49 protein-coding genes, 3 tRNA genes, 2 rRNA genes, 11 pseudogenes and 3 other annotated features (1 of these 68 running past the window's edge) are annotated in these 57,671 nt (G+C 46.8%); of the genes and pseudogenes, 29 read left to right on the top strand and 36 right to left on the bottom strand.

Annotation, left to right across the window (positions count from 1 at the left end):
* Positions 1-738, top strand: a pseudogene (locus ACQGXV_RS03380) (IS5 family transposase) (its annotated part extends 6 nt beyond the left edge of the window); the annotation flags it as partial.
* 56 nt (positions 739-794) lie between these two features.
* On the opposite strand, the pseudogene ACQGXV_RS03375 reads toward ACQGXV_RS03380, so the two are convergent.
* Positions 795-926 (bottom strand): annotated as a pseudogene (locus ACQGXV_RS03375) (IS256 family transposase); the annotation flags it as partial.
* On the opposite strand from ACQGXV_RS03375, the gene ACQGXV_RS03370 reads away from it, so the two are divergent.
* From ACQGXV_RS03370 to ACQGXV_RS03345, 6 genes and pseudogenes are all read left to right on the top strand, one after another.
* Positions 913-1,155 carry a transposase gene (locus ACQGXV_RS03370; protein WP_440864882.1) on the top strand — a complete coding sequence of 81 codons (243 nt, stop codon included), beginning with the start codon at positions 913-915 and terminating at the stop codon, positions 1,153-1,155. The pseudogene ACQGXV_RS03375 and the gene ACQGXV_RS03370 sit on opposite strands and share 14 nt — an antisense overlap.
* A 61-nt stretch (positions 1,156-1,216) precedes the next feature.
* A pseudogene (locus ACQGXV_RS03365) lies at positions 1,217-1,996 on the top strand (IS5 family transposase); the annotation flags it as partial.
* A gap of 189 nt (positions 1,997-2,185) precedes the next feature.
* Positions 2,186-2,338 (top strand): annotated as a pseudogene (locus ACQGXV_RS03360) (IS5/IS1182 family transposase); the annotation flags it as partial.
* Positions 2,339-2,716: 378 nt separating this feature from the next.
* Positions 2,717-3,781, top strand: a complete 1,065-nt coding sequence (locus ACQGXV_RS03355; RefSeq protein ID WP_440864881.1) for a hypothetical protein — start codon at positions 2,717-2,719, stop codon at positions 3,779-3,781.
* Positions 3,782-3,858: 77 nt separating this feature from the next.
* A pseudogene (locus ACQGXV_RS03350) lies at positions 3,859-4,767 on the top strand (IS256 family transposase); the annotation flags it as partial.
* 192 nt (positions 4,768-4,959) lie between these two features.
* Positions 4,960-5,268: pseudogene (locus tag ACQGXV_RS03345) on the top strand (transposase); the annotation flags it as partial.
* Between the two features lie 78 nt (positions 5,269-5,346).
* Here the strand turns inward: ACQGXV_RS03345 and ACQGXV_RS03340 are convergent.
* The 5 genes and pseudogenes from ACQGXV_RS03340 to btsR all read right to left on the bottom strand — a co-directional run.
* A pseudogene (locus tag ACQGXV_RS03340) lies at positions 5,347-5,454 on the bottom strand (IS481 family transposase); the annotation flags it as partial.
* A gap of 52 nt (positions 5,455-5,506) precedes the next feature.
* Positions 5,507-6,406 carry a transposase family protein gene (locus tag ACQGXV_RS03335; RefSeq protein ID WP_440864880.1) on the bottom strand — a complete coding sequence of 300 codons (900 nt, stop codon included), beginning with the start codon at positions 6,404-6,406 and terminating at the stop codon, positions 5,507-5,509.
* Positions 6,407-6,803: 397 nt separating this feature from the next.
* Positions 6,804-7,625, bottom strand: a pseudogene (locus ACQGXV_RS03330) (helix-turn-helix domain-containing protein); the annotation flags it as partial.
* 196 nt (positions 7,626-7,821) lie between these two features.
* Positions 7,822-8,175: a DUF2799 domain-containing protein gene (locus ACQGXV_RS03325; RefSeq protein WP_440864879.1), complete on the bottom strand. Its 354-nt coding sequence runs from the start codon at positions 8,173-8,175 to the stop codon at positions 7,822-7,824.
* 36 nt (positions 8,176-8,211) lie between these two features.
* Complete coding sequence (gene btsR, locus ACQGXV_RS03320; RefSeq protein WP_440864878.1) at positions 8,212-8,928, bottom strand: two-component system response regulator BtsR; 717 nt, start codon at positions 8,926-8,928, stop codon at positions 8,212-8,214.
* 219 nt (positions 8,929-9,147) lie between these two features.
* Between btsR and ACQGXV_RS03315 the strand changes: the two genes are divergently transcribed.
* Positions 9,148-10,221 (top strand): 3-deoxy-7-phosphoheptulonate synthase, encoded by a 1,074-nt coding sequence (locus tag ACQGXV_RS03315; protein WP_440864877.1) that lies wholly within the window; start codon positions 9,148-9,150, stop codon positions 10,219-10,221.
* A 6-nt stretch (positions 10,222-10,227) separates the two neighbouring features.
* A complete protein-coding gene (tyrA, locus tag ACQGXV_RS03310; RefSeq protein WP_440864876.1) occupies positions 10,228-11,349 on the top strand; it encodes a bifunctional chorismate mutase/prephenate dehydrogenase in 1,122 nt (373 codons plus the stop codon).
* Between the two features lie 45 nt (positions 11,350-11,394).
* Here the strand turns inward: tyrA and pheA are convergent, their stop codons facing one another.
* The 4 genes from pheA to bamD all read right to left on the bottom strand — a co-directional run bounded on the left by pheA (position 11,395) and on the right by bamD (position 14,288).
* A complete protein-coding gene (gene pheA, locus ACQGXV_RS03305) occupies positions 11,395-12,552 on the bottom strand; it encodes a bifunctional chorismate mutase/prephenate dehydratase (RefSeq protein WP_440867196.1) in 1,158 nt (385 codons plus the stop codon).
* A 54-nt stretch (positions 12,553-12,606) separates the two neighbouring features.
* Positions 12,607-12,730, bottom strand: a sequence feature (Phe leader region).
* A complete protein-coding gene (gene pheL, locus ACQGXV_RS03300) occupies positions 12,682-12,729 on the bottom strand; it encodes a pheA operon leader peptide PheL (protein WP_440867194.1) in 48 nt (15 codons plus the stop codon). Its footprint overlaps the feature before it by 48 nt.
* A gap of 162 nt (positions 12,731-12,892) precedes the next feature.
* Positions 12,893-13,225, bottom strand: coding sequence for a ribosome-associated translation inhibitor RaiA (gene raiA / locus ACQGXV_RS03295; protein ID WP_440864875.1), 333 nt, complete (start codon positions 13,223-13,225; stop codon positions 12,893-12,895).
* 328 nt (positions 13,226-13,553) lie between these two features.
* Complete coding sequence (gene bamD, locus ACQGXV_RS03290; protein WP_440864874.1) at positions 13,554-14,288, bottom strand: outer membrane protein assembly factor BamD; 735 nt, start codon at positions 14,286-14,288, stop codon at positions 13,554-13,556.
* Between the two features lie 133 nt (positions 14,289-14,421).
* On the opposite strand from bamD, the gene rluD reads away from it, so the two are divergent.
* From rluD to ACQGXV_RS03270, 4 genes and pseudogenes are all read left to right on the top strand, one after another.
* Positions 14,422-15,399, top strand: coding sequence for a 23S rRNA pseudouridine(1911/1915/1917) synthase RluD (gene rluD, locus ACQGXV_RS03285; RefSeq protein ID WP_222157870.1), 978 nt, complete (start codon positions 14,422-14,424; stop codon positions 15,397-15,399).
* A 9-nt stretch (positions 15,400-15,408) separates the two neighbouring features.
* On the top strand, positions 15,409-16,143 hold the full coding sequence (yfiH, locus tag ACQGXV_RS03280; protein ID WP_440864873.1) for a purine nucleoside phosphorylase YfiH: 735 nt from the start codon (positions 15,409-15,411) through the stop codon (positions 16,141-16,143).
* 135 nt (positions 16,144-16,278) lie between these two features.
* The gene (gene clpB / locus ACQGXV_RS03275; RefSeq protein WP_440864872.1) at positions 16,279-18,858 is read left to right on the top strand and encodes an ATP-dependent chaperone ClpB; all 2,580 of its coding nucleotides are present in this window, start codon (positions 16,279-16,281) and stop codon (positions 18,856-18,858) included.
* Between the two features lie 132 nt (positions 18,859-18,990).
* Positions 18,991-20,176: pseudogene (locus ACQGXV_RS03270) on the top strand (IS256 family transposase); the annotation flags it as partial.
* Positions 20,177-20,311: 135 nt separating this feature from the next.
* Here ACQGXV_RS03270 and ACQGXV_RS03265 read toward each other — a convergent pair.
* The gene (locus ACQGXV_RS03265) at positions 20,312-21,235 is read right to left on the bottom strand and encodes an IS5 family transposase (RefSeq protein ID WP_440863224.1); all 924 of its coding nucleotides are present in this window, start codon (positions 21,233-21,235) and stop codon (positions 20,312-20,314) included.
* 382 nt (positions 21,236-21,617) lie between these two features.
* Here ACQGXV_RS03265 and ACQGXV_RS03260 point away from each other — a divergent pair, with 382 nt between their 5' ends.
* The 7 genes from ACQGXV_RS03260 (at position 21,618) to ACQGXV_RS03230 (ending at position 27,745) form a co-directional block, all read left to right on the top strand.
* A complete protein-coding gene (locus ACQGXV_RS03260; RefSeq protein ID WP_440867851.1) occupies positions 21,618-21,743 on the top strand; it encodes a hypothetical protein in 126 nt (41 codons plus the stop codon).
* Between the two features lie 397 nt (positions 21,744-22,140).
* Positions 22,141-24,078 (top strand): 16S ribosomal RNA (locus ACQGXV_RS03255).
* Positions 24,079-24,217: 139 nt separating this feature from the next.
* Positions 24,218-24,294 (top strand) — tRNA-Glu (locus ACQGXV_RS03250).
* 211 nt (positions 24,295-24,505) lie between these two features.
* Positions 24,506-25,016: a sequence feature (23S ribosomal RNA rRNA prediction is too short), on the top strand.
* 64 nt (positions 25,017-25,080) lie between these two features.
* Positions 25,081-25,296, top strand: a sequence feature (23S ribosomal RNA rRNA prediction is too short).
* A gap of 12 nt (positions 25,297-25,308) precedes the next feature.
* Positions 25,309-26,274: an IS30 family transposase gene (locus ACQGXV_RS03245; RefSeq protein WP_440864871.1), complete on the top strand. Its 966-nt coding sequence runs from the start codon at positions 25,309-25,311 to the stop codon at positions 26,272-26,274.
* Positions 26,275-26,541: 267 nt separating this feature from the next.
* Positions 26,542-26,657, top strand: a 5S ribosomal RNA gene (rrf, locus tag ACQGXV_RS03240).
* A gap of 47 nt (positions 26,658-26,704) precedes the next feature.
* Positions 26,705-26,781, top strand: a tRNA-Asp gene (locus tag ACQGXV_RS03235).
* A gap of 172 nt (positions 26,782-26,953) precedes the next feature.
* Positions 26,954-27,745 carry an endonuclease/exonuclease/phosphatase family protein gene (locus tag ACQGXV_RS03230; RefSeq protein WP_440864870.1) on the top strand — a complete coding sequence of 264 codons (792 nt, stop codon included), beginning with the start codon at positions 26,954-26,956 and terminating at the stop codon, positions 27,743-27,745.
* 68 nt (positions 27,746-27,813) lie between these two features.
* On the opposite strand, the gene mltD is transcribed toward ACQGXV_RS03230, so the two are convergent.
* The 3 genes and pseudogenes from mltD to ACQGXV_RS03215 form a co-directional block, all read right to left on the bottom strand.
* Positions 27,814-29,193: a murein transglycosylase D gene (mltD, locus tag ACQGXV_RS03225; RefSeq protein WP_440864869.1), complete on the bottom strand. Its 1,380-nt coding sequence runs from the start codon at positions 29,191-29,193 to the stop codon at positions 27,814-27,816.
* 71 nt (positions 29,194-29,264) lie between these two features.
* Entirely contained in the window at positions 29,265-30,020 is a 756-nt protein-coding gene (gene gloB, locus ACQGXV_RS03220) for a hydroxyacylglutathione hydrolase (protein ID WP_440864868.1), read from the bottom strand.
* A 254-nt stretch (positions 30,021-30,274) separates the two neighbouring features.
* Positions 30,275-31,315, bottom strand: a pseudogene (locus tag ACQGXV_RS03215) (IS481 family transposase).
* Positions 31,316-31,476: 161 nt separating this feature from the next.
* Here ACQGXV_RS03215 and ACQGXV_RS03210 point away from each other — a divergent pair.
* Positions 31,477-32,235, top strand: a complete 759-nt coding sequence (locus ACQGXV_RS03210) for a class I SAM-dependent methyltransferase (protein WP_440864867.1) — start codon at positions 31,477-31,479, stop codon at positions 32,233-32,235.
* On the opposite strand, the pseudogene ACQGXV_RS03205 reads toward ACQGXV_RS03210, so the two are convergent.
* The 5 genes and pseudogenes from ACQGXV_RS03205 to ACQGXV_RS03185 all read right to left on the bottom strand — a co-directional run.
* Positions 32,223-32,630: pseudogene (locus ACQGXV_RS03205) on the bottom strand (ATP-binding protein); the annotation flags it as partial. The gene ACQGXV_RS03210 and the pseudogene ACQGXV_RS03205 sit on opposite strands and share 13 nt — an antisense overlap.
* Positions 32,631-32,703: 73 nt before the next feature.
* Positions 32,704-33,213 (bottom strand): hypothetical protein, encoded by a 510-nt coding sequence (locus tag ACQGXV_RS03200; protein ID WP_440864866.1) that lies wholly within the window; start codon positions 33,211-33,213, stop codon positions 32,704-32,706.
* Between the two features lie 82 nt (positions 33,214-33,295).
* Positions 33,296-33,475, bottom strand: a complete 180-nt coding sequence (locus tag ACQGXV_RS03195) for a hypothetical protein (protein ID WP_440863140.1) — start codon at positions 33,473-33,475, stop codon at positions 33,296-33,298.
* Positions 33,476-33,500: 25 nt separating this feature from the next.
* The gene (locus ACQGXV_RS03190; RefSeq protein WP_440862665.1) at positions 33,501-34,034 is read right to left on the bottom strand and encodes an IS630 family transposase; all 534 of its coding nucleotides are present in this window, start codon (positions 34,032-34,034) and stop codon (positions 33,501-33,503) included.
* On the bottom strand, positions 33,958-34,323 hold the full coding sequence (locus ACQGXV_RS03185; RefSeq protein ID WP_440862584.1) for an IS630 transposase-related protein: 366 nt from the start codon (positions 34,321-34,323) through the stop codon (positions 33,958-33,960). The genes ACQGXV_RS03190 and ACQGXV_RS03185 overlap by 77 nt, the downstream gene beginning before the upstream one ends.
* A gap of 277 nt (positions 34,324-34,600) precedes the next feature.
* On the opposite strand from ACQGXV_RS03185, the gene ACQGXV_RS03180 reads away from it, so the two are divergent.
* The 7 genes from ACQGXV_RS03180 to nrdF all read left to right on the top strand — a co-directional run bounded on the left by ACQGXV_RS03180 (position 34,601) and on the right by nrdF (position 40,799).
* Entirely contained in the window at positions 34,601-34,948 is a 348-nt protein-coding gene (locus ACQGXV_RS03180; protein ID WP_440864865.1) for a YacC family pilotin-like protein, read from the top strand.
* A 112-nt stretch (positions 34,949-35,060) separates the two neighbouring features.
* The gene (gene speE / locus ACQGXV_RS03175) at positions 35,061-35,915 is read left to right on the top strand and encodes a polyamine aminopropyltransferase (RefSeq protein WP_440864864.1); all 855 of its coding nucleotides are present in this window, start codon (positions 35,061-35,063) and stop codon (positions 35,913-35,915) included.
* Positions 35,916-35,944: 29 nt separating this feature from the next.
* Positions 35,945-36,739: an adenosylmethionine decarboxylase gene (speD, locus tag ACQGXV_RS03170; protein ID WP_440864863.1), complete on the top strand. Its 795-nt coding sequence runs from the start codon at positions 35,945-35,947 to the stop codon at positions 36,737-36,739.
* Between the two features lie 281 nt (positions 36,740-37,020).
* Positions 37,021-37,257, top strand: coding sequence for a glutaredoxin-like protein NrdH (nrdH, locus tag ACQGXV_RS03165; RefSeq protein ID WP_440864862.1), 237 nt, complete (start codon positions 37,021-37,023; stop codon positions 37,255-37,257).
* A 9-nt stretch (positions 37,258-37,266) separates the two neighbouring features.
* Entirely contained in the window at positions 37,267-37,671 is a 405-nt protein-coding gene (nrdI, locus tag ACQGXV_RS03160; RefSeq protein WP_440864861.1) for a class Ib ribonucleoside-diphosphate reductase assembly flavoprotein NrdI, read from the top strand.
* A gap of 11 nt (positions 37,672-37,682) precedes the next feature.
* Positions 37,683-39,812 (top strand): class 1b ribonucleoside-diphosphate reductase subunit alpha, encoded by a 2,130-nt coding sequence (gene nrdE, locus ACQGXV_RS03155; RefSeq protein ID WP_440864860.1) that lies wholly within the window; start codon positions 37,683-37,685, stop codon positions 39,810-39,812.
* A 24-nt stretch (positions 39,813-39,836) separates the two neighbouring features.
* On the top strand, positions 39,837-40,799 hold the full coding sequence (gene nrdF / locus ACQGXV_RS03150) for a class 1b ribonucleoside-diphosphate reductase subunit beta (RefSeq protein ID WP_440864859.1): 963 nt from the start codon (positions 39,837-39,839) through the stop codon (positions 40,797-40,799).
* A gap of 66 nt (positions 40,800-40,865) precedes the next feature.
* On the opposite strand, the gene ACQGXV_RS03145 is transcribed toward nrdF, so the two are convergent.
* The 15 genes from ACQGXV_RS03145 to ACQGXV_RS03075 all read right to left on the bottom strand — a co-directional run bounded on the left by ACQGXV_RS03145 (position 40,866) and on the right by ACQGXV_RS03075 (position 54,706).
* On the bottom strand, positions 40,866-41,555 hold the full coding sequence (locus ACQGXV_RS03145; protein ID WP_440864858.1) for a hypothetical protein: 690 nt from the start codon (positions 41,553-41,555) through the stop codon (positions 40,866-40,868).
* A gap of 47 nt (positions 41,556-41,602) precedes the next feature.
* Entirely contained in the window at positions 41,603-42,523 is a 921-nt protein-coding gene (locus ACQGXV_RS03140; protein WP_440864857.1) for a hypothetical protein, read from the bottom strand.
* Positions 42,487-43,449 carry a pilus assembly protein gene (locus ACQGXV_RS03135; protein WP_440864856.1) on the bottom strand — a complete coding sequence of 321 codons (963 nt, stop codon included), beginning with the start codon at positions 43,447-43,449 and terminating at the stop codon, positions 42,487-42,489. Before ACQGXV_RS03135 ends, ACQGXV_RS03140 begins: the two co-directional genes overlap by 37 nt.
* A gap of 35 nt (positions 43,450-43,484) precedes the next feature.
* Positions 43,485-44,081: a tight adherence pilus pseudopilin TadF gene (tadF, locus tag ACQGXV_RS03130; RefSeq protein ID WP_440864855.1), complete on the bottom strand. Its 597-nt coding sequence runs from the start codon at positions 44,079-44,081 to the stop codon at positions 43,485-43,487.
* A 31-nt stretch (positions 44,082-44,112) separates the two neighbouring features.
* The gene (locus ACQGXV_RS03125) at positions 44,113-44,595 is read right to left on the bottom strand and encodes a TadE/TadG family type IV pilus assembly protein (protein ID WP_440864854.1); all 483 of its coding nucleotides are present in this window, start codon (positions 44,593-44,595) and stop codon (positions 44,113-44,115) included.
* Positions 44,596-44,612: 17 nt separating this feature from the next.
* A complete protein-coding gene (locus ACQGXV_RS03120) occupies positions 44,613-45,038 on the bottom strand; it encodes an A24 family peptidase (protein WP_440864853.1) in 426 nt (141 codons plus the stop codon).
* A 190-nt stretch (positions 45,039-45,228) separates the two neighbouring features.
* A complete protein-coding gene (locus tag ACQGXV_RS03115) occupies positions 45,229-46,440 on the bottom strand; it encodes an IS256 family transposase (protein ID WP_440864852.1) in 1,212 nt (403 codons plus the stop codon).
* 59 nt (positions 46,441-46,499) lie between these two features.
* Positions 46,500-47,675 (bottom strand): tetratricopeptide repeat protein, encoded by a 1,176-nt coding sequence (locus ACQGXV_RS03110; RefSeq protein ID WP_440864851.1) that lies wholly within the window; start codon positions 47,673-47,675, stop codon positions 46,500-46,502.
* Positions 47,663-48,511, bottom strand: coding sequence for a type II secretion system F family protein (locus ACQGXV_RS03105; protein WP_440864850.1), 849 nt, complete (start codon positions 48,509-48,511; stop codon positions 47,663-47,665). The genes ACQGXV_RS03110 and ACQGXV_RS03105 overlap by 13 nt, the downstream gene beginning before the upstream one ends.
* A gap of 7 nt (positions 48,512-48,518) precedes the next feature.
* Positions 48,519-49,259 carry a type II secretion system F family protein gene (locus tag ACQGXV_RS03100; protein WP_440864849.1) on the bottom strand — a complete coding sequence of 247 codons (741 nt, stop codon included), beginning with the start codon at positions 49,257-49,259 and terminating at the stop codon, positions 48,519-48,521.
* A 158-nt stretch (positions 49,260-49,417) separates the two neighbouring features.
* Positions 49,418-50,713: a CpaF family protein gene (locus tag ACQGXV_RS03095; protein ID WP_252120319.1), complete on the bottom strand. Its 1,296-nt coding sequence runs from the start codon at positions 50,711-50,713 to the stop codon at positions 49,418-49,420.
* Between the two features lie 61 nt (positions 50,714-50,774).
* Positions 50,775-51,923, bottom strand: a complete 1,149-nt coding sequence (locus tag ACQGXV_RS03090; protein WP_440864848.1) for a hypothetical protein — start codon at positions 51,921-51,923, stop codon at positions 50,775-50,777.
* Positions 51,924-51,960: 37 nt separating this feature from the next.
* Positions 51,961-53,364 (bottom strand): type II and III secretion system protein family protein, encoded by a 1,404-nt coding sequence (locus ACQGXV_RS03085; RefSeq protein ID WP_440864847.1) that lies wholly within the window; start codon positions 53,362-53,364, stop codon positions 51,961-51,963.
* A 51-nt stretch (positions 53,365-53,415) separates the two neighbouring features.
* Positions 53,416-54,255 (bottom strand): hypothetical protein, encoded by an 840-nt coding sequence (locus ACQGXV_RS03080; RefSeq protein WP_440864846.1) that lies wholly within the window; start codon positions 54,253-54,255, stop codon positions 53,416-53,418.
* A 214-nt stretch (positions 54,256-54,469) separates the two neighbouring features.
* On the bottom strand, positions 54,470-54,706 hold the full coding sequence (locus tag ACQGXV_RS03075; protein ID WP_440864845.1) for a Flp family type IVb pilin: 237 nt from the start codon (positions 54,704-54,706) through the stop codon (positions 54,470-54,472).
* Positions 54,707-55,896: 1,190 nt separating this feature from the next.
* On the opposite strand from ACQGXV_RS03075, the gene ACQGXV_RS03070 reads away from it, so the two are divergent.
* Positions 55,897-56,657, top strand: a protein-coding gene (locus ACQGXV_RS03070) for an IS5 family transposase (RefSeq protein ID WP_440864844.1) whose coding sequence is annotated in 2 segments (ribosomal slippage) — positions 55,897-56,203 and positions 56,203-56,657 — 762 coding nt in all. Because the reading frame shifts where the segments join, the coding sequence is not laid out codon by codon here.
* 27 nt (positions 56,658-56,684) lie between these two features.
* Here ACQGXV_RS03070 and ACQGXV_RS03065 read toward each other — a convergent pair.
* Both ACQGXV_RS03065 and dnaQ read right to left on the bottom strand, forming a co-directional pair.
* Positions 56,685-56,761 (bottom strand) — tRNA-Asp (locus tag ACQGXV_RS03065).
* Between the two features lie 134 nt (positions 56,762-56,895).
* Positions 56,896-57,630, bottom strand: a complete 735-nt coding sequence (gene dnaQ, locus ACQGXV_RS03060; protein ID WP_440864843.1) for a DNA polymerase III subunit epsilon — start codon at positions 57,628-57,630, stop codon at positions 56,896-56,898.
* Between the last annotated feature and the right edge of the window lie 41 nt (positions 57,631-57,671).

The raw sequence follows: 57,671 nt of genomic DNA, 5'->3' as shown, positions 1-57,671 counted from the left end.
CCTCTTTTTATTCTCAATAGCCTGACAAAAAATGCAAGTCTCTATTCAGCAACTAGTTTACTGATGAGCCTGCCACTGCGCTGCCCGGACTACTCTCTGGTCAGTCGGCGGGCAAAAACCGTCAGTATCAGCATAAAAACGCCAACGCGTGGTGAAATCTCGCATCTGGTCATCGACAGTACCGGTCTGAAGGTCTTTGGCGAAGGTGAATGGAAAGTCAGGCAGCATGGGGCTGACAGACGAAGAGTGTGGCGCAAGCTTCATCTGGCAGCAGACAGTGCGACGCATGAGATTATCTGTGCCGACTTATCGCTCAGCGGAACGACAGATGCGCAGGCACTGCCGGGCCTGATTAACCAAACCCACCGAAAAATCAGGGAAGTGTCAGCAGACGGTGCTTATGACGCCCGTTACTGCCACGATGCGTTGCTAAGAAAGAAAATCAGGCCCCTTATCCCGCCGCGAAGCGGAGCCAAATACTGGCCGGACAAGTACCATGAACGTAACCATGCGGTGGCGAATCAGCGTCTGAGCGGGAGTAATGATATGTGGAAAAAGAAAGTGGGTTATCACCGGCGTTCAGTGGCAGAAACAGCGATGTTCCGCATAAAAACTTTGCTGGGTGGCCATCTGAGCCTGCGTGACTATGAGGCTCAAGTAGGTGAAGCCATAGCGATGGTCAAAGCGCTGAACCGTATGACGTTGTTGGGTATGCCACACAGCGTCAGGATAGGATAACAGGTGTAGCAGAGGGAGTCATCCTGTCGGCTAATTCTGATTTATTCAACAAAGCCCATCTCAGCTTGAAGAACCCGTTCCGCCAGTCTTTTAGTCAGCTCCTTGAGTAGGCCTGATTCACCCAGAAGCTCCTGAGGGGAGTGGCAATCCTGAAGCAGTTGGTCAATAAGTTCGTTGCTGATAGGCATTTTTTGTCCTCTGAAGGTTTTCCTCAAAATGCCATTTACACAGATCTTTTTACACTCTCCTTCTGATGGACGCTCACAACTTTATCGTGATGCTTATCGCCGTCGCAACGTTGTAGAAAGATGTTTTGGCCGTTTAAAGGAATATAGACGGATTGCCACACGTTATGAAAAAACGGCAAGAAACTATTTAGCAATGGTTAAACTGGGCTGCATCGGCTTTGTTGAATAAATCGAACTTTCAGGGGATCGCCGGATCAAAGCACTATCATCGCTCCCGATAGCAGCTCCCCATGGCAAAGCAAAAGTTTAAAATCACCAACTGGCCCACCTACAACAAAGCACTCAGACAACGCGGCTCCCTGACGGTCTGGCTTGATGAGTCGGCCATCGCTGCATGGACTGACAGTGCTTCGCCTGAAGGTCGTGGTCGGCCGCTTTACTACACCGATATGGCTGTTACCACGGTTTTGATGATAAAGCGCGTGTTTAACCTGTCGCTCCGGGCATTACAGGGCTTTGTCGACTCGGTTTTTACACTGATGAGCCTGCCACTGCGCTGCCCGGACTACTCTCTGGTCAGTCGGCGGGCAAAAACCGTCAGTATCAGCATAAAAACGCCAACGCGTGGTGAAATCTCGCATCTGGTCATCGACAGTACCGGTCTGAAGGTCTTTGGCGAAGGTGAATGGAAAGTCAGGCAGCATGGGGCTGACAGACGAAGAGTGTGGCGCAAGCTTCATCTGGCAGCAGACAGTGCGACGCATGAGATTATCTGTGCCGACTTATCGCTCAGCGGAACGACAGATGCGCAGGCACTGCCGGGCCTGATTAACCAAACCCACCGAAAAATCAGGGAAGTGTCAGCAGACGGTGCTTATGACGCCCGTTACTGCCACGATGCGTTGCTAAGAAAGAAAATCAGGCCCCTTATCCCGCCGCGAAGCGGAGCCAAATACTGGCCGGACAAGTACCATGAACGTAACCATGCGGTGGCGAATCAGCGTCTGAGCGGGAGTAATGATATGTGGAAAAAGAAAGTGGGTTATCACCGGCGTTCAGTGGCAGAAACAGGCTTTGTTGAATAATTTAAAATACTGATTTAAATGGGTATTATAAAATTTTAACGACTAAATTTTACTACCGTAATGCTTTTTATTGTGCTAACTATTTGATTTATCGCTCTAACAAAATACATTTTCTGTACATGCATCCCACCTAAAGAAGTTGTAAATCAAAACGTTAAATTATTCAACAAAGCCGCAGAAACAGAGATGTTCCGCATAAAAACTTTGCTGGGTGGCCATCTGAGCCTGCGTGACTATGAGGCTCAAGTAGGTGAAGCCATAGCGATGGTCAAAGCGCTGAACCGTATGACGTTGTTGGGTATGCCACACAGCGTCAGGATAGGATAACAGGTGTAGCAGAGGGAGTCATCCTGTCGGCATTCAACAAAGCCGGCTGCATCCGCTTGTTTTACGCCCGGTTACGTAATTAAGGGGCTTTGTTGAATAATTTAACCGTTTGATTTACATCTTCTTTAGTTAGAATGCATTTACAGAGAATGTATTTTGTTAGAACGACAAATCAAATAGTTAGCACAATAAAAAGCATTCCGAGAGGAAAAATTAGTCGTTGAAATTTTATAATGCTTATATAAATCAGTATCTTAAATTATTCAACAAAGCCTAATTAAGGGACACAGCCTAGAACATTAGGGTCAATACCTTCTGTTAATCATTTTTATAAATATTATATTTTCTATTCTATTCATGTTTTTAGAAGGGGGTAAAATGATTAATCAGACTTCAACTTTATCATCTTACTGCAATAGCTTGAACACATATAAACAAGATGTTATTTGTGATCAGGTTAGTGTCTTTAGAGATGTTGTTGATTCTTCGAAAAATAAAGTGCATCTCAGTGATGATGCGAAAAAAATATTGAACGTGATAACGCTAGGTTTGAGTCATTATATCATTCAGTTCATCGAATGGCGTTTGAGTGAAACCGCATTAGCTGACTATATAGAAGTTACGGAAACATTGATAAATGCCTTCGATACTGAGACGCAATGTATAAAAATCCCTTTAGGAAAAGGAAAACACATTGAGTTTAATCAAGCAGCAAGTGAGGGGGAAAATTTCGAAACGATAGTCACTGAAATACACCCTAAAATATTCAGGACACTGAAATATAAAGATCAAGAATTAAAAATTAACAAATCATTGTCACAGATAGCAGAAATGTTGGTAGCCGATGTAATAAATAACAAAGAGAGACTAGAGAGTCGATTTACCAGTCTTATCACTCGCGCTGAATGTATACATGAACGCTTGGTGAAAAAACAAGAAGAAAGTACAGTGGCTCCGGATACGAACTTGCGCCATGATATTACTCACCCGATGAAGTATGAGAAAAAAACGGTATCTGCTAAATTAAATGAACTTCACACTGACGGAACATCCTTATTGACCTATTTAAGTAAAGGAAAGACGTTTTTGGGGATGAAGTTTGATGAGCATAAAGTGTTGGGTGTAACATCTTTGAGTGGAAAGAAATACATCTTTAGTCTTTCTCATGGAGAACTAAAGAATATAGGCCATGAGGATGGTGTCTGTTATTTTAAATTAAGTATTGGGCGGAAAAAAAAGTCTAAAGATATACTAAAGGTTTATAATGAATTGGTCAATATAGCAAATAAATATGGACTTACGGACCATAATATTAAAGTTTTTGCTAAAGAAAAGAATCCTGACTTGAATTTTCAGATAAATAATACAGAAGGGTATTTGAAACACGTTAACGATCACAACCCATTTTTGGAGAATAAAAAACCGTTAAGTTATATGTACTAGCTCAGACCTGATCTGACGAGACTGTAAAATAATCTGTGTAAATGGCATTTTGAGGAAAACCTTCAAAGGATAACAAAATGCCTATCAGCAACGAACTTATTGACCAACTGCTTCAAGATTGTCACTCCCCTCAGGATCTGCTGGGTGAATCAGGCCTACTCAAGGTGCTGACTAAAAGACTGGCGGAACGGGTTCTTGAAGCTGAGATGGAGATGCACCTTGGGTATGCTAAGCATGACCCGGCAGGTAATCATTCAGGCAACTCCCGCAATGGCAAGACATCAAAAAGCGTACGTAGCCAAAATGGGGAGATCGAGCTCGATATTCCGCGCGACCGCAACAGTACCTTCGAGCCGACACTGATCGGTAAGAACGAAAAACAGCTTAACGGCTTCGATGACCGCATTATTTCTCTCTATTCCAGAGGGTTATCAACCCGTGATATTCAGGCACACTTTAAAGAAGTCTACGGGGTCGATGTTTCCGCTGGCTTCATTTCTCAAGTGACCAATGCTGTGATGGATGAAGTTAAGCGCTGGCAGCAACGGCCGCTGGATGCGCTTTATCCCATTGTTTACCTTGACTGTATTGTTGTCAAAAGCCAGGACGGCGGAGCCGTGGCCAACAAGTCTGTTTATCTGGCCCTCGGCGTCAACGGCCAGGGCGAAAAAGAGCTGCTGGGGCTATGGATAGCCAAAACTGAGGGGGCCAAGTTCTGGTTATCTGTGATGACAGAACTGAAAAATCGTGGGCTAAAGGACATCTTCGTCGCCTGCTGCGATGGCCTGAAAGGCTTTCCTGATGCCATTGAAGCTGTTTACCCGCATACGCGGGTACAGCTCTGCATTGTGCATCAGGTGCGGAACTCGCTGCGCTACGTCGGCTGGAAAGAGCGTAAGGCCGTTGCTGCTGACCTGCGCACCATCTATAGTTCCGCAACGCTAGAGGGCGCTGAAGAGGCCCTGGATGCCTTCGCGGCCAAATGGGGGCTTTGTTGAATAATTTAACCGTTTGATTTACATCTTCTTTAGTTAGAATGCATTTACAGAGAATGTATTTTGTTAGAACGACAAATCAAATAGTTAGCACAATAAAAAGCATTCCGAGAGGAAAAATTAGTCGTTGAAATTTTATAATGCTTATATAAATCAGTATCTTAAATTATTCAACAAAGCCCCAAATGGGATGAGCAGTTCCCGACGATCAGCCTGTCGTGGAGAAATAATTGGGAACGTCTCATCGTCATTTTTGACTTTCCGCCGGAGATCCGCAAGGTTATCTACACCACCAACGCGATAGAGTCGTTAAATGCTTCATTGCGCAAGATAACGAAAACGCGACGAATATTTCCAACGGATGACTCGGTGATAAAATTACTCTATCTAGCCTTGCATAATATCTCTGCTAAATGGACCTTGCCAATCAGAGACTGGAAACCTGCTATGAGCCAATTCATGTTGATGTATGGAGAACGAATCTCCGGTTAAGCAATGGAGCCATTTACACAAAATTCTTTACAGACTCGATCTGACAGTTACCGGTTATTTATACAGGTGTCTGTCAGATTACATCCGGTTCAGATCCTTTTCTGCCCAGACCCGTTTTCCATCAAGTAACGTGGCCATTGGCGTTCGCCCGCAGCACATTTTTCCCTGATGAGTTCGCTCATTATTAAGCGTGTTGCTTAATAGTGAAATAAGGGTGTTTCGGTGATTGAAGTAAATTTTACGCTGTTCTGAGATGGAAATTCCAAAGACCGGCGCTAAGGAGTAAGAAGGTATCATCAATAAAGGTTCTACGATTCCGTAAAATTTGGGTCATGCAACCGAGGCGCTTGATACCCGCGATGGCGTGTTCAACTGTAATACGGATGCCCGAGATTATTTTATTTTCTTGTTTTTGTTCAGGCGATAAAGGTCTTTTTCGAGTTCCTTTTTTTGGGATTTGTGTATTAGGATGCTGTTTATCTATACCTTGAAAACCGGTATCTGCCCAGATGGTTACCTCAGGAGGAATATGGCGAATTATATCGACTTTATCGAGTAAGCGTTTATCGTGACGGCGCCCATTTTTGCTCATGGGGATAAATCCAATTTGCCTTGTTTCGTCAGTCATAATAAGCCCTTTTCGAGTGGTCTGTCTTTTCTTTCCCGAATACATTTTCTTTCGCCGACGCAGATTCTTAGGCTTTTGGACAGGTCGCTCTGTCCCATCAATAAAGACGTCTTTAACTCCAGGAAAGGCGCGAAAAAATTCCTCAGCAGAGCGAATTTGACGAGCGGGCAAAACACATTCTCGCCCCAAGGTCATCTCTAAAACCGGCAATAATATTTTTACCCAGCGACATACCCGTGTTCTATCTAAACCAAAAAGAAGTCCTTGCAAATCATAGGTCGGATAACATTTTAAATACAATAAAATAAAAAGCAGTTTATCTAATGGGGTTGGGATAAATCCTTTCTGCCCTGCACCCATCTGCCGCTCGTGATCTTTTCGATTCTTTTTCCGATAAATCAAATAACAAGCTGAAAATTCAGCGGCTAAATTTTTCAATTCTTCGACTGATAATCCAATGATTGCTTTACATAAACGATTATCTCGTAACAACCGCTCTTTGTTGATCATTTCAAACCTTTATTCTCTAAGTTAAACCTCTTTTTATTCTCAATAGCCTGACAAAAAATGCAAGTCTCTATTCAGCAACTAGTTTATTGTAATGCCACAACCAGTTGTCCAGATCTGCCTGCAGGCTCTCCAGGTCCCCATATAACTTCTTGCGGAACGTAACCTGATAAAAATCCTGCAAAATCGTTTTATGGAAGCGCTCGCAGATGGGCTTTGTTGAATAATTTAACCGTTTGATTTACATCTTCTTTAGTTAGAATGCATTTACAGAGAATGTATTTTGTTAGAACGACAAATCAAATAGTTAGCACAATAAAAAGCATTCCGAGAGGAAAAATTAGTCGTTGAAATTTTATAATGCTTATATAAATCAGTATCTTAAATTATTCAACAAAGCCTCGCAGATGCCGTTCGTTTGCGGAGACATCGCCTTCGTTTTTGTGTGGTCGATATCGTTGATGGCCAGATACAGCTGGTAATCATGCTGCTCCACCTTACCACAGTACTCCGTTCCCCTGTCGGTCAGTATTCTCAGCATCGGCAGTCCCTGAGCCTCGTAGAACGGCAGTACGCGATCATTTAGCAGGTCGGCGGCAGTGATCGGCGTTTTACTCGTATAAAGCTTGCAGTGTGCCACTTTCGAGTACGTATCCACGAACGTCTGCTGGTAGATACGGCCCACCGCTTTCAGATTGCCAACGTAGAAGGTGTCCTGCGACCCGAGATAACCCGGATGAGCCGTCTCGATTTCGCCGCTGGCCTCATCATCATGCGCCTTTTTCTCCAGCGCTGCGATTTGGACATCGGTAAGCACGATGCCTTCTCTGGCAACTTTTTCCTCAAGCGCCTTCAGGCGTTTACGGAAGTTCTCCAGATCGTGCCGTTGCCAGATGGACCGCACGCCGCTGCCGGAGATAAATACGCCTTTTTTACGCAGCTCATTACTGGTCCGGTGCTGCCCGTGGGCCGGGAACTCAACGGCATATTCAACAACCGCGCGTTCAGTGGCTTCGTCGGCGCGGTTCTTCAGGTTGGGAACCCGGCGGTTCTGGTTAACCAGTGCATCGATGCCACCTTCAGCAGCCAGTTCCTAATAACGGTAAAACGTGTCGCGCGACACGCCCATGATCTTGCAGGCTTTTGATACGTTACCAAGTTCTTCGGCGAGATTGAGCAGGCCGGCTTTGTGTTTGATGATGGGACTGTTAGTATGAAGCATGAGAGTTACCTCGCGTTTTGTTTAAGGATTAGACACCCATATCAAAACCGGTGACTCTCAACCTTTCAAGGTCATGTGTCAGATCAAGTCGCGACTAATACAAGTTATAAGACTCGTTAATGTAGTACCCATCCTTGTAACGTGTAAATCAATGAACGGTAGAAAGCATCATTCTCTGTAATATTAAGTAGTACCATCAGTTATTACTGGCAATATATTTTTGCCAACTGGATTTGAGTTGCTCAGCATTTTCTACACTGTCACAGCTGGCGGGAAAATCTTTTCCCGCTTTTCCCCACTCCTCCAGTCGGGTTGCATGGCACAATGTTGCTTGTCCATCCTGATAACCCTGTAAGTAATGTGAGCGATCAATGGCTGTATCACCAGACCATTCCACCAGTGCATCGTTATCTTTCACCACGTTTCCGGCCATGGCATCGTTGAGCCCCATGTTATACCAGACGGAATGGGATTTTTCCGGTGACGGTGTCTGAGAGGTTTGACAACTGGCAAGCAACAATGTCAGGCATAATACGTATCCGAATCTCATCCCATTATCCTTATCAGAGGGCGGTTTCTGTCGGTATCAAGCAATACCCAGCTTCTCTTTCAAACTTTTTAAATAGCGTCGGCTCACAGGAATATGTTTACCGGTGTGGGTAATGACTTCTGCACCACCGTTATCCATCAACTGTATTTCCTGAAGCAGCTCTGTGTTCACCATATATTGGCGATGACAGCGTACAAAAGGCGTTTTCTCTTCCAGCGTTTTTAGCGATAGCTGGGTATAACCTGACTGATTAAGCCCTACTACATGGACGCCGCTCAGTTCTGAACAGAGGTATTCCACTTCCTCAATTTTAAGAAGAAAAATACGGTTGTGGCCGTGGCACGGGATATGCCTCAGTTGTGGCTCCGCAATAAGTTGTACATTTTTATTTACGGATGTGCCGCGACGAAGACGATTGAGGGTTTTTGCCAGGCGCTGGTTGTCCAGCGGCTTAAGCAAATAATCAAAGGCATGTTCCTCAAAAGCGCGCACCGCGTATTCGTCATAGGCGGTGACAAAAACAACGTAAGGCATGCTGTCAGGATCGAGCATGGCAACCAGTTCCAACCCACTGATTTTCGGCATCTGGATATCAAGAAAGATCACATCCGGTTGAAGCCGGTTAATCATCGGTATCGCTTCCAGTGCGTTGCTGCACTGCGCTATCACCTCGATATCATCTTCTTTATCCAGTAGTAGCAACAACTCTTCACGAGCCAGTTGCTCGTCATCAATTAGGATGGCTCTCAGCATGCTTTCCTCCTGTTGCATTGATTCTATCACTATTTGCATTGAGATAAGCGAGGAAAGCCGGCGGCAAGCAAAGCGAACGCATTATTCAAGTGTACAGTGTATTAGTAATTTTAAACTTACACTCCATGGATTGAAATCTTTACATGGTGTGGTATCTTGAACTCAATATGGAGGCGGAAAGCGCGCTACGCTACTCAAGAACTGTCCAGGAAAATGAACATGCAAAAAGATTCGCTCAACAACATCAATATTGCCGATGAACAAGTACTGATTACGCCCGATGAGATTAAAGCAAAATATCCCCTCAATAAGCAAGAAGAGCAGGCCATTTCCACGGCGCGCCGAACCATTTCCGATATTATCCAAGGGCGTGATAACCGTTTATTGGTGGTGTGTGGACCCTGTTCCATTCACGACACGGATGCTGCGTTGGAGTATGCCCGCCGGTTGCATACGCTATCAGCCGAATTGAGCGATCGGTTGTACATCGTAATGCGCGTTTATTTTGAAAAACCGCGTACTACCGTCGGTTGGAAAGGTCTGATCAATGACCCTTATATGGATGGCTCCTTCGATGTAGAGGCGGGTTTACACATTGCACGTGAGCTGCTGCTCAACCTGGTAAATATGGGGCTGCCTTTGGCGACAGAAGCATTGGATCCCAACAGCCCACAATATCTGGGCGATCTGTTCAGCTGGTCAGCGATTGGTGCGCGTACCACTGAATCGCAGACGCACCGCGAAATGGCATCTGGCCTCTCGATGCCTGTAGGTTTCAAGAACGGCACCGATGGTAGCCTGGGTACGGCCATTAATGCGATGAAAGCAGCGGCAATGCCGCACCGTTTTGTGGGGATCAACCAAACCGGCCTGGTGTGCCTGTTGCAAACCCAGGGTAACAGCGACGGCCATGTTATTTTGCGTGGTGGCAAACAGCCAAACTACAGTGCACAAGACGTAGCGGAATGTGAAAAACAGATGCAGGCGGCGGGCTTAACGCCTTCACTCATGATAGATTGCAGCCATGGCAACTCGAATAAAGATTACCGTCGCCAACCGCAGGTGGTGTCATCCATTGTCGAGCAAATTAAAGCGGGTAACCGTTCCATTATTGGCATGATGCTGGAAAGTCATATCCATGAAGGTAATCAGTCATCGGAGCAACAGCGTTCGGCAATGCAATATGGCGTATCGGTGACGGATGCCTGCATCAATTGGGAAAGCACCGATGCGTTGCTGAGATCGGTGCATCAGGAGCTAGGGGCGGTACGCCGTTCATCGTTGGGAGAATAACAGAACATGGTTGCAGAACTGACCGCGTTGCGGGATCAGATTGATGAGGTGGATAAGGCGCTGCTGGGGTTGTTGGCGCGTAGGCTGGCATTAGTGGCAGAAGTCGGAGAAGTAAAAAGCCGCTATGGTCTCCCTCTCTATGATCCCGATCGCGAGGCTGCAATGCTGCGTTCTCGCCGTGAAGAGGCTGAGGCTCTCAACGTGCCAGCGGATCTTATTGAGGATGTTCTGCGCCGGGTGATGCGAGAATCCTACGCCAGTGAAAATGACAAAGGTTTTAAGACTCTGTGTCCGCAACTGCGACCTGTTGTCATTGTGGGAGGACGTGGGCAGATGGGACGTATGTTCGAAAAAATGTTGCGTCTGTCCGGCTATGAAGTAAGGCTGTTGGAAAAAGAGGACTGGCCTCAGGCTGAGAGCCTGTTGGCGGATGCTGGCATGGTGATCGTTAGCGTGCCCATTCATGTGACAGAACAGGTGATTGCACAGTTACCGCGCCTGCCGGAGGATTGTATTCTGGTGGATCTGGCGTCGGTGAAAAATGGGCCGTTGCAGGCGATGCTGGCGGCACATTCCGGCCCGGTAGTCGGCTTGCACCCGATGTTCGGACCAGACAGCGGTAGCCTTGCCAAGCAGGTCGTGGTGTATTGTGATGGTCGCCAGCCTGAAGCTTACCAATGGTTGTTGGAGCAGATTCAGGTATGGGGCGCCCGACTGCATCGCATCAGTGCGGTTCAACACGATCAAAATATGATGTTTATTCAGGCGTTGCGTCACTTTGCCACGTTTGCCTACGGGTTGCATTTGGCGGAAGAGAATGTGCAGCTTGAGCAGTTGCTTGCGTTGTCTTCACCGATTTACCGGTTGGAGTTGGTGATGGTCGGGCGGTTGTTCGCACAAGACCCGCAGCTTTATGCCGATATCATCATGTCATCCGAAAATAATCTGGCCCTGATCAAACGCTATTACGCCCGTTTCGGCGAAGCGATTGCACTGTTGGAAAGCAAAGACAAAGCGGCGTTTATCGCCAGCTTCAAGAAAGTAAAGCACTGGTTTGGCGATTATGCCCAGCGCTTTCAGGTGGAAAGTCGCGCTTTGCTGAAACAGGCTAATGATAGCCGCATCTAGATAGCCGCCATGGTGCTCCCAGCCAAGCGGCTGGGAGCGCTATACTCAGTGCATCTCAACGGGGACGACGTTCTCACTCGGGTAACAGCCAAGCACTTTCAGCGAGCGCGTAATGCCCGATAGCTCTTTCAGTGCTTTTTGTAATTCATCCCCGCGCAAGTTAGCCTGCACATCAATATAAAATATCTCTTCCCAGGTTTTACCGTAAATAGGACGAGATTCCAGTTTTGTCATAATGATGCTGTGTTCGCGTAGCACCAGCAGTGCTTCCACTAATGCCCCCGATTGCTGACCCGTCGCCATAATCAAGGTGGTTTTGGCAGGTACTTGCTCAGAGACATCAATCGGCTTACGTGCCAACACGATAAAGCGGGTGGTGTTTTGGGTCTGGTTCGCCAGGTTATGTTCCAGCACGCGCAGTTGATAAAGTAATCCACCGGCCTCGCTGCCGAGCGCAGCGGCGTGGGGCGAATTCAATGAGGCGACTTTTTCCATCGCAGCCGCGGTACTTTCACAATACTCGATTTTCCACTGTGGATAGCGCTGGATAAAATTGCTGCACTGTTGGAAGGGCTGGGGATGGCTGTAGACGGTCGTGATTTGGCATAAGTCAGTGTCAGTAGCGACCAGCATACAGTGATCGATGGGGTGGGTGAGTTCGCCCACAATCGACAGCCCGGTATGTTGCAGGAGGTCGTACACATCATTGATTGCACCCGACGTGGTGTTCTCAATGGGCAGAACGCCGTAGTCCGCCTGACCGGTTTCCACCATCGCGAAGATATCCTGAAACTTCTGGCAGCCGCACTCAAACAACTGTTCAAAATGGCGCGCGGCGTATTGCCGGGCTGCCAGATGGGAGTAGGAGCCTTTAGGGCCAAGAAAGGCGACACGCGCCGAGTGGGCTCCGGTGGGGTTAAGATGGTGCTGCAACAGTGCCTGCTGCGTTAGCACTGAGTCTTCAATAATCAGTTGAAACAGGCGCGTAATATAGTGCCCATCAAGATGATGGGGCTTTGCCGCCTCGATAAGCTTATCCAGCAAATCTCTTTCTCGTTCTTTGTCGCGAATCGGGCGATGCGTATGTAATTTCGCGCGTGCCACTTCCAATGCCAACTCTCGCCGTTCGGCCAGCAGTTCAAGCAGTTTTAAATCCAACTCGGTGATGCGCTCACGTAAGGCCAGTAAAGGGTTGTCTGTCATGGTTGTGTTACCTGTAAGCTCATTTTTATCCATACAGTGCGTATAAATAAGTGCATAAAAAAAGCCCCCTGTTCAGGAGGCTTTCTGGTTCGTCTTCGTATTCTTTCAATATGACGAATCGCCTCCCAATCAGGGTAAGGTAAAAAAGAATACGAAGAAAAACGGTGTATGGCTCATTGGTTACCTGTTAAGCGCTGGCGCTTTCGTGGGGAAAAAGTACCCCTGTAAAGTAACTGTTGGCTTTTCGTTCTGTCAACTAAAAAGCGAAGGCGTCTTATCCTCAGAAACAACAACGCGCCCTGACGGCGCGTTGTTGGCTACTGTTATTTGAAGATTTCGGTTACAACAACTCAATACCTGCGTCTTTGGCACCGGCCGTTGTTGCCCGACGTGCTTCTCCCTTATGCTGCATTTTGTTCAGTTGGCGCTCCAGTTTCGCGAGCAGCTCATTAATGGCAGCGTACATATCCTCGTGCTTGGCGCTGGCAACCAAGGGACCATTGGGCGTACTGATGGTCGCGTCGACAACAAAACCCACCGGTTCTTTGGATAAAATAATATGTGGGTTAATCAGGTGAGTTTGCCATTTATCCAGCTTGGTTAGACGGTCTTCGACATGCTGACGTATTGCGGGGGTGATTTCCATTTGCTTACTGGTAATGTTGATCGTCATATAACATACCTCTCTGCTTTTGCCGTCTCACTTAGATAACTTCAGCATAGCCGTAAATGGGATAAAAATCGTGATCTACATCACTTTTATTTGGCTGGTCGGATCACCTCGTTGCAATTTGTGAAGCACATAGAGGAAGCGTGACGCAAGGCTTGAGACCTGATGCAACTGGTGGCATTATCAATGAGATCGATGGCGTCCAGACAAGGTCAGTGGCGGGATGATGCTCGGATACTGTTCCGACGTTGGAATAACAAAACGGCAAACCAAGGTTGCCGTTTTTTTTATGTTTACACGTGTGCTTAGGCCGGGGCGTGTTGCTTTCTGGTTAAGCGGGATTAGCCTCGACGATTTTCGCGACTTTATCCGCCTGACCCAGCAGTCGGAGTTCTCTGTAAGCATTTTCCATCAACGGAAGCGCTCTTTTCGTCGCTAGCGTGTCTGGGAAATCTCGCATCATTTGTTCTACACGATTAACAACGGCGACGTAGGCACCGCGTTTGGTGTAATATTCGGCGACGGAGAGTTCGTATTTAGCTAAACGTTCTTTCAGGAATACCAGACGTTTGCCCGCATCCGTGGCAAACTGGCTGCGGGGATACGCTTGCAGCAACTGGCGGAAGTCACGAAATGCCGCGCGTGCATATTGCGGATCGCGGTCAGAGCGGTCAACGCCGAAGAACCCCTGAAGTGCGCTATCATCCTGAGCCATGTTGGTTAAACCACGCATGTACAGCGCATAGTCCACACTCGGGTGTGTAGGGTTAAGCCGCAGGAAACGATCGATTGAGGCTTGCGCCATCGCCAGTTCTGCGGATTTGTAGTAAGCATAAATCAGGTCAAGCTGCACTTGCTGAGAATAGGGCCCGAAAGGATATCGGTTATCCAATGCTTCCAACTGCATGATTGCTGCTTTAAAGTGACTGTCCTGCAATTTTTGTTGAGCGGTAGCATAAATTTCAGAAGGCGGACTGTCGGGAACCGTATCCTTGGAGCTGTTGGAACAACCCGCCAGCGCCAGGCTCAACGTGGCTGCAGCCACCAGATATTTCATACGCATCATAACGTTTTGATTATCCTCACAGTGTTATGCCGGGAGACTGGCCGTTACGCTCCCGGGTAAGACTAGCTACAACAGTACATTATTTTAAACGGCATCGCCGCGAAAACCCAACGTTAACGAAGAAGCTGCAACTATGGCACAACAAGTACAACTCACCGCAACGGTGGCTGAGTCTCAACTCGGTCAACGGTTAGATCAGGCTTTGGCCGAATTGTTCCCTGATTATTCACGTTCTCGCATAAAAGAATGGATCTTGGACGATCGGGTACAGATTAACGGCAATGTGATAAATAAGCCAAAAGAGAAAGTGTTAGGCGGTGAAGCCATTACGATTGATGCCTTGATCGATGAAGAGGTTCGCTGGGAAGCACAAGATATCGCACTGGATATCGTTTATGAAGATCAAGACATTCTGGTGATCAATAAACCCCGCGATCTGGTGGTTCACCCTGGTGCGGGCAATCCGGACGGTACCGTGCTGAATGCGTTGCTGCACCATTATCCGGCTATTGGTGACGTACCGCGTGCTGGTATTGTACACCGCCTGGATAAAGACACCACGGGGTTGATGGTGGTAGCGAAAACCGTGCCAGCGCAAACGCGATTGGTGGAATCGCTCCAGGCGCGTGAAATCACGCGTGAGTACGAAGCTGTTGCGATTGGTCGCATGACGGCGGGCGGCACGGTCAATGAACCGATGAGTCGCCATCCCACCAAACGCACCCATATGTCAGTGCATCCCATGGGAAAACCGGCAGTGACCCATTACCGCATTATGGAGCATTTCCGTAACCACACGCGTCTGCGTCTGCGTCTTGAAACCGGTCGTACACACCAGATTCGTGTTCATATGGCGCACATTAACCACCCGCTGGTGGGCGATCAACTTTATGGCGGCCGTCCTCGCTTGCCTAAGGGGGCATCAGAGGAACTGGTGACCGCACTGCGCTCGTTCGATCGTCAGGCGTTACACGCGACCATGCTGCGCCTTTATCATCCGATCAGTGGGATAGAAATGGAGTGGCATGCCCCCATACCACAAGATATGGTTGATTTGATTGAGGTATTAAAAGCGGACGCTGAAGCGTTCAAAGATCAATATGACTGGTGAGAGAGGCTGATGACGAGCGAACTGATACTGCCTGACTGGCCTGCACTGCAACGTGTGCGCGCCTGTAGTACCACGCGAAGGGGAGGCGTGAGCCAAACGCCCTATGATTCGTTGAATCTTGGTGCGCACGTGGGCGATCGGCCAGAGGCGGTGTTAGATAATCGTCAGCGACTGGTCACATTGGAGGATTTGCCTGCTATGCCACAGTGGCTAAATCAAGTGCATGGAACGCAGGTGATTTCATTAGCGTCTTCAGTGTCAGGCGTACCGACCGGCGATGCCGCGTACACCAATCAACCCAGTCTGGTGTGTGCGGTAATGACGGCAGACTGTTTGCCGGTGCTGTTTTGCTCGGATAGCGGTGATGAAGTGGCTGCCGCGCACGCGGGTTGGCGCGGCTTGTGTTCTGGCGTGCTGGAGGCAACATTGCATCATTTTCGCGCACCCACATCGTCCGTGATGGCATGGCTTGGGCCGGCGATCGGGCCGCAGGCGTTTGAGGTTGGCCCAGAGGTACGTGATGCATTTATTGAACAGCACACTGCTGCCGCAGACGCATTTATCGCTAAGGGTAACAAGTTTATTGCCGATATCTACCAGCTAGCGCGTTTGCGCTTGCAAGCTCAAGGAGTGACGAAAATTTTTGGTGGCGATGCCTGTACTGTGACTCAGGCCGACAAATTTTTCTCGTATCGCCGCGATGGAACCACTGGTCGTATGGCAAGTTTAATCTGGCTGATATAACCTACTGAATTAAGACGATCCATGGCAAGTAACTGCATTCCTCCTATTATTACTGGCAAAATAATCTTGAAATTTTGAGGGATGACCTCATTTAATCTCCAGTAGCAATTTTGACCAGTATGTATGGGAGGAGTTATGCGTCTGGATCGTCTTACCAATAAATTCCAGCTTGCCCTTGCGGATGCGCAATCTCTTGCGCTCGGTAAGGATCATCAGTTTATCGACCCGTTACACGTCATGAGTGCGTTGTTGCAGCAGGAAGGCGGCACGGTCAGCCCGCTGTTGACCACGGCAGGTGTAAACACGGTTCGCTTTAAAAACGACATTGAGCAGGCCATCGCACTCTTACCTCAGGTGCAGGGCGTTGATGACGATGTGCAACCCTCCAATGAATTCGTCCGTACTCTCAATCTGTGTGACAAGATTGCACAGAAGCGCGGCGATGCATTTATCTCTTCCGAACTGTTTTTGCTGGCGGCGCTGGACACGCGCGGCACGTTGAGCGATCTCCTTGCTCGGGCTGGGGCAACCAAAGAAGCCGTCTCTAAAGCCATTGATCAGGTACGTGGTGGTGAACAGGTGAACGACCAAAATGCGGAAGATCAACGACAAGCGCTAAAGAAATTCACCATCGATTTAACCGAACGCGCTGAACAAGGCAAATTGGACCCGGTGATTGGCCGTGATGAGGAAATTCGCAGAACCATACAGGTACTGCAACGCCGTACTAAAAATAACCCGGTGTTGATCGGTGAACCTGGCGTCGGGAAAACGGCAATCGTAGAAGGATTAGCACAGCGTATCGTCAACGGCGAAGTGCCTGAAGGGCTGAAACACAAACGTGTGCTGTCGTTAGATATGGGGGCATTGATTGCCGGTGCCAAATACCGTGGTGAATTCGAAGAGCGCCTGAAAGGCGTGCTAAACGATCTGGCAAAACAGGAAGGCAGCGTCATCCTGTTTATCGATGAGTTGCATACTATGGTTGGCGCGGGTAAGGCGGACGGTGCAATGGATGCGGGTAACATGCTGAAGCCCGCATTGGCGCGCGGCGAGTTGCATTGCGTCGGCGCTACCACGCTGGATGAGTACCGGCAATACATTGAGAAAGACGCTGCCCTGGAACGCCGATTCCAAAAGGTGTTTGTGGCGGAACCCAATGTTGAAGACACCATTGCGATTTTGCGTGGGCTTAAAGAACGTTATGAATTGCACCATCACGTACAGATCACTGACCCGGCGATTGTGGCGGCGGCCATGTTGTCGCACCGCTATATTGCCGACAGACAACTGCCGGATAAAGCCATTGACCTGATTGATGAAGCCGCATCAAGCATTCGTATGCAGATGGATTCGAAACCGGAATCACTGGATCGCTTGGACAGGCGCATCATCCAGTTAAAGCTGGAACAGCAGGCGCTGAAAAAAGAATCTGACGAGGCCAGCCAAAAGCGGCTGTCCTTGCTGAACGAAGAGCTTGAGCAGAAAGAACGCTACTACTCCAAACTTGAAGAAGAGTGGAAAGCCGAGAAAGCCTCTCTGAGCGGTACGCAAAATATCAAGGCCGCGTTGGAACAAACGAAGATCGAACTGGAGCAGGCGCGTCGTCAGGGTGATCTCGCCCGCATGTCGGAGTTGCAGTATGGGCGCTTGCCCGAGCTTGAAAAACAGCTAGCAGCGGCGACGCAGGCGGAAGGGAAAACCATGCACCTGCTACGCAACAAAGTGACCGACGCCGAAATTGCTGAAGTGCTGGCAAGATGGACGGGAATTCCCGTTGCGCGCATGCTGGAAAGTGAACGAGACAAGCTGCTGCGTATGGAGCAAGAACTTCATCAGCGCGTTATTGGGCAAGATGAAGCTGTCACCGCTGTGGCGAATTCAATTCGTCGCAGTCGTGCAGGCCTTTCGGATCCTAACCGACCTATCGGCTCGTTCCTGTTCCTGGGACCAACCGGGGTGGGGAAAACCGAGCTGTGTAAAACGCTGGCAGCTTTCTTGTTCGACAGCGATGACGCAATTGTGCGTATCGACATGTCAGAATTTATGGAGAAGCACTCGGTGTCACGTTTGGTGGGCGCACCTCCGGGATATGTGGGGTATGAAGAAGGGGGATATCTCACCGAAGCGGTTCGGCGGCATCCTTATTCCGTGATCCTGCTTGATGAAGTTGAAAAAGCCCATCCGGATGTGTTCAACATTCTGTTGCAGGTGCTTGACGATGGGCGATTGACGGACGGGCAGGGCAGAACGGTGGATTTCCGTAATACGGTTATCGTGATGACCTCGAATCTGGGTTCCGACCTTATTCAGGAACATTTCGGTGAAATGGATTATGTCGGGATGCGTGACATGGTTCTGGATGTGGTCAGCCATCGTTTCCGTCCGGAGTTTATCAACCGTATCGATGAAGTCGTGGTGTTCCACCCATTAGGCCAGGCACACATCATGTCCATCGCACGTATTCAGTTGCAGCGGTTGTACAAACGACTGGAAGAACGTGGCTATCAGGTCACGATGACCGAGGCGGCATTGGAACAATTGGGGCTGAGTGGGTTTGACCCGGTTTACGGTGCCCGACCGCTCAAACGCGCTATACAGCAGCAGATTGAAAACCCATTGGCCCAGGAAATCCTTTCGGGCAAATTGATTCCGGGGAAACCGGTCACTTTGGATGTAGAGGGCAGTGAACAGCATATTGTTGCCAGGCAGTAATTAATGCAGTGTTTTTTTATACGGCGTGGTTGTGTTAAAAATAAGCGCTTGGAATTTTTTTTGCATTTAACGGAGACTGTAAAATAATCTGTGTAAATGGCATTTTGAGGAAAACCTTCAAAGGATAACAAAATGCCTATCAGCAACGAACTTATTGACCAACTGCTTCAAGATTGTCACTCCCCTCAGGATCTGCTGGGTGAATCAGGCCTACTCAAGGTGCTGACTAAAAGACTGGCGGAACGGGTTCTTGAAGCTGAGATGGAGATGCACCTTGGGTATGCTAAGCATGACCCGGCAGGTAATCATTCAGGCAACTCCCGCAATGCCAAGACATCCAAGAGCGTACGTAGCCAAAATGGGGAGATCGAGCTCGATATTCCGCGCGACCGCAACAGTATAGCCAACCGACTTAAAAATGATTACATCCTATGCCCTGATATGCGGCAAAGAATCATAGCTGGCTGTTATCAAAATAATGTCGTTTGGCTATACCTTCGAGCCGACACTGATCGGTAAGAACGAAAAACAGCTTAACGGCTTCGATGACCGCATTATTTCTCTCTATTCCAGAGGGTTATCAACCCGTGATATTCAGGCACACTTTAAAGAAGTCTACGGGGTCGATGTTTCCGCTGGCTTCATTTCTCAAGTGATCAATGCTGTGATGGATGAAGTTAAGGGCTGGCAGCAACGGCCGCTGGATGCGCTTTATCCCATTGTTTACCTTGACTGTATTGTTGTCAAAAGCCAGGACGGCGGAGCCGTGGCCAACAAGTCTGTTTATCTGGCCCTCGGCGTCAACGGCCAGGGCGAAAAAGAGCTGCTGGGGCTATGGATAGCCAAAACTGAGGGGGCCAAGTTCTGGTTATCTGTGATGACAGAACTGAAAAATCGTGGGCTAAAGGACATCTTCGTCGCCTGCTGCGATGGCCTGAAAGGCTTTCCTGATGCCATTGAAGCTGTTTACCCGCATACGCGGGTACAGCTCTGCATTGTGCATCAGGTGCGGAACTCGCTGCGCTACGTCGGCTGGAAAGAACGTAAGGCCGTTGCTGCTGACCTGCGCACCATCTATAGTTCCGCAACGCTAGAGGGCGCTGAAGAGGCCCTGGATGCCTTCGCGGCCAAATGGGATGAGCAGTTCCCGACGATCAGCCCGTCGTGGAGAAATAATTGGGAACGTCTCATCGTCATTTTTGACTTTCCGCCGGAGATCCGCAAGGTTATCTACACCACCAACGCGATAGAGTCGTTAAATGCTTCATTGCGCAAGATAACGAAAACGCGACGAATATTTCCAACGGATGACTCGGTAAACTAGTTGCTGAATAGAGACTTGCATTTTTTGTCAGGCTATTGAGAATAAAAAGAGGTTTAACTTAGAGAATAAAGGTGGCTTTGTTGAATAAATCAGAATTAGCCGACAGGATGACTCCCTCTGCTACACCTGTTATCCTATCCTGACGCTGTGTGGCATACCCAACAACGTCATACGGTTCAGCGCTTTGACCATCGCTATGGCTTCACCTACTTGAGCCTCATAGTCACGCAGGCTCAGATGGCCACCCAGCAAAGTTTTTATGCGGAACATCGCTGTTTCTGCCACTGAACGCCGGTGATAACCCACTTTCTTTTTCCACATATCATTACTCCCGCTCAGACGCTGATTCGCCACCGCATGGTTACGTTCATGGTACTTGTCCGGCCAGTATTTGGCTCCGCTTCGCGGCGGGATAAGGGGCCTGATTTTCTTTCTTAGCAACGCATCGTGGCAGTAACGGGCGTCATAAGCACCGTCTGCTGACACTTCCCTGATTTTTCGGTGGGTTTGGTTAATCAGGCCCGGCAGTGCCTGCGCATCTGTCGTTCCGCTGAGCGATAAGTCGGCACAGATAATCTCATGCGTCGCACTGTCTGCTGCCAGATGAAGCTTGCGCCACACTCTTCGTCTGTCAGCCCCATGCTGCCTGACTTTCCATTCACCTTCGCCAAAGACCTTCAGACCGGTACTGTCGATGACCAGATGCGAGATTTCACCACGCGTTGGCGTTTTTATGCTGATACTGACGGTTTTTGCCCGCCGACTGACCAGAGAGTAGTCCGGGCAGCGCAGTGGCAGGCTCATCAGTGTAAAAACCGAGTCGACAAAGCCCTGTAATGCCCGGAGCGACAGGTTAAACACGCGCTTTATCATCAAAACCGTGGTAACAGCCATATCGGTGTAGTAAAGCGGCCGACCACGACCTTCAGGCGAAGCACTGTCAGTCCATGCAGCGATGGCGGACTCATCAAGCCAGACCGTCAGGGAGCCGCGTTGTCTGAGTGCTTTGTTGTAGGTGGGCCAGTTGGTGATTTTAAACTTTTGCTTTGCCATGGGGAGCTGCTATCGGGAGCGATGATAGTGCTTTGTTGAATAATTTAAGATACTGATTTATATAAGCATTATAAAATTTCAACGACTAATTTTTCCTCTCGGAATGCTTTTTATTGTGCTAACTATTTGATTTGTCGTTCTAACAAAATACATTCTCTGTAAATGCATTCTAACTAAAGAAGATGTAAATCAAACGGTTAAATTATTCAACAAAGCCTATCAAGCGCCTCGGTTGCATTACCCAAATTTTACGGAATCGTAGACCCTTTATTGATGATACCTTCTTACTCCTTAGCGCCGGTCTTTGGAATTTCCATCTCAGAACAGCGTAAAATTTACTTCAATCACCGAAACACCCTTATTTCACTATTAAGCAACACGCTTGGTGATAAAATTACTCTATCTAGCCTTGCATAATATCTCTGCTAAATGGACCTTGCCAATCAGAGACTGGAAACCTGCTATGAGCCAATTCATGTTGATGTATGGAGAACGAATCTCCGGTTAAGCAATGGAGCCATTTACACAAAATTCTTTACAGACTCATTTAACGCTTGTCAGCGCGAAAGAACTCCCTATACTGCGCCTCCACTGACACGGCAACAGCGACACGCGGTTGTGGTAACAGTAAGAAGTAAAACAGGAAAGCCGAACGCGAAATTGAAAAATTAACGTTGACTTTTCAGCGGTGCAGCGTAATATGCGCCTCCCGCGCCACGGTAGATGTGGCAACGCTCTTTAACAATTAATCAGACAATCTGTGTGGGCACTCACAGGACTTTATCGTAAAGCCTACGGGCTTAAAAAAATAAAAGTCTTGCAGAGTGAACAACAGTTAATTCATTACGAACTAACAGTAATAATTCTTTGAGCATCGCTTCTCTTGCAGAAGCAAATCAAACTTTAAATTGAAGAGTTTGATCATGGCTCAGATTGAACGCTGGCGGCAGGCCTAACACATGCAAGTCGAGCGGTAGCACAGTAGAGCTTGCTCTTTGGGTGACGAGCGGCGGACGGGTGAGTAATGTCTGGGAAACTGCCTGATGGAGGGGGATAACTACTGGAAACGGTAGCTAATACCGCGTAACGTCGCAAGACCAAAGTGGGGGACCTTCGGGCCTCACGCCATCAGATGTGCCCAGATGGGATTAGCTAGTAGGTGGGGTAATGGCTCACCTAGGCGACGATCCCTAGCTGGTCTGAGAGGGGCTTTGTTGAATAATTTAACCGTTTGATTTACATCTTCTTTAGTTAGAATGCATTTACAGAGAATGTATTTTGTTAGAACGACAAATCAAATAGTTAGCACAATAAAAAGCATTCCGAGAGGAAAAATCAGTCGTTGAAATTTTATAATGCTTATATAAATCAGTATCTTAAATTATTCAACAAAGCCTCTGAGAGGATGACCAGCCACACTGGAACTGAGACACGGTCCAGACTCCTACGGGAGGCAGCAGTGGGGAATATTGCACAATGGGCGCAAGCCTGATGCAGCCATGCCGCGTGTGTGAAGAAGGCCTTCGGGTTGTAAAGCACTTTCAGCGAGGAGGAAGGCAGTAAGGTTAATAACTTTGCTGATTGACGTTACTCGCAGAAGAAGCACCGGCTAACTCCGTGCCAGCAGCCGCGGTAATACGGAGGGTGCAAGCGGCTTTGTTGAATAATTTAAGATACTGATTTATATAAGCATTATAAAATTTCAACGACTAATTTTTTCTCTCGGAATGCTTTTTATTGTGCTAACTATTTGATTTGTCGTTCTAACAAAATACATTCTCTGTAAATGCATTCTAACTAAAGAAGATGTAAATCAAACGGTTAAATTATTCAACAAAGCCGGTGCAAGCGTTAATCGGAATGACTGGGCGTAAAGCGCACGCAGGCGGTTTGTTAAGTTGGATGTGAAATCCCCGGGCTTAACCTGGGAACTGCATTCAAAACTGGCAAGCTAGAGTCTCGTAGAGGGGGGTAGAATTCCAGGTGTAGCGGTGAAATGCGTAGAGATCTGGAGGAATACCGGTGGCGAAGGCGGCCCCCTGGACGAAGACTGACGCTCAGGTGCGAAAGCGTGGGGAGCAAACAGGATTAGATACCCTGGTAGTCCACGCTGTAAACGATGTCGATTTGGAGGTTGTGCCCTTGAGACGTGGCTTCCGGAGCTAACGCGTTAAATCGACCGCCTGGGGAGTACGGCCGCAAGGTTAAAACTCAAATGAATTGACGGGGGCCCGCACAAGCGGTGGAGCATGTGGTTTAATTCGATGCAACGCGAAGAACCTTACCTACTCTTGACATCCAGAGAACTTGGCAGAGATGCCTTGGTGCCTTCGGGAACTCTGAGACAGGTGCTGCATGGCTGTCGTCAGCTCGTGTTGTGAAATATTGGGTTAAGTCCCGCAACGAGCGCAACCCTTATCCTTTGTTGCCAGCGATTCGGTCGGGAACTCAAAGGAGACTGCCAGTGATAAACTGGAGGAAGGTGGGGATGACGTCAAGTCATCATGGCCCTTACGAGTAGGGCTACACACGTGCTACAATGGCGTATACAAAGAGAAGCGACCTCGCGAGAGCAAGCGGACCTCATAAAGTACGTCGTAGTCCGGATTGGAGTCTGTAACTCGACTCCATGAAGTCGGAATCGCTAGTAATCGTAGATCAGAATGCTACGGTGAATACGTTCCCGGGCCTTGTACACACCGCCCGTCACACCATGGGAGTGGGTTGCAAAAGAAGTAGGTAGCTTAACCTTCGGGAGGGCGCTTACCACTTTGTGATTCATGACTGGGGTGAAGTCGTAACAAGGTAACCGTAGGGGAACCTGCGGTTGGATCACCTCCTTACCTAATGATACTGATTCTGTGAAGTGTTCACACAGATTGTCTGATGAAAATGCTGAGCAAAAAGCACCTGTTGATGAATGAGTCTCTGACTCATGCTGATACGAACCGATTAGAGCTGTTATGTTAATCGGGTTTTCGTGTCACCATCGTCTAGATGGCCTAGGACACTGCCCTTTCACGGCTGTAACAGGGGTTCGAATCCCCTTGGGGACGCCATACCGATAATGAGTGAAAGACATTATCACCGGTTCTGCGGAACCGACAATAACGTAAAGATGACTTACGAGTCGTGTTTACGTTATTTGCTCTTTAACAATCTGGAACAAGCTGAAAATTAAAACGAGCAATATTGGCTCACTACCAATATTGTGATTCTCTCAAGCTTTCACACCCGAAACATTTTCGGGTTGTGAGGTTAAGTGAATAAGCGTACACGGTGGATGCCTAGGCAGTCAGAGGCGATGAAGGGCGTGCTAATCTGCGAAAAGCGTCGGTAAGCTGATATGAAGCGTTACAACCGACGATACCAGAATGGGGAAACCCAGTGCAATTCGTTGCACTATCATGTCATGAATACATAGTGGCATGAGGCGAACCGGGGGAACTGAAACATATCAGTACCCCGAGGAAAAGAAATCAACCGAGATTCCCCCAGTAGCGGCGAGCGAACGGGGAAAAGCCCAGAGTCTGAATCAGCTTGTGTGTCAGTGGAAGCGTCTGGAAAGTCGCACAGTAAAGGGTGATAGTCCCGTACACGAAGATGCACAGGTTGTGAGCTCGATGAGTAGGGCGGGACACGTGACATCCTGTCTGAATATGGGGGGACCATCCTCCAAGGCTAGATACTCCTGACTGACCGATAGTGAACCAGTACCGTGAGGGAAAGGCGAAAAGAACCCCGGCGAGGTGAGTGAAATAGAACCTGAAACTGTGTACGTACAAGCAGTGGGAGCACTCTTTATGGGTGTGACTGCGTACCTTTTGTATAATGGGTCAGCGACTTATATTCTGTAGCAAGGTTAACCGTATAGGGGAGCCGTAGGGAAACCGAGTCTTAACTGGGCGTTAAGTTGCAGGGTATAGACCCGAAACCCGGTGATCTAGCCATGGGCAGGTTGAAGGTTGGGTAACACTAACTGGAGCACCATTCCCACTCGAAACGCAACAAAGTGACCCACTTGCCAGAGTCGGATAAAATCACCGTTCTGGCCATACTGGAGAGCCTGTTGCATGCAGGGAAAACATCTGACTCAGAAAGAACGGTTCTACATCGAAAAGCGGCGTGGTGAAGGTGTCAACCAAGCTACCATCGCCAGAGAGCTTGCTCTGCCTCGCTCGACCATCAGCAGGGAACTCAGACGCAATACCGACCCTACTTTCAATGGTGTCTACTGCTGTAGAAGGGCGGACACTCTGGTCCGGGAACGCCGTCATAAGCCTCTGCCAAACAATGCTTTTTACCCGTTGGAGCCACACATTCAGAACTTCATCAGGCAGGCGCTTTCCACTCACTCTTCACCTGAAATCATCAGTGGCCGTTTGCACCTGGAATTCGGTATATCTGTCAGCAAGAATACGCTATATCGCTATATCCTGCAGGAGAGACAGGCTGGCGGGGAGCTATATCAGCAACTTCCTCATCGGGGAAAACGTTACAGGTACAATGTCGAAAACCTCAAATCAGGCCCTATTCCCAACCGTGTTGGTATTGAGTATCGCACAGCTCAAGCCGAGCTTAAACAGGAGCCTGGCCACTTCGAAATTGACACTATTTTTGGCAAAAACCAGAAGTCATTTTTGTTAACCATCGTAGACAACGCATTGAAAACCATCATCATTCGCAAACTGCCTAATAAGCGTGCGGAGACTGTGGTTGCTGCTTTCAGGGACATTGAAGCTAATACCTTTTGCAAGTTTAAGACCCTAACAGCTGATAACGGCCCTGAATTCGCTCTGCACGAGCAAATTACTCAAATCACAGGGGCGCAGGTCTACTTTGCCCATCCTTATCATTCCTGGGAGAGGGGCTTGAATGAGCACACCAACGGGCTGATACGACGTTTTTACCCAAAGGGAACAGACTTCAGTCATCGTAAGATTGCCGAACTCGAACACATACTCAATACAAGGGGCAGAAAATCGCTGGGCTATCGTTCCCCCAATGAGGTATTTTTAACGCACTTACTGGTGGCATAAGCCTCTACCGTTTTGTTGCGTTTCGAGTGGGAATGGGGCTGTCCCTAGAGGACGCTGAAAGGCCGTTGAAGACGACGACGTAGATAGGCTGGGTGTGTAAGTGCAGCGATGCATTGAGCTAACCAGTACTAATGACCTGTGAGGCTTAACCTTACAACGCCGAAGATGTTTTGGTGTTGGTGTAGAGAATCAGAACTCGTGAAGTTCAGCTTGTTGACAGATTGGTCTTGCTGGCTCGAAAGGGCGGGTGAGATGAAACAGAATATGCCTGGCGGCGATAGCGCGGTGGTCCCACCTGACCCCATGCCGAACTCAGAAGTGAAACGCCGTAGCGCCGATGGTAGTGTGGGGCTTCCCCATGTGAGAGTAGGGAACTGCCAGGTTTTTATCTCGATTATCAGACGGTGTCTGGTAATGAAAAAGTATCGGTGGAGCGGTAGTTCAGTCGGTTAGAATACCTGCCTGTCACGCAGGGGGTCGCGGGTTCGAGTCCCGTCCGTTCCGCCACTAAAAAGAAAAGCCCTGAGCGATTGCTCAGGGCTTTTTACTTTCTCCTGTCATTTGCTTGCTATGTAAAGATCTGTTATGCAGTGCAAGTCTTGCCGAATATCCCTGTCACTCAGGCCATTCTTTGCTTAAAGTAATAGCGTGTAGCACTGAAGAGACAAGCAGGTTCGTTGTGCGAAAGAAAACCTATGCGGTAAGGTACAGTGCGGGGCAGCCCGTAGAGAGAATTTTTTCCTCTGGCGTACAGTATCCTGTTATGCAGGCACTGCCAGAGGAGCCGCTGCTTGAAAAAAACGATGTACTGCGTGTATTGGTATGGAACATCTACAAACAGCAGCGCCTGCACTGGCTTTCTGTATTACAAAACTTCGGTAAAGATGCGCATCTGGTTTTACTGCAAGAAGCACAAAGTACGCCTGAGCTTATTCGTTTTGCAACGGCGAACTATGTTGCTACCGATCAGGTTCCTGCCATTGTTCTCCCGCAACACCCTTCGGGTGTGATGACGCTGTCTGCGGCGCAACCGTTATATTGCTGTCCGCTTAGAGAGAGAGAACCTCTGCTGCGCCTGTCTAAGTCGGCGCTGATTACGGTTTATGCATTGCAGAGTACTCAGCAACTGATGGTCATTAATATCCATGCGATTAATTTCAGCATCGGTGTTGAAGTCTATGGCAAACAGCTAGATGCGATTGGTGAACAGGTCAAACGTCATGCCGGACCTGTGATCATGGCGGGAGATTTCAATGCCTGGAGCCGGCAGCGTATCAATGCGCTCTATCAATTTGCCAGTGAGATTGCTTTGCGCGAGGTTCGCTTTGTCGACGACCAGCGGCGTCGGACGTTCGGCCGCCCGTTAGATTTTGTTTTTTACCGTGGTTTGCACGTCATGCAATCTTATGTTTTGGTTACCCAGGCGTCTGACCATAACCCGTTGTTGGTTGAATTTCAGTTGCCAGTATGATGTTAAAATAACAAGAAAAAAAACCACGATGGTTAACCACCGTGGTTTTTTTATAGGCTAAGCAGCACTTAAGAGTCGGGTGATGTTGCCGTATTCACGAACAACGTTAACCGATCTCCAGGCTGAATATTCGCCTTTTTATTGATGACTGAATTCCACCGCATGACATCTGCGATATCTACCCCGTGACGTTTAGCGATACTCGCGAGAGAATCTCCTTTACGTACATGATAGGTAATGGAATTACTGTTACCTTTTTTACTGCCGGCAGAGGCTTGTGCCACCTGAAGCGATTGACCAACCTTCAGCGCGTTAGCGCTGGCCAGATTGTTCCACTTGCGCAGATCCTGCGCGCTGACCTTCAGTTTCGCCGCAATACCTGACAGGGTGTCGCCTGAACGAACCTTGTATTCGGTACTTGTGGATAGCTGCGCCAGTTTAGTGGGTTGTACAGCGGCGGTATCGCCATCTGCCAACGAATCCTTCAACTGCTCAACATGAGCTTTAGGCACCATAATGTAATGTGGCCCGTTCGGCGCGGTCACTTCACGTTTGTAGCCCGTGTTGTAGCTCTTCAGTTTTGTTAGCGACAATCCTGCCATTTCAGCAGCTTGCGTCAACTCCATCTGTTGACCCAGGTCTACCTGCGCCAGTGCCCGACTTTCGTTGGGCTTGGGTAACTCAATGCCGTATTTTTTGCGATTCTTAAGAATATCGCTCAAGGCCAACATTTTCGGGACATAAAGTGACGTTTCACGTGGTAACGCCAATGCCCAGTAACTCGTTGACCTGCCTTTTGCCTTATTTGCTTTTACTGCTTGCAATACACGACCTTCACCGCTGTTATAGGCGGCGATGGTAAGTAGCCAGTCACCATCAAACATTGTGTTGAGGCGCTGCATCATGTCTAAGGCAGCCGTCGTTGATGCAACAACATCGCGACGACCATCATACCACTGGTTCTGTTTCAAACCGTAGTTACGCCCAGTGCCTGGCACAATCTGCCAGAGCCCTGCGGCATTGGCGGATGATGTGGCCTTGGGATCAAAAGCGCTCTCCACTATGGGTAGCAGTACCAGTTCCATCGGCATTTTGCGCTGCTTAATCTGCTCGACTATCCAGTACATGTACGGCTCTGCCTGTAATGTTACATCGTGGAGATAGCTCTTATTTTTTAAGTATCGTGTTTTTTGCTCGCGGATCCGGACGTTATCCGGAACCTCCATCTTCAGCTCGTCGCTAATGAAGTTCCACAGGTCGCACTGCGCTAGGCCATTATTATCAAGCCAGCGCGCGGATGTCTCTCGACTTCCTGTGTACTTTCCTGCTTCACCTTGACCTGCTGAAGACAGACTCTGCCCATGTTGTTTCGGTTGAGAGGTGTCTTGGTAGACCCCTTGGCAACCTGCCAACAAGACTGAGGCGATAATAATCGCTTGAGCCTTCATATGTGTGTCAATAGTTTGCTTAAAAGACGAGCAATAATACTTTGATTAGCCGATCAGCACAACAAAAACCTTCAGAAGCAATCCTTCTTACCCCGTAGTTGGGCGAAAACTTGCCAATCCTCTATGTTTTCGGGTTTTATTTTTAATTTTTCTTTTAAATCAGTATCATGGCACCTAAGGAAAAGGTTGATTTTTCGTTCAAGACCAAGGGTGGTTGGCGATGTTGATTGAGATTTATCGCGTAATAGCCTGATTTCAGAAAGGTAAGCGGCAATATTGCACTCTTCAGGCCAGATAGTGTGAGCAAACTCAAGATTTGACAGGGTGTACTCATGTGCGCAGCAAATACGAGTGTCATCGGGCAGTTTTGATATTTTATTAATTGATTCATGCATTTGCTTTGGTGTTCCTTCGAAAATTCGCCCACATCCAGCCGAAAACAGTGTATCTCCGCAGAATAAATAAGGGGCTGAGTAGTACGAAATATGACCTAAAGTGTGACCCGGTACAGAAAACACGGAGAAATCCGAATTAAGTAACTTAATGTGATCGCAATCGCGCAAAATGTGTGTTGCCCCACGCTGCGCGGTTTCCTCGGGTCCATAAACCGGCAAGTCAGGGTAAGTTTTCTGGATATCAGGCACCCCCGCGACATGGTCACTGTGATGATGGGTGAGCAACACTGCAACCGGTGTGAGTTGATGTTTATGTAGAGCTTGCAATACTGGTTCTGCTTCACCGGGATCGACAATGACACAACGGTGCTGTGCGTCATGTAATAGCCAAATGTAGTTGTCCGAAAGTGCTGCAATACTGATAAGATTCATGTGATACCTCATTTATACCCGTCATACTTCAAGCTGTATGCACGTTGGCTGCGTTCACTCACCTGAATCGCTTACCTGAGTAGCCCATCGGGATGAGGTTCATTCATCCCGATGGGCTAGCGCAGGCGCTGTTCAAATTTGTTCCAGACAAATTTGTCCCTTACTTGCCGCCTTCCTACAGCGCGAATTATTTAGGTGTACTAGCTCAGACCTGATCTGACAGTTACCGGTTATTTATACAGGTGTCTGTCAGATTACATCCGGTTCAGATCCTTTTCTGCCCAGACCCGTTTTCCATCAAGTAACGTGGCCATTGGCGTTCGCCCGCAGCACATTTTTCCCTGATGAGTTCGCTCATTATTGTAATGCCACAACCAGTTGTCCAGATCTGCCTGCAGGCTCTCCAGGTCCCCATATAACTTCTTGCGGAACGTAACCTGATAAAAATCCTGCAAAATCGTTTTGTGGAAGCGCTCGCAGATGCCGTTCGTCTGCGGAGACATCGCCTTCGTTTTTGTATGGTCGATATCGTTGATGGCCAGATACAGCTGGTAATCATGCTGCTCCACCTTACCACAGTACTCCGTTCCCCTGTCGGTCAGTATTCTCAGCATCGGCAGTCCCTGAGCCTCGTAGAACGGCAGTACGCGATCATTTAGCAGGTCGGCGGCAGTGATCGGCGTTTTACTCGTATAAAGCTTGCAGTGTGCCACTTTCGAGTACGTATCCACGAACGTCTGCTGGTAGATACGGCCCACAGCTTTCAGATTGCCAACGTAGAAGGTGTCCTGCGACCCGAGATAACCCGGATGAGCCGTCTCGATTTCGCCGCTGGCCTCATCATCATGCGCCTTTTTCTCCAGCGCTACGATTTGGACATCGGTAAGCACGATGCCTTCTCTGGCAACTTTTTCCTCAAGCGCCTTCAGGCGTTTACGGAAGTTCTCCAGATCGTGCCGTTGCCAGATGGACCGCACGCCGCTGCCGGAGATAAATACGCCTTTTTTACGCAGCTCATTACTGGTCCGGTGCTGCCCGTGGGCCGGGAACTCAACGGCATATTCAACAACCGCGCGTTCAGTGGCTTCGTCGGCGCGGTTCTTCAGGTTGGGAACCCGGCGGTTCTGGTTAACCAGTGCATCGATGCCACCTTCAGCAGCCAGTTCCTAATAACGGTAAAACGTGTCGCGCGACACGCCCATGATCTTGCAGGCTTTTGATACGTTACCAAGTTCTTCGGCGAGATTGAGCAGGCCGGCTTTGTGTTTGATGATGGGATTGTTAGTATGAAGCATGAGAGTTACCTCGCGTTTTGTTTAAGGATTAGACACCCATATCAAAACCGGTAACTCTCAACCTTTCAAGGTCATGTGTCAGATCAAGTCGCGACTAATACAATTTAGGGTATATTACTTGTTCTGAGATAGCTATTGGGTCTGAGGGAGAATACTAATCTATGAAGCCAGCGCATACGCCTCAGGCTTATTCTTTGCCAACGTGTTGGGAGGATATCCCTTGGGGCGCACATTACCAGCAGGCGCTTGAACATGCATTGGCAGCGTGGTGGCCGCGTGTGTTTGGCTTCCACCTACTGAAAGTGGGCGCGCTCAGCAACGCTATCGCGACGGACTCGTGTGCCATTTCTCATCAGGTCAATATCAATCCGTACGCTGCTGATGATGTACATGTCTTGGCTGACCCTTACCAACTGCCCTTTTCTGAAAAGTCTATCGATGCCTGTTTGCTGGCGCATACGCTCTCTTATTCGTCGGATCCGCATCGCATTTTACGCGAGGTGGACCGGGTATTGATCAATGACGGTTGGTTATTGCTGAGTGGGTTTAATCCAATAAGCCTGGTCGGGGCTGGAAAGCTGACGCCCGGTCTTCGTCAATGCCAACCCTATTGTGCGCGCATGTTCACGCAGATGCGTATGGTCGACTGGCTCAGCTTGCTCAATTATGAAGTGCTGTATCAGGGATCCTTCCACGTGGTGCCGTGGAAGATGCCGCAGAAGATAACAACATCAGCGCCACACTCTGCGCCCTTAGGCTGCCTGATGCTCCTTGTTGCCCGAAAACGTACCATACCGCTTACCATGTCTCCCTCGCGCCAGAAATTTAACAAGCTACCGGTGCGCAGGGCCGTTGTCAACGCCACGATCTTTGACCGTTTTTCACCATTTTTAATGTCCGCTATTCATCAACCAGGTTGACCGCTTTTCTCCAGCGATGCCTCGTTGTTTTCTGGCGCACGATTCTTGCTCAGTACGCCTGCCTTACGTTTCTCTCTTAGCCGGTAGCTCTCCCCCTTGATATTCAGCGTCGTTGAGTGATGCAGCAACCTGTCCAGGATCGCCGTTGCCAGCACGTTGTCGCCGAACATCTCTCCCCAGTCCGCGAACCCCTTGTTCGACGTCAGGATGATGCTGGCCTTCTCGTAACGCCGATTCAGCAGCCTGAAGAACAGGCTTGCCTCCTCACGGTTCATCGGCAGGTAGCCGATTTCATCGAGGATCAGCACGCGCGCATAACTCAGCTGCTGCAGCTGGCGCTCCAGACGGTTTTCGTGTCGCGCCTTCATCAGCGTCGCTATAGCCAACCGACTTAAAAATGATTACAGCCGATGCCCTGATATGTGGCAAAGAAGCATAGCTGGCTGTTATCAAAATAATGTCGCTTAGCTATAGCTGTTCGCCCTGTAACCAGTGCGGAGGTTGGGATTCCAGCGCATGGCGCACTGGCAGATAAACATAGGGGTAAAAGGCCAGTGCCAGCACGACACTCGCGCCACACAACGTCCGGCTGTGCGCACTTTCCTCGCTGAACGCAGGAAGATCAAACAGGGACCACAGCATGCCATGTTGTCCCAGCATATCGGCATAAAAATCAGCCATCAAAAAGGCGGGCATCGCCAGCGGCAAGCACAAGGCCCAAGCGACGCCACGTTTGCCGGGAAAGCGGTAATAGGCCATAACCCAGGCAGCAGGTAGCCCAATCAGCAGGCTCAGCGCCACCGCCCCGCAGACCAGAATCGTGGTGTGTAGCAGATAAAGCGGCATCCCCTGCTGCCAGAGTGCCAGCATGCCGCCGGCCTCGGGCCAAAATGCCAACGCTAAGACGATCCCCACGGGAAGCAAAAATGCTCCGTTAATCATCCAGTAACTGATACGCCAGAGACCCGATATAGCCAAGCGACATTATTTTGATAACAGCCAGCTATGCTTCTTTGCCGCATATCAGGGCATAGGATGTAATCATTTTTAAGTCGGTTGGCTATATCGCATCCACCTTGAGGTGATGCACTTTTTTCAAATGCTCGGGCGTATCAATCCCTTTAGCGATCACCCCGAGGCCCTGCTGATGGCTTTTCATCACGTTAAGCAGCGGATCCATGATCATATCGGGGGCTGGACGAGATAGAATATCCCACACCAGTTTCGGATCGATTTTCACATATAGCCAAGCGACTTAATTTTGATTACACCATATGGACTGAGAACAAACTCTCTGTATCGCAACCCATCTCTCTTTTTTTGCTTTTTGCTTGTGCCCATTTATGCTCAATTGGGTTAAGATCTGGCGAATATGTAGGCAAATACTCCACCATATACCCTGCATCGATGATGACTTGTTGAATATTATGTTTTTTGTGAAAAGTGGCATTGTCCATCATGATTACACTGTTTTTAGGGAGTACTGGGATAAGGACTTGTGTGACCCAGGCATAGAAAACATCGCTGTTAATATTGATATCAAATAATCCGATAGCAAACAGCGTTGTGCCTAATAAAGCGCCGATAACATTTGTTCTTCCCCTAGCTCCCCAGTTCTTCAGGCCAAAACACCGTTGACCTTTTGGGGAATAGCCGTGAGTCCGTGGGGCATCGTGTGAAAAACCACTTTCATCAATAAAAACAATAGGTTTACCTTCTTTTTCATACTGTTGTTTTTTTTGTTGAAATCCCTGCCGGGCGTTTTCGTCGGCTTTCGGATGACGTAGAGTTTTTTTTATAGGTCAATCCCAGCTTTTTAAGCGCTTGCCAAATGGCCTTCTGACAAACGCCAAAACGCTCTGCACGTTCTTTTTGGTAAGCATCTGGATATTGTTCAACATCTTTTATCAACTCGGATTTATCGATCTTTCGCTGACGCGTGGTCGATGCTTTTGACTCTATTTGATTAATCCAACGCGATACAGAGGCAGGGCCAATCCGAAATTGCTTCGCTGTTTCTCGGATACTCAACCCTTCGTTTTTCCGTGTAGATATCACTTTACGTCTAAAATCAATTGAATAGCTCATTTAAATAATGTAATCAAAATTAAGTCGTTTAGCTATATCATCACACCAGCAACGATAAATCCTATTGACCATCATCTATTAATAACAGAGGCTGCGCGCGGCGTCATGTTATCAACAGGGAATAAATAGGGCTTAATCCGGCCATTGGTCTCAAGCGTACCGATTGGCACATCAGGGAATAACGGGTTTTACTAACGTGAACGCGTAAAATAAACCTTGAACCCACTTACCCCATCTGTGATAACGTCATTTTACGATTGTTGATACAGGTTTAATCATGAAACGCTCTGCGCTGGCACTGCTGCTTATGAGTCTGATGGGATTTTCGTCAGCCAGTAACGCACTGAATGAATTTGAGGCGGAAGATCTCGCTGACTTGACCGCCATTTTCGTCTATTTGAAGAACAACTGTGGCTATCAAGACATTCCCAACGATCATATTCGACGTTTGCTGATCGCTTTTGCGCAACAAAACCGTTGGAATCTCACCAATTACAGTGATTTTGATATGACCCGCCTGGGTGAGGATAGCTACCGCGATTTGAGCAACATCCCCATCCCGACGCCCAAAAAGTGTCAATCGCTGGCGCAAAACTCGCTCGGCCTGCTCGCTTACGCAAAATAGCGCTCGCCTAACGTTTCCCGCAGTGCCTGAAATTTCGCCGTGCAAGCCATCAGCGAATTAGCTATGATGGCGCGCTCATTTTCAAGGCGGTTATCGCAGAGGAAGCCCTGACATGTCCCGAAAAGAGATGTGGCATGAAACGTTACATGCCAGCTTCGGCCAATATTTTTCCATTGACCAGGTGCTGTTTCATGAAAAAACCGCCCATCAGGATCTGATTATCTTCGAAAATGCGGCGCTGGGACGCGTAATGGCCCTGGATGGCGTGGTGCAAACCACCGAACGCGACGAATTTATCTACCATGAAATGCTGACCCATGTTCCTCTGCTGGCCCATGGTGCTGCCAAACGCGTGTTGATCGTCGGCGGCGGCGATGGCGGCATCCTGCGCGAAGTGTGTCGCCATCCAGAAGTAGAACACATCACCATGGTGGAGATTGATGCGGGGGTGGTCAGTTTCTGTCGCCAGTATCTTCCCAACCACAGTGCCGGGGCTTATGACGATCCGCGTTTAACGCTGGTGATCGCCGATGGCGTTGATTTTTTCAGCAAAAACCGCGATAAGTTTGATGTGATCATTTCTGATTGCACCGATCCCATCGGCCCCGGAGAAAGCCTTTTCAGCTCAGCGTTTTACGATGGTTGTGCCCGCAGCCTGAATCCTGGCGGCCTGTTTGTCGCGCAAAATGGCGTCTGTTTCCTGCAACAGGATGAAGCCATCAACAGCCACCGCTTACTCAACCGTAGTTTTTCGGATGTCACATTCTATCAGGCGGCGATCCCTACCTATTACGGTGGCATCATGACCTTTGCCTGGGCCAGCAACGATCCGACATTGCGCCTGGTAGCGCAGGACACGCTTGCGGCACGTTATCACGCTTCAGGCATCACCTGCCGTTATTACAATCCGGCCGTCCACACTGGTAGCTTTGCGCTGCCACAATATCTACTGAATGCATTAGCTTGACGCTTACAGCCATAAGGGGGTGACGAAAATTGCACAAGCTGAAACTGCACGGCTTTAACAACCTGACCAAAAGCCTGAGTTTTTGTATCTACGATATCTGTTATGCCAAAACCGCTGACGATCGCGACGGCTATATCGCCTATATTGACGAACAGTATAACGCCAATCGTTTGACAGAGATCCTGACGGAAACCTGCACCATCATTGGTGCCAATATCTTGAACATCGCACGGCAGGATTACGATCCTCAGGGCGCCAGCGTAACCATTCTGGTCAGCGAGGAACCGATGGATCCGCGCGATGTTGATAACTCCGAACATCCCGGACCGCTGCCCCATTCCGTGGTTGCGCATCTGGACAAGAGCCATATTTGTGTACACACCTACCCGGAAAGCCATCCGGAGGGCGGCCTGTGCACCTTTCGCGCCGATATTGAAGTGTCAACTTGCGGTGTGATTTCCCCGCTAAAAGCGCTGAATTACCTGATTCACCAGTTGGAATCCGATATTGTCACCATTGACTATCGCGTGCGCGGCTTCACGCGTGATATAAATGGGGTGAAACATTTCATCGATCATCAGATCAATTCTATTCAGAACTTTATGTCGGAAGACATGAAGTCGCTGTATCACCTGATGGACGTGAATGTGTATCAGGAGAATATGTTCCACACCAAAATGCTGCTCAAAGATTTCGATCTGCGACACTACCTGTTCAACGCCGCGCCTGAAAACCTGGAGGCGGCTGAACGTAAAAGAATCACCGATCTGCTCTATCATGAAATGCGAGAGATCTACTACGGTAGGAATCTTCCGGTTTTGTAGATGACGCACCAGCGGGCCCGACAGTGGCCCGTTTTTTTATTCTCAACCACACGCCTGTTTTCCCCTTGGTAGCACAGCCATCTTCCTCCACGCCGGTAGCCCCCTAAACAAACCTGCACTAAACACCATATATTGTATGGTTGAAATTAAAAACATCTACATCTAGTATTTAAACACGCCACGGTTATCAATGAGGCGCGTTTCGCAGAAAGGCGGCAGCGGCAGGGTGTCACAAGGCCGCTTTACCATACTGACTTCAACCCAAAAGGTAAATACGAATCATGCGCATTACTATTCTTACTAAACCGCACTGTGTTCAGTGCAATGCGACGTGCCGTGCTTTGGATAAACAAGGTATCGCTTATCAGCTTATCGACCTGACGGAAGATGAGCAGGCGTTACAGCGGGTAAGGGCATTGGGCTATCAGCAGGTACCGGTCGTGATGACAGAGGACGACCACTGGAGCGGTTTTCGCCCGGATAAACTCGGCGCATTGCGCTCAGCGCAGTTGCAGTAAGGGGACGTAATGAATCCACTGGTCTATTTTTCCAGCCAGTCGGAAAACACGCATCGGTTTATCGCTCGTGTGGGTCTGCCTGCCCTGCGCATTCCGATAGCAGAAGACCAGCCGGTGCTTAACGTGGCACAACCTTTCATTCTGGTTGTGCCCAGCTACGGCGGAGGAAGCAGCAAAGGTGCCGTGCCGCACCAGGTCATTCGCTTCCTCAACGACGCCAGCAAACGGGCCGGCCTGCGCGGCGTGATTGCCGCTGGCAATATGAACTTTGGCACCGCGTTTTGTCTGGCTGGCGACATTATCGCGCAGAAATGCCAGGTGCCGTATTTGTACCGTTTTGAACTGCTCGGCACACCGGAAGATGTCATCAATGTGCGCAAAGGAGTAACCCAATTTTGGCAACAACATCCGTAATCAATACCCCCATGCAGGGAAAAAGCGATAACGCGCTTGATTACCATGCGCTCAATGCCATGCTGAATCTCTATGATGCTGACGGGCACATTCAGTTTGAAAAAGACCGGCTGGCGGCACGACGCTATTTCCTTCAGCACGTCAACCAGAATACGGTGTTCTTCCACAATCTGGAGGAGAAACTGCGCTATCTGGTGGAAGAAGGCTACTATGAAGCTGACGTACTGGAACAGTATCCATTCAGCGTTATCAAGAGCCTGTTCCAGCAAGCCTATGCGCACAAGTTCCGTTTTCAAACCTTCCTCGGCGCGTTCAAGTATTACACCAGCTATACGCTGAAAACCTTTGATGGCAAACGTTATCTGGAACGCTATGAGGACCGTGTCTGTCTGGTTGCCTTGGCGCTGGCCAAAGGCAATGCCCAACTTGCCAGCGCACTGGTCGATGAGATCATCAGCGGCCGCTTTCAGCCCGCGACGCCTACCTTTCTCAACTGCGGTAAAAAACAGCGCGGTGAGTTCGTCTCCTGTTTTCTGTTGCGTATTGAAGACAACATGGAATCTATCGGGCGCGCCATCAATTCCGCGCTGCAACTCTCCAAGCGTGGCGGTGGCGTTGCCTTTACCTTGACCAACATTCGCGAAACCGGCGCACCGATCAAACGTATTGAAAATCAGTCTTCCGGTATCATCCCCATCATGAAGATGCTGGAAGATGCTTTTTCCTATGCCAACCAGTTGGGTGCACGGCAAGGCGCGGGGGCTGTCTACCTTAATGCGCATCATCCCGACATTTTGCGTTTTCTCGACACTAAGCGCGAAAACGCCGATGAGAAAATCCGGATCAAAACGCTCTCTCTTGGCGTCGTGATTCCGGACATCACCTTCCAATTGGCGAAAACCAATCAGGTGATGTACCTGTTCTCTCCCTACGATGTGGAACAGGTATATGGCGTGCCCTTCTCGGAAATCAGCGTAAGCGAGAAGTACCATGAAATGGTAAACGATAAACGCATCCGCAAATCACAGATCAAGGCGCGCGAGTTTTTCCAGATTCTGGCCGAAATACAGTTTGAGTCCGGCTACCCCTACATAATGTTCGAAGATACGGTGAATCGCGCTAACCCGATTCATGGCCGAATCACCATGAGCAACCTGTGCTCGGAGATCCTTCAAGTCAACGAAGCCAGCCTTTACGATGACGACTTAGGTTATCGCCACATCGGCAAGGATATCTCGTGCAATCTGGGATCGTTGAACATCTCCAAAACCATGGATTCCCCTGATTTCGGCAATACAGTGGAAACCGCCATTCGCGCATTGACAGCGGTCTCTGACATGAGCCACATCGCTTCCGTGCCCTCCATTGCCAAAGGCAATGATGACTCCCATGCCATTGGCCTCGGACAAATGAACCTGCACGGTTATCTGGCTCGGGAACGGATTTTTTATGGCTCACCGGAAGGTATCGATTTTACCAACATCTACTTCTACACCGTGGCATATCATGCACTGCGCGCCTCTAACCAACTGGCGATTGAGCGTGGGCGCACCTTTGCAGGGTTTGCACAATCGACCTACTCGTCCGGCGACTATTTTTGCAAATACATCGAACGTGCCTGGCAGCCGGAAACGGAACGCGTGCGTGAGTTGTTTGAAACGGCGCAGATTGTTATTCCTTCACAGAAAGCATGGACCGAGTTACGCGATTCCGTGATGGCGCACGGGCTGTATCACCAAAACTTACAAGCGGTGCCGCCAACCGGATCGATCTCTTACATCAACCATGCAACCTCAAGCATTCACCCCATCGTGTCACGTATTGAGATCCGCAAAGAAGGCAAGATTGGGCGCGTTTACTACCCTGCCCCCTACATGACTAATGACAACCTGGATTACTACCAGGATGCTTACGAGATAGGCCCGGAAAAAATCATCGACACCTATGCCGCTGCCACTCAGCATGTCGATCAAGGGCTGTCGTTAACCCTGTTTTTCCGCGATACCGCCACCACCCGGGATATCAACAAGGCACAGATTTATGCCTGGAAAAAAGGCATTAAAACCATTTATTACGTGCGCATACGCCAGATGGCGCTGGAAGGCACCGAAGTGCAAGGCTGTGTCTCCTGTGCGCTCTGATAGGTTTCTCGAAGGAATTTAACGATGACTCTGCTCACACGTATAAAAGCGATCAACTGGAACAAAATCGAAGACGACAAAGATTTGGAAGTGTGGAACCGGCTGACCAGTAACTTCTGGCTGCCGGAGAAAGTGCCGCTATCGAACGACATTCCCTCCTGGGGCACGTTAACCTTCCAGGAGCGCCAGTTAACCATCCGAGTTTTTACTGGCCTTACGCTGCTGGACACCCTACAAAACACCGTGGGCGCCCCAACGTTGATGCCCGACGCCGTCACCCCGCATGAGGAAGCCGTGCTGTCAAACATCAGCTTTATGGAAGCGGTACACGCCCGTTCATACAGTTCGATTTTTTCGACGCTCTGCCTTACCAGCGAAGTGGATGACGCCTATCGCTGGAGTGAAGAAAACGCCACGCTGCAAAAAAAGGCCACGCTGATTCTTGAACAATATCGCAGCAGCGAACCTTTAATGAAAAAGGTTGCCAGTGTATTTCTCGAATCTTTTCTGTTCTATTCCGGCTTTTATCTGCCGATGTACTGGTCCAGCCGTGCCAAGCTGACCAACACTGCCGATCTGATTCGCCTGATTATCCGTGATGAAGCCGTGCACGGGTATTATATTGGCTATAAATTCCAACAGAGCCTCACCAGCGTTGACACGGCAAGGCAACAGCAGATAAAGGACTATGCTTTCGATTTAATGCAGGATCTCTATGACAACGAGATCCTCTACACTGAAGCGCTATACGACGGTGTGGGCTGGACGGAGGATGTGAAAAAGTTTCTGCATTACAAAGCCAATAAAGCATTGATGAATCTTGGTTATGAAGCGTTGTTCCCTGCCAACATGACCGATGTCAACCCGGCAATTCTTTCCGCATTGTCACCCAACGCGGATGAAAATCACGATTTCTTCTCCGGTTCAGGCTCTTCATACGTCATCGGTAAGGCCGTTAATACCGAAGATGATGACTGGGATTTCTAAGCGACAGAACGTGGCCCGGGAAGCGACGCTCCCCGGGCCCCTATTCCTTCAGACGACGCAACAGACTTAGCGCAGAAAAAAATAGCCGTGGGGAATTGAGGGCGTAGCCGACAGTTTACGCGGTACAGGCGCTCTGACCCGGTTTCGGTTACTGCCGATTGAAAAATTGTTCAAAGAAAAAATCCCCAGATGCGTTATCCGCCACAGCAAATAAAGAGAGTATTCGCTGCGAATATCCATCTTTCGCTTTAAACGACTAATAACGGAGTAGGCTATATTCTTAAGCCCAGCAGGAATATGACCATGAGTTATCTCCTCCCAATACTGTAACAGTTGTCGCTCGTGTGAATTAAACCTGACATAGGCGAATTTCTCTTTGTCTAAACACCCTAGCCAAGAATGGCTTAGCATGAATAAATCACGATTAGCGATATCTGAAGACACCATGATACAATAAGGGCTTAGCACCAAATGTCGCTTCAACCGCCGTAGTTTGATCATATCGGAAAAAAAAATGCGATAAACAATGATGTCGCTGTTATTGGCGAGTAATAATCGATTAGTCCTCTCCATCTCATGAAAGGATTGATTACCAATGACCAGCGCATTACGGTATTCTCCCCTACGCGTTAGCTTTTTTTCGTTGTAGTGATCGAATACATCCACATCAGGATTGCCGTCGAATTTTTTATAAAAAAGATCGCTCAACCCTATATAGCGATAATAGAGTGTATCCGCAATAACTATTGTTCTCATATCTCTCCCCAATACGGACGAAGCCTATCGATTAAAAACCACTTTTATCAATAAAGTTTATTTTTTTCTTTTTTAGATGTTTTTGCCAGTATATTCGCCAGACTTTGGGAATCACTTACAACAAAGGCTTTGCCACAGTAATCCCGCAAAAACTTAACATTATCATCATCAATTCCCTTCTTAGCCAATGAAAGAAATACTATCTCGACCTCCTTTGTCTTATGGATTTTATTATTTTTTAACAAACCCTCTTTAATTCGTTCACAAATATGGTAATCCCTATGAAGTACTGTGGCCAATTTCTTCGGCATAGAACTATCCGCCCCATCACTAACCATAATAATGACTTTTCTAGGATTAGTACCCTTTGCGATAACAGGTAACGACCGCAATAAACCACTACTACTGTCAGTCTCTCCCCCATGAATATTCATTTTCTTAAAATTAGAGATAACATCAACACTGCTGGTTAACTCAATCAAATAAGAGGAAGGAGACTCTCTCTTTCGCATATGAGCGGCATACTCATCTATCTTTTTTCTAAGAGCTTGATTCTTTTCATTCTCTATAATCTTTATATAATCATATTTTGGTAATAGATAACTATCCCGATGGTCAAAACACATGTTTTTAAACATCCCATCGTCATCATGATAAGGAAAGTAGGTGTACGTAGTAACTGACTTGTCAGAAAACAAATATTCATCTTTCAAAGTCTCATCGATATCAATAGTATTGACATTTACAACATTTAAATTTTTATATGCCAGGTCGTTTAATTTTTTAACATTGACATAATCAGATTCAAACATTTTTTCATTCGTCAACAAGTTAGCACGAGAATCAGCCTCGCAACGGTAGGAAGACAGCGAATTTCCATTCGAACTTTCATTTACGTATTTACTTGAACCTTCCTTTTCCTGTGGGATTATCACGCACCATTTTTTATCATTAACCATTTGTTCCATGCTAAGCGGAAAAGCGTATTGGACGATTGATTTATAATAAGAGGTGATTGCCTCATTCTGTTTTTTGATATTTTTATAATCAACCTTGAAGTTCTTGTTATACCAAAAATTAAAATCAATCTTTTCATTGCTAACCTTAACATACTCTTTCTTAAGCTTACCGACAAAATAACAGCCGGTCTCTTTTCCACCAAAAAGATTTTTTTACTCGACTTGACAGGAACTCCGATATTAAAAGGAACGATGCCAATAGTGTTTTTCTCGTTACTATTAAGAATATCTTGAGAAAATTTCACAACCTCCTTTTTTAAAATTTCATATTTAGCATCATCTTTAATATTTGTGCTCTTATCATTAATATCCAGCCCCATTGAGGAAGAAACATCTACAACAAAAACGAAATCTGTAGGGAGACTTTTCTGCTCCATCGATTTTCTTACTGTGCCGGCGGAACTGTCTGCTCGAACAAGAATATTATCGTCAAATCCAACTTCGTTATATTTTTTAAAAATAGGATGTAATATTGCGTTCCCTGATGCATTATAATCAATTGAGGTTAATTTTTCTGAATTATCACGATTCAGACTGACAATAACGTCAAGACCATTCTTAGTATACGTCACATAGGGCAGATAATAATTCAGATAGTGGCTCAGAACCTTTTCATTGGCATCTTTGTTTCCATGCTTAACAGCACATTCTTTATCAGCAACGTAATCACAGCGATCGTTTATCGCTGTGGCTAATACCCCCTGATTCATCGCATCAGCCAATCGGGCACGGTTTGACTGGAAATGCGCCCCATCAAGGGCAAAAGAAAAAAACATCAATAACATTGGAAACATAATAGCAAACGGCAATGCCATTGCCCCAGACTCCCTGCTGAATACCAGCAGAAAGAAATCAACAGCATATTTTATCTTCATGACGCTCCCTGAAATAATTATCGAACGCCAAAAACTCACCGAGGGATTACCGCATTACTCACAGAGATATCTCCTACAGATGGTCCAATCGAACGTAATATTTTCATTAACAAACTATACTGACTTTGAGTACAGAGAGTGACTTGATAAACCGGTAACCAATGCTCAGTTCGCGCCGCCCCAGTATCAGCATGAGAAAAAGGGGAAAGCGGAATACGTTTAGCTAAATCCTTCGCAAACTCTGACTTTGGACAATTGCCATTATTCGCATGAAGTACAGCAAACGATATGGGCTTATCTTTTATCTTTTTTTCTGACTTTACATCTTCATCAAAATAGATAGCATCCACATAGAGATTATACTTTTCTCCGATACGAGATTCAGCCAAGAGCATCTTTGCCAGCAAATCTAACTGATTGACATCATCCTGTGTCAAGACTTCTTTCCCATGATAAAGTGCAGTACGTTCACGCAACACGGTGGCAAGAGAATGATTAACCCGCTCCATGTAACCTTTGTTTAAAAAATATCGACTGTAATCAACTAATAAAAAACAGAGCAGTACAATAGAAAAAAAGTAGAAAAAAAATTCAATTGCTACGCTTCCTTTTTCACTTTTTATCTCAGACAACAGTTTTCCATTTCTGTGAAGCGAAGACATATTACAATTCTCCTCGCTGAAATTCCTGAACAAAAGCAACCTTTCTCTTCCACTGCTGTTCAACAATTACTGCCGGAAATAAAAAGAAGAGAGGCTGGTAATCAATATTAACGAGATACAGTGCCAACGGTTTTCCAGTTGCATGAGTCGATGAGCAATGTTTGGCATTATCAATTAATTCATTGATATTATTACAATAACGAGCAGAGGAGCTAATCGCTATATTTTCAGTAAATAATGGCCATGCCCCTAAACGCTTATTCATGGCTTTGGTAAAATAAGCGTGATAATCACTGTCAGGCTGCCGAAGCGATGTACGATAGCTGGATTCAGCCAGAATCAAATCCAAGGCAGATGAAATATAAACCACCCGACACAACTCTGCGAGAAAAAGAAATGCCATAACAAAGGGGATAAAGAGTAAAGAAAACTCAAGCGCAGCACTTCCGCTACTGGAACGATACCATGATGTTTTGTTGTTCAATTCTTTATTCCTTTTACTTACACAGCCCACAAGAGCCAATAGCCTGAGCAAATAGCAATACCATAGGGTATAGTGATAGCGTTATTTCTTGAGAACAGTCTATAATATAAACACGTAAGTAACGTGAGTGGGATCCCCGTCATTCCCATCAAAAATAAAAAACTACCTATCTCTGTCGTTGAAAGCCCTGTTGATAATGCACATACCAGTTTCACATCGCCTGCACCTATTACGCCGACGATAGAGAAAAAAAATCCAATACCAAACAATAGCAACAGCACTGTTAAAGAAAGATCCTCAGGATGATGAAAGGCTAATAAAAGTGAGAGCGAAAAAATGAGCAATGTCGTCGCATTGGTAATTTTCCGACAACGAATATCCGTATAACAGACGAACAGCAACATTATACTAATAGCAATTGTCAGCATCCCTTCTACTTTCACTTTACATCATCCCTTGAAAATGCCAGAGGCGTTTATAATCCATTGAATGGTATGTTGTAACGAATCAGCAAACGATCAGGTAATCAACCTAATACAATAAAAACCCGTTTGAGGATACTACTCATAGAATACCCTCGATGAAAATTAGCCGTGGAGTCTGTAAAGAATTTTGTGTAAATGGCTCCATTGCTTAACCGGAGATTCGTTCTCCATACATCAACATGAATTGGCTCATAGCAGGTTTCCAGTCTCTGATTGGCAAGGTCCATTTAGCAGAGATATTATGCAAGGCTAGATAGAGTAATTTTATCACCGAGTCATCCGTTGGAAATATTCGTCGCGTTTTCGTTATCTTGCGCAATGAAGCATTTAACGACTCTATCGCGTTGGTGGTGTAGATAACCTTGCGGATCTCCGGCGGAAAGTCAAAAATGACGATGAGACGTTCCCAATTATTTCTCCACGACGGGCTGATCGTCGGGAACTGCTCATCCCATTTGGCCGCGAAGGCATCCAGGGCCTCTTCAGCGCCCTCTAGCGTTGCGGAACTATAGATGGTGCGCAGGTCAGCAGCAACGGCCTTACTCTCTTTCCAGCCGACGTAGCGCAGCGAGTTCCGCACCTGATGCACAATGCAGAGCTGTACCCGCGTATGCGGGTAAACAGCTTCAATGGCATCAGGAAAGCCTTTCAGGCCATCGCAGCAGGCGACGAAGATGTCCTTTAGCCCACGATTTTTCAGTTCTGTCATCACAGATAACCAGAACTTGGCCCCCTCAGTTTTGGCTATCCATAGCCCCAGCAGCTCTTTTTCGCCCTGGCCGTTGACGCCGAGGGCCAGATAAACAGACTTGTTGGCCACGGCTCCGCCGTCCTGGCTTTTGACAACAATACAGTCAAGGTAAACAATGGGATAAAGCGCATCCAGCGGCCGTTGCTGCCAGCGCTTAACTTCATCCATCACAGCATTGGTCACTTGAGAAATGAAGCCAGCGGAAACATCGACCCCGTAGACTTCTTTAAAGTGTGCCTGAATATCACGGGTTGATAACCCTCTGGAATAGAGAGAAATAATGCGGTCATCGAAGCCGTTAAGCTGTTTTTCGTGCTTACCGATCAGTGTCGGCTCGAAGGTACTGTTGCGGTCGCGCGGAATATCGAGCTCGATCTCCCCATTTTGGCTACGTACGCTCTTGGATGTCTTGCCATTGCGTGAGTTGCCTGAATGATTACCAGCCGGGTCATGCTTAGCATACCCAAGGTGCATCTCCATCTCAGCTTCAAGAACCCGTTCCGCCAGTCTTTTAGTCAGCACCTTGAGTAGGCCTGATTCACCCAGCAGATCCTGAGGGGAGTGACAATCTTGAAGCAGTTGGTCAATAAGTTCGTTGCTGATAGGCATTTTGTTATCCTTTGAAGGTTTTCCTCAAAATGCCATTTACACAGATTATTTTACAGTCTCTAGCCGTGATAGAAATCAAACACTAATCTCTCAGGCGCTGATTTCTCAGCATCAAGGTGAAACACCTTCAATTTATCCATTTTTTTCTTCAATAAGAACGTCAACAAAATGGTATTTTTGTCTTTATGAGCAATTGAAATTGACTTTACATTCCCCTCTGCCATCAAGTTATTTCCTATATGTAATATGTCATCACTCGCCGTCACGCCTTGTAATTCATAGGTTATCTGGTTCGGCGCTCTATCACCGAGTTCTTTAACGGCTATTCTTTCCCGTGACTCCATTGCCATGCGAAAATATTTTTTATGTTGTCCCGCCCGGACCGCAATAATCTCGTTATTAGGTTCTTTAGATAACGGTAATGCGGGCGTAGCATCTTCGTCATCTTGGCCTTTTTTTATCGATACATCTTGTTTAGCCAGCAATTCGCGTTGCTGTAACTGGCGTTGAGAGCGGGGCTTGATTTTGGATAACGATTCAAGCAAGCCTTCACGGATATCAACGTTCTTTGCTCGATGCAATACCGCTTCTGCCCCCTCAAAATCCCGCAGTTTCACCAGTACAAACACTAAGTTATGTAATAAGTTTTCACCGGTATACCCTCGCGCATACAAGGGGGCCAGATAATCCCTTGCGGTAGAATAATCCTCTTGCATAATGGCCAGCATCGCGAGGTTATTAATGACTTTATCTTCATCAACAAAATGCGTTCGAGCGCTATCAAACGCTACCTTGGCGGCAAGGTAATTGCCCTGCTGCGCCAACAATACACCTTGCGTGTTTAACGCTTCCCCATTGTCAGGGTTTTTATTCAAAGCAGCTCTAACACACTCAAGCGCTTCAGCAATGCGTCCTTGTTCCAGCAAATTCTTGCCTTCAAGTAACAGAATATCTTCATTGGGATTATCAGCCAGCAAAGGCGCTAAATAATGCCTTGATGATTCATAATCCATCGCAGAGTGGTAATGACTAGCCAAAATATACCGTGTTTTTGCATCCTCTTTTCGATTTAGTTTTTCACGATATAACTTGATTAGCCCTTGAAAATCATTCACCTTGGTAAGAATAAACTCCTTCTGCCCCTCGTCAATAGCATTGTGATTTTCACTCTTGGTTACACATCCTGCGAGAAAAAAAACTGAAAGTAATAATAAGATATTAACTAATTTTCCCATAATGCCATCATCCCTATCAAACCTGGCCCGACAATTATTGCCAACAATGGAAACATGATAAAACCAATCATCGGCATGGTCATTTTGGCCGACAAGCTTGCCACCTTTTCTTCCATATCGAGTAACTGTATATCTTTCATTTCTTTGCCTAAAGCGATTAATATTTTATAAATGGATGAGCCAAAATTTATACTCTGCTGCAATGTCGTACAAAACATCCTCACTTCATTACAGGCTATCTCTTGATAAAGTTGTTCCAACGCGGCATTGATTCCACTAACCTCTGTTTTTAACATGACACGTTCCAGAATCTTGGCAATATCCTTATTAACATGCTTAGTATTATCACTAATATATCGCATGGATTTTTCAACCGTCATTCCAGACTGAATACAAACCGCCATCATATCAATAATGAAAGGCAAATCATTTGATATGCTTTTTAACCGTTTTACGATAATACGCTTTTTAACCACATCAGGTAAAATAATGACTGATACACTCAAGATTAAAAGGCAAATGAGTAAAACATTCATTGACACTTGGAGGATACCACTTATGTTCAGAAAAAATAACGCTCCACCCATCGTAACGATGGTTAGCATTTTTAGTATCACATTTTTATCTAACAATGATGCAATCGAAATTAAACGACTTGATTTTATCAAGATGTTCTCAACATGCGATGCATTATCCTGGGTTTCAGTGTCATTCAGTGAATGCTTATATACATTCAACAACATTAATGATTTGTTTTTATTTTTGCCTTTTAGAAAATGGATAAGAATGCCACCCAGACCCAGAGCCATCATAAGCAGTGAAAACAGATAAAACATAACTCACCTATAACTTATTCATCATTAACCAAAGAATAAAAACCCCCGAGAAAATGCTACCTACCGCATAATAAAGTATGAATTTACCCATTGGATCATAAAGCAATATGGCAAAGCTGTCTGGAGAAGTTAACTTTATGAAAAAGAAGAAAAAAATCGGAATTCCTGTTAATATTTTTACTGACATTCGGATTTCAGATGTCATGGCCATTTTTTTTCTATCAATAATTCTTCCATTAGAGATCATGGTTGCTAACCGCGTCATGACGTCTTTAATTTGCCCTCCCGCTTTCATGTTCACCAAAATAGTGACAATAAAAAAATAATACTCTCTATAGGGTAAACGTCGGTACGACGCCATTAAAACACTTTCAACATCCTCACCAATTTCAAGGCGCTGAGATATTTTTCTAAACTCTTCTCCAACAACACCTGAAATCTTCTCACCACACTGTTCAATGCCGATCATCACTGAATTCCCAGCACTAATAACGCTGTTAATAATATTCAACGCCTCCGAAAATGTGGTTTCGAATGCTACTCGCGCCGCTTTTTTACTCCGTTGGAAAAGTATATACAATGTCAACAACAACATAAGCGGCGATACAATAAGTAAATCAATATGTAAATACTCCAGACTACTATAAATGCTTACCCCTTGAACTGCGAAGACAATCAAACCATTCTTTAACACCAGGTCATATTTTTTCCCTAGCAAATACCGAGAAATATCACTGAAAAGTGCCACCAAACGTTGCGATAATGCATGCTGCTTAAGTTGGTAGGTTAACTTGTTGGTTGTCGGTACAGTAGCAACGTGTCGTAAGCGTTGAATATTTTTTTTCTTCCGATGTTCGAGCACAAGTTGTAGCAGGCCAAGCAGGAGCATGCTTATGAAGATGAAGATCATGGTAATTTATTTCCGAACAGTTGTTTCAAAGGCTCTTGCATGTCATGGACTATTGCCTGTTGGTATACGGTTGATCGCTGTAATAGACCGTAAGAGGTAAAACTTCCCTGAATGGCCCCTGTTTCAGAGCGCTCGGCCTGCGCGGAATAGCTGAAGATATCTTGCAAGATAATATTATCGCCTTCCATACCCATTACTTCTGTAATATTAATGACTTTACGTGAGCCATCAGGCAAGCGCGATACCTGAACAACGATATGGATTGCCGATACGATATTACGGCGGATTGCTGCAAGGGGAAGTGCCGCGCTTGACATCATGACCATACTTTCCAGACGCGCTAAAGCATCACGCGGTGAGTTGGCATGCAAGGTCGACATGGATCCATCATGGCCGGTGTTCATTGCCTGCAACATTTCGAACGCTTCTTCTCCTCGGCACTCCCCGATAATGATGCGATCGGGCCGCATACGCAGTGCATTGACGACAAGATGGCGCATAGTAACCTGGCCTTGGTTCTCGGCACCGGCCATGCGGGTTTCCAACCTGACAACATGCGGTTGCTGTAAACGCAACTCAGCGGCATCTTCCAGCGTCAGTACCCGCTCGCCTTCATCGATATAGTGGGACATGGCATTTAGCAGCGTTGTTTTCCCAGATCCGGTCCCGCCAGAGACAATAATGTTGACGCGACAGCGACTCGCGATAACCAGAAAATTAGCCATCATCTCATTCATACTGCCGTACTCAATCAGATTGGCCAGCGTTCTCTGCCCGGAGCCAAACTTACGAATTGAGATCGAGGCACCATCCAGTGCAACAGGCGCGATGACCACGTTCAGGCGACTACCGTCAGGCATGCGCGCATCGACCAACGGTTGCGAGTCATCAACGCGGCGCCCCACCCGCGCCACCAGTCGACGGGCAATATCAATCAACTGCTCGTTGCTGATAAAACGCTTATCAACTAATTCCAATTTCCCCGCTCGCTCAACAAAAATACGATCAGGCCCATTAACCAGAATGTCACTGATACTTTCATCTTCCATCAGCTCACGCAGCGGTCCATACCCCGTAATCTCATCGGCAATAAGCTCACTTAAGCAGTTACAAACCCGGCTTGAAAGATATTGTCCTGTGTTATTCATCACGCGTTGAATGGCGTCGTTAACTTCTCGTAACAACGATTCGCGCTGATTTTTCAACTCATCAATACGCTCTAAATCGATATTTTTAAGCACCTGCTCGCGGAAATAGAGCAGTGTGCTGGTCATTTCAGTTTCAATATTCATCACCTTTTCCCTCTTTCACTTGTTCCGTTTCCCACGGCTCAGATATCAAAAAGGCCAAAAATCACACGACCGCATTTTGACGCGCAGTACGACGAAAAGTAGGCAGGGAAAACAGAACTTTACGAGCAGGCTTAGGGCCCAACGACTTGCCTAACAGGTGAGCAGCAAGTCGATAAAGTGAACTCTCTGAGGATAGTTGATTATGATGAACGTTGTAGGAATTTACGCTAAAAATAGCGAGCCCGAGATATTCTTCAATATCAGCATTAACAAGCTCATCCGTATTTTTGGGATGACTCTCGTTTAAACACAGAAAAATACGCGTTTCTTTCAGCGGGTTTGCCAGCAAGAAACGTTTATGCTCTTCCAGTATATTTTTTGCCACACGCAATGATGCTAACGCCCGTGAAATTACCAACACAATGACATGGGATTGCATAAATGCCTGTTCCAGTTGCTGTTCGAGGTGTGTATGAATTCCATGGTCAAAGAAAGCCAGGTTGTAGCGATTAAACGCGGTATCCTCATACAGCCATGCTGCATCGCACGTTTCCATCTTTACCGACTGATGGGCGGTAAGATCGGCAATGCTGCCGTCGTTGGGTAACGCTTTAGCTAACAATAAATCCAAATCCCGACTGCCGCTGCAACCCTGCACCAACAGCATGGGTATTGAGGTCAGCATTCCTGCGGCTTTAAAAAGCTGATGCGCCACAGTGGATGCCCCAGCCCCTCCCTTGCACCCCAGAACGCTGATTTTCATTGTCACTCGGTTATGCGTAGCCGGAATAGGGTCACGAATCAGATCGGGCAATTGCGCTAATTGTGATCCAATATGCAGATAGTTGGTTCCTGACATCTTCAATGCATGTGCAAAGCGGATTGAGTCATTATTGCCCACTAAAATCGGTTTTGCCGAAACCGGTATGAGTAGCGCAACCATCTGCATAATAAGTTCAACATTATCCACGTCGCCAATATCGACAATCACTGCGATGGCATCGCTGGCAGCGGGATTATCATTCATAGTAAAAAAATTCGCTTCATGCTGTATGACATCAGCTAAATGATGCATTAACAACTGACTGACGATTTCAGACATCACATCAGGTCGTGGTGAAATAATTAAAATTGGCTGTGCAAATTTTTTCCTCTGCGACTTCAATGTCGTATTTTTATTATTCGTTTTGGTATCAAAAAATAGTTTCATGTGCAACTCCAATGTATAGCACCCTGGTTAATCATGACTATTTAGCAAAACCACCGCGTTCCATAAAACTGCGGGCATCACTGTCAAGCCGTCCTTCACGGGTATTTTTATCTACACCACTATTAAAAAATAATTGAACGGATGAGCTACGGTGATATTCAGGTAACTTAATTTTCTGTCGTGATGCCGAAGACACGGGTTTAACCAGATCGACAGTCGCAAAGACTACCAATTCTGTTTTCTTTCTTTCCGTGTGAGATTTACGCGCCAGCGCCCCAAGAATAGGAATATCACTAATGAAAGGAACTTTGGTCAGTGATTCCACGTCCTCTTCATTGAGTAAACCTCCAATCACAAAGCTATCACCATCGGCCACTTCGATCGTAGAACTGGAACGCCGCGTTTTTATCTGAGGTATGCTGTAATTATTGTATGCATAACTCCCTAAAACACTGCTAATTTCGTTAGAAACCAACAGTTTTATTTTCTGTTTTTTTTCAACTTTAGCAGCAACATTTAACCGAATACCATATTCTTTATATTGTATGGTTGTGCCCTCTTTGCTTTGTACTAGCAGCGGGATTTCACCGCCGACTAGAAAGCTGGCCACTTCACCGGACAGCACGGTGAGGTTTGGCTGAGCCAGTATCCGAGCCAAACTGTCATTATTAACAGCACTGATTGTCGTGCTGATATTTTCTGCATCGAATCCACGTTTAAGACCAATCAAACTGAAAACACCAGGATCATTAACAACCCCACTTCCTTTAATCAGTCCACTGAGGGTTAAATTACTCCATTCGATCCCTAAAGTGTCTGTGAATTTTTTACTTACCTCAACAACGCTGAGCTTTACGTTAACTTGATTGGGTGAGGGTAATTGTAATCTGTTTATGACATTGCTATAGATTGTTTTTGTCATAAAGAAAACCTCTGAGGTTTCCCGATCATCAGTATTATAGTTAACCTTCAGATCTCGGCTTTCCTTCCCTACGACACTGCCCACTAACTGGTATACCGCCCCACGGGTTTCCTCATCGGGCACCGTCCCCGTCAGGATATAAGATTTACCTTCACTGCTGATAAAACTCTTAACTACCACCTGACTACCGGGAAACTCAACCACAATTCGCTGATTGATATCCCCCAGGAAGGAATCAACATTTATTTGTAAATCAGCCAAAATTTTTGTGTCAGCATCATAGGCAGTGACCTCTGAAATACCGGGTACTTTCGCATACAATACGATGGTGTTTTCATTCAATACCTTATAGTCCGCTACTGAAGGATCTGAGATAAATACCGTATTAACACGCCCTTTGGTTCGTAATGTTTTTGACTGCCCAGGCTTTAAAAAGAGTTGATCGGCCATTGCAGTTAACGGACACAATAAAATCAGTGCTAGTATCAGGCGAGCGTGAAATGAGAAGCGCTTCATCATCAAACTTTTTCCTCTTTTAAAATTTCCCTATACCCCAACAGGCAATACCTGTTAACCGCGCCACTCGTGTGTGGGCCGCGAGCGAGGTTCATCAAACAGGGGGGCACTACTGACGGGCCATGTTGCCTCTTTGCCGGATAGCGTTTCACTACCTCTCGAACGCAAGTCAATAGGGTTTCTGGCCGTGGGAAATAGCAGTATTTTGGCGTTGCCTTCTAATCCTTTTAGCAGCTTGATTTCTGAATCTCTCAGTTCAACCAGGAGTTGGCTTCTACTTTCTTGAGACTTCTCTTTTTCATCCTGGTTTATCCGACGAATTGCCAATACACGCCTATTGATCATCAGAGGTTTAAGCCGTGTATCGCGAATCGACTTCGCGGGCGAGATGATGTCCTCACTTCCGTTATCGTCTTGACGGAGTCCATAGGAAAGATAGATATCCACACTGGCACCTGGCTTTAAATTGGTTAACAGATAATTATCAGAAGCATCTAACTCAAACGGGTAAAGCACATTTCCTGGCATGATAAACATAGCGATATAATCATCACTGCCGGGCTCAACCAACGCCGTTGGTTGAAGGTAGGTGCCTTTGGCTACCGCACTTTTGAGTGCCCAATGAATAAGGTCATTTTGTTTTATATTGAACTGCATATCAGTGCTTTCTGGTGATACAGATATATTTTTCAATTGAAAATCATCTTTCTTCAGAACATTGTTGGCAGACAGGTCTCGCTGGGCGACGGCCACGACAATGGTTTCTGCTAAAGAATCTCCCCGCATGTCACTCGTTCCTGATGTCGGCGTAAGTGCGGATTTCATATAGAATAAAATACCAATGCTGCCAGTCAGAATCATTAACAGGTAAATAATCAATGCGCTCTTTTTCATTTCAACGCTAATCCGCTTTCGCTGTTGTTATAAAATTATTATCAGGTATAATACCCATTATAAGAACCCCCTCTTTTTTTTGACATATAGCTACCGCATGAGCTCAATAAAGGCTTTCGAAACAGGCACTTTAATAAAAACATGCAGTTATAAAGTACCTGTTTCGGGTTAAAGTATTGCTTCAACTTTCCAGAGGATAGTTAATAACCTCTAATTAAGCAGAATCAGTCACTTTCTTTGTGATATTAATGAAGATACTTTTCAACATAGTACTAACAACCCCATCACTCTGAAAAATAACCGTAACCACCCCAGCAACACCCGCGGCTACAATAGCATATTCAACAGCGGTTACCCCGCGCTGATCATTTTTAAAATTGTGCATTACTTCAGTAAAATACATATAACCCACGATAGACTTTTCCTGAACATAACTTGCTAAAGAATGCATATCAAATTCCCTCCATTTATTAATTCTATCATTTTCACCAGGTATTTTTCGACTTGGTAATGTTCAACACTCATTATATTGTGGGGATTTTATAACATCTCTTTTTCGCCATTAACAATGGCGATATTTATAAATAAAACCCAAAAAACAATTGTCAAAACCTATCAATTAACAAAGCACTAGCAAGAATCAAAAAGATTATAAGATTTTTCTTACCCCTGAAAAATACACACATAAAACAAACAACAATTAATATTACCTTTCTTTAAATACGTGATAAGAATAACTAACAAAAACAAGTTAGACAGATGCTTAATCATAAAAATATAAAAAAAAACGGCCTATCTACATAGGTTTATTATAAAATGAATGAGAAATCAACATTTAGTCGTAAACACCAAACATTCAAAAAAAAAAGAATAAAGTATCGACATTTAAAATGAAACGATAAATAAAAACATACGAGCAGGTCGCGCAACGAGATTGATAGTGCCCCACATAAACATTGTTCATGCGATACCAGACCACTCCACCAGAGATAATATATTGTTTTATTTTTAAATTTATTAGCATTCAACGGTAATAACATGCGCAGACAGAAGGTAGCGCATATGATTTTCAGTGAAGGAGGCATGGCATAGGCAGACAAAATACAACATAAATTATCTGTTTAAAATTCTTATAGTCGATAATATCTAACACGGCGACAAACCCACTCATTCACACGAACCAATGAATAGATTTCATCTAGCCCACGCTTAAAGCCAGTATTGTAGCTAATACTTTGCATTTTCATCGCAGGAAATACTACACCATTTCGTTTTCTTTACTGTTGATAAATTAAGCACCCTGCGAGAAAGCAAAAAAAAATGCTGATATAAGCGAACTTAGAACCTATCCCAAAAGGAATTGTCAGTTAATAAGTAATGGCAATTTCTGAGGGAAATATGGCAAGCAATAAGTGGCAGATGGCTTTGTTGAATAACTTAACCGTTTGATTTACATCTTCTTTAGTTAGAATGCATTTACAGAGAATGTATTTTGTTAGAACGACAAATCAAATAGTTAGCACAATAAAAAGCATTCCGAGAGGAAAAATTAGTCGTTGAAATTTTATAATGCTTATATAAATCAGTATCTTAAATTATTCAACAAAGCCGTGGCAGATCAGCGATGAACTCTGGGGGGAAATGGTTCCGTTGCTCCCGGAACACAAAACCCACCATTCGCTGGGTACGCATCGCAGGCGGGTTGATAATCGTGCCGCAATGAACGCCATTCTCTTTGTGCTCAGAACGGGTTGCCAGTGGAATGCCCTGAATGCCACCGGGATATGCTCGTCAAGCTCCGCTCACCGCCGCTTCCAGGAGTGGCGGGATGCAGGAGTTTTTGAACGGTTCTGGCAGAACGGGTTGCTGGCCTGCGAGCAGCTGGATGCTATCGACTGGTCATGGCTGTCGATGGATGGTTGTATGACGAAGTCACCGCTGGCAGGCTCAAAAAAACAGGACGGAATCCCACAGACCGGGGGAAACAGGGTGTAAAGCGTAGCCTGATGACCGATGCGAACGGGCTTCCCCTCTCTCTGGTTGTCTCAGGGGCAAATACCCACGACATAAAGCTGGTTGCTGATACTCTCGACGCCCTTCAGACGGGCAGACCCGGCAGAAAGCTCCGCCTCTGTCTGCACAAAGGCTATGAAGCCGGATGGCTGGAGGCCTGTCTGAAAAGTCGTCGTTACGAACCTCATATCCAGTCAAGGAAAGAGGAGTCGGAAGCCATCAAAAACACGGATTTTAAAGCTCACCGCTGGGTAGTGGAGAGAACGCACAGCTGGATGAATCGCTTTCGTCGGGTTCTGACTCGCTGGGAGAAGAAAGTCGAAAATTATGGGGTGATGCTGCATTTTACCTGCGGCATCATTGTCTGGAATAAAATCCTATTGGGATAGGTTCTTATATAAGCATTCTCTAGTTATTGGCGGAACGGACGGGACTCGAACCCGCGACCCCCTGCGTGACAGGCAGGTATTCTAACCGACTGAACTACCGCTCCCCATTAACATACGCTTGCGAGCGGGATGAATACTAAGGTGATCTGGGTATGGCGTCAATGCTTTTTATAATCAATTCATACTGTTTGTTTATAATTCCAGCGTCATGCTGTAATCAGCATCAACCGGATGATGATCACTGGCGCCACAAGCAGCTGCCCCCCTTTTTAGCAATCAGATCGAGGCGCGTTTCATGTGCTGCCAGTTCGTCCGGGCTGGCATAAATGATGGGCAACGTTGACGCCTGGCGCGCAATTCGCTGTACGCTCTCACTTTCTGTACTCACTTGCTGAGTGTCACTCTCCATGGCAAACGCCAAAGACGTTTGTCCCCCGGTCATGGCCAGGTAGACATCAGCCAAGATTTCGGCGTCGAGTAACGCCCCGTGCAGCGTTCGTTTGCTGTTATCTATCTGATAACGGTCACACAATGCATCCAGGCTGTTTCTTTTACCAGGAAACAGCTTACGCGCGACCATGAGGCTATCGGTGATCTTGCAAAAAGTCTCTATTTTCGGGATATCCCGATTCAGCATGCGAAATTCATAGTCTATAAAGCCGATATCAAACGTGGCATTATGAATAACCAGTTCCGCACCGCTAATGAACTCAATAAACTCCTCCGCTATCTCAGCGTAGGCAGGTTTATCTTGTAAAAACTCATCGCTGATGCCGTGGACCATGAACGCTTCCGGATCAACCAGTCTGTCAGGCTTGATATACACATGATAATGGCGCCCCGTCAGGCGGCGATTAATGACCTCCACCGCACCAATCTCAATAATTTTATGGCCTTCATAATGAACGCCGAGCCTGTTCATCCCCGTGGTTTCGGTATCCAGAACGATCTGTCGTGTAATTGCAGTGCTCATCGCTTTCGTTTTATGTCAGACTTACGGTTTTTATGATTAAG

This window comes from Symbiopectobacterium purcellii (assembly GCF_052050035.1).
Classification (GTDB): domain Bacteria; phylum Pseudomonadota; class Gammaproteobacteria; order Enterobacterales; family Enterobacteriaceae; genus Symbiopectobacterium; species Symbiopectobacterium purcellii_A.
Note: the sequence above shows the minus strand (reverse complement) of the source record. Positions and strands in the feature narration are given on the sequence as shown.

Excerpts from the sequence above, each read along its gene's own strand:
- ACQGXV_RS03355 (WP_440864881.1), top strand. The coding sequence starts at position 2,717 with ATGATTAATCAGACTTCAACTTTATCATCTTACTGCAATAGCTTGAAC.
- ACQGXV_RS03335 (WP_440864880.1), bottom strand. The coding sequence starts at position 6,406 with ATGATCAACAAAGAGCGGTTGTTACGAGATAATCGTTTATGTAAAGCA.
- ACQGXV_RS03325 (WP_440864879.1), bottom strand. The coding sequence starts at position 8,175 with ATGAGATTCGGATACGTATTATGCCTGACATTGTTGCTTGCCAGTTGT.
- btsR (WP_440864878.1), bottom strand. The coding sequence starts at position 8,928 with ATGCTGAGAGCCATCCTAATTGATGACGAGCAACTGGCTCGTGAAGAG.
- ACQGXV_RS03315 (WP_440864877.1), top strand. The coding sequence starts at position 9,148 with ATGCAAAAAGATTCGCTCAACAACATCAATATTGCCGATGAACAAGTA.
- tyrA (WP_440864876.1), top strand. The coding sequence starts at position 10,228 with ATGGTTGCAGAACTGACCGCGTTGCGGGATCAGATTGATGAGGTGGAT.
- pheA (WP_440867196.1), bottom strand. The coding sequence starts at position 12,552 with ATGACAGACAACCCTTTACTGGCCTTACGTGAGCGCATCACCGAGTTG.
- raiA (WP_440864875.1), bottom strand. The coding sequence starts at position 13,225 with ATGACGATCAACATTACCAGTAAGCAAATGGAAATCACCCCCGCAATA.
- bamD (WP_440864874.1), bottom strand. The coding sequence starts at position 14,288 with ATGATGCGTATGAAATATCTGGTGGCTGCAGCCACGTTGAGCCTGGCG.
- rluD (WP_222157870.1), top strand. The coding sequence starts at position 14,422 with ATGGCACAACAAGTACAACTCACCGCAACGGTGGCTGAGTCTCAACTC.
- yfiH (WP_440864873.1), top strand. The coding sequence starts at position 15,409 with ATGACGAGCGAACTGATACTGCCTGACTGGCCTGCACTGCAACGTGTG.
- clpB (WP_440864872.1), top strand. The coding sequence starts at position 16,279 with ATGCGTCTGGATCGTCTTACCAATAAATTCCAGCTTGCCCTTGCGGAT.
- ACQGXV_RS03265 (WP_440863224.1), bottom strand. The coding sequence starts at position 21,235 with ATGGCAAAGCAAAAGTTTAAAATCACCAACTGGCCCACCTACAACAAA.
- ACQGXV_RS03245 (WP_440864871.1), top strand. The coding sequence starts at position 25,309 with ATGCAGGGAAAACATCTGACTCAGAAAGAACGGTTCTACATCGAAAAG.
- mltD (WP_440864869.1), bottom strand. The coding sequence starts at position 29,193 with ATGAAGGCTCAAGCGATTATTATCGCCTCAGTCTTGTTGGCAGGTTGC.
- gloB (WP_440864868.1), bottom strand. The coding sequence starts at position 30,020 with ATGAATCTTATCAGTATTGCAGCACTTTCGGACAACTACATTTGGCTA.
- ACQGXV_RS03210 (WP_440864867.1), top strand. The coding sequence starts at position 31,477 with ATGAAGCCAGCGCATACGCCTCAGGCTTATTCTTTGCCAACGTGTTGG.
- ACQGXV_RS03185 (WP_440862584.1), bottom strand. The coding sequence starts at position 34,323 with ATGAGCTATTCAATTGATTTTAGACGTAAAGTGATATCTACACGGAAA.
- ACQGXV_RS03180 (WP_440864865.1), top strand. The coding sequence starts at position 34,601 with ATGAAACGCTCTGCGCTGGCACTGCTGCTTATGAGTCTGATGGGATTT.
- speE (WP_440864864.1), top strand. The coding sequence starts at position 35,061 with ATGTCCCGAAAAGAGATGTGGCATGAAACGTTACATGCCAGCTTCGGC.
- nrdH (WP_440864862.1), top strand. The coding sequence starts at position 37,021 with ATGCGCATTACTATTCTTACTAAACCGCACTGTGTTCAGTGCAATGCG.
- nrdI (WP_440864861.1), top strand. The coding sequence starts at position 37,267 with ATGAATCCACTGGTCTATTTTTCCAGCCAGTCGGAAAACACGCATCGG.
- nrdE (WP_440864860.1), top strand. The coding sequence starts at position 37,683 with ATGCAGGGAAAAAGCGATAACGCGCTTGATTACCATGCGCTCAATGCC.
- nrdF (WP_440864859.1), top strand. The coding sequence starts at position 39,837 with ATGACTCTGCTCACACGTATAAAAGCGATCAACTGGAACAAAATCGAA.
- ACQGXV_RS03145 (WP_440864858.1), bottom strand. The coding sequence starts at position 41,555 with ATGAGAACAATAGTTATTGCGGATACACTCTATTATCGCTATATAGGG.
- ACQGXV_RS03140 (WP_440864857.1), bottom strand. The coding sequence starts at position 42,523 with ATGGAACAAATGGTTAATGATAAAAAATGGTGCGTGATAATCCCACAG.
- ACQGXV_RS03135 (WP_440864856.1), bottom strand. The coding sequence starts at position 43,449 with ATGAAGATAAAATATGCTGTTGATTTCTTTCTGCTGGTATTCAGCAGG.
- ACQGXV_RS03115 (WP_440864852.1), bottom strand. The coding sequence starts at position 46,440 with ATGCCTATCAGCAACGAACTTATTGACCAACTGCTTCAAGATTGTCAC.
- ACQGXV_RS03110 (WP_440864851.1), bottom strand. The coding sequence starts at position 47,675 with ATGGGAAAATTAGTTAATATCTTATTATTACTTTCAGTTTTTTTTCTC.
- ACQGXV_RS03105 (WP_440864850.1), bottom strand. The coding sequence starts at position 48,511 with ATGTTTTATCTGTTTTCACTGCTTATGATGGCTCTGGGTCTGGGTGGC.
- ACQGXV_RS03095 (WP_252120319.1), bottom strand. The coding sequence starts at position 50,713 with ATGAATATTGAAACTGAAATGACCAGCACACTGCTCTATTTCCGCGAG.
- ACQGXV_RS03090 (WP_440864848.1), bottom strand. The coding sequence starts at position 51,923 with ATGAAACTATTTTTTGATACCAAAACGAATAATAAAAATACGACATTG.
- ACQGXV_RS03085 (WP_440864847.1), bottom strand. The coding sequence starts at position 53,364 with ATGATGAAGCGCTTCTCATTTCACGCTCGCCTGATACTAGCACTGATT.
- ACQGXV_RS03080 (WP_440864846.1), bottom strand. The coding sequence starts at position 54,255 with ATGAAAAAGAGCGCATTGATTATTTACCTGTTAATGATTCTGACTGGC.
- ACQGXV_RS03075 (WP_440864845.1), bottom strand. The coding sequence starts at position 54,706 with ATGCATTCTTTAGCAAGTTATGTTCAGGAAAAGTCTATCGTGGGTTAT.
- dnaQ (WP_440864843.1), bottom strand. The coding sequence starts at position 57,630 with ATGAGCACTGCAATTACACGACAGATCGTTCTGGATACCGAAACCACG.